This is a genomic window from Pseudomonas sp. GW821-FHT10C09, assembly GCF_059415465.1.
This window is the reverse complement of the sequence record NZ_JBWKNG010000011.1, coordinates 115,035-172,705: the sequence shown is the minus strand read 5'-3', so window position 1 is coordinate 172,705 and position 57,671 is coordinate 115,035. Positions and strand designations below refer to the sequence as shown.

General features: G+C 60.5%; 46 protein-coding genes and 1 riboswitch (2 of these 47 cut by a window edge). Of the genes, 12 read left to right on the top strand and 34 right to left on the bottom strand.

The genetic code is table 11. The annotated features are described in order from the left end of the window. Together asd and AC07N8_RS13675 are read left to right on the top strand one after the other, a co-directional pair. Window positions 1–788, top strand: partial view of an archaetidylserine decarboxylase gene (asd, locus tag AC07N8_RS13680; RefSeq protein ID WP_131058796.1) — the 3' portion only. 73 nt of this gene lie to the left of the window's left edge; only the last 788 of its 861 coding nucleotides appear in the window; the start codon falls outside the window, past its left edge; its stop codon occupies window positions 786–788. A 143-nt stretch (window positions 789–931) separates the two neighbouring features. Further along, window positions 932–2,689, top strand: coding sequence for a cyclic-di-GMP receptor FimW-related protein (locus AC07N8_RS13675; RefSeq protein WP_493144044.1), 1,758 nt, complete (start codon window positions 932–934; stop codon window positions 2,687–2,689). Window positions 2,690–2,835: 146 nt separating this feature from the next. Here AC07N8_RS13675 and serB read toward each other — a convergent pair whose 3' ends face one another. Next, entirely contained in the window at window positions 2,836–4,050 is a 1,215-nt protein-coding gene (gene serB, locus AC07N8_RS13670; protein ID WP_027922002.1) for a phosphoserine phosphatase SerB, read from the bottom strand. Between the two features lie 135 nt (window positions 4,051–4,185). On the opposite strand from serB, the gene AC07N8_RS13665 reads away from it, so the two are divergent. After that, a complete protein-coding gene (locus AC07N8_RS13665; protein WP_483841084.1) occupies window positions 4,186–5,718 on the top strand; it encodes an AhpA/YtjB family protein in 1,533 nt (510 codons plus the stop codon). A gap of 252 nt (window positions 5,719–5,970) precedes the next feature. Here the strand turns inward: AC07N8_RS13665 and AC07N8_RS13660 are convergent, their stop codons facing one another. The 9 genes from AC07N8_RS13660 to AC07N8_RS13620 all read right to left on the bottom strand — a co-directional run bounded on the left by AC07N8_RS13660 (window position 5,971) and on the right by AC07N8_RS13620 (window position 15,360). Beyond that, window positions 5,971–6,684, bottom strand: a complete 714-nt coding sequence (locus AC07N8_RS13660) for a PqiC family protein (RefSeq protein WP_483841083.1) — start codon at window positions 6,682–6,684, stop codon at window positions 5,971–5,973. A 176-nt stretch (window positions 6,685–6,860) separates the two neighbouring features. Further along, entirely contained in the window at window positions 6,861–9,128 is a 2,268-nt protein-coding gene (parC, locus tag AC07N8_RS13655; RefSeq protein ID WP_027922005.1) for a DNA topoisomerase IV subunit A, read from the bottom strand. 7 nt (window positions 9,129–9,135) lie between these two features. Beyond that, window positions 9,136–9,660 (bottom strand): retropepsin-like aspartic protease family protein, encoded by a 525-nt coding sequence (locus AC07N8_RS13650; RefSeq protein WP_483841082.1) that lies wholly within the window; start codon window positions 9,658–9,660, stop codon window positions 9,136–9,138. Then, entirely contained in the window at window positions 9,657–10,646 is a 990-nt protein-coding gene (locus tag AC07N8_RS13645) for an esterase-like activity of phytase family protein (RefSeq protein WP_493144040.1), read from the bottom strand. The genes AC07N8_RS13650 and AC07N8_RS13645 overlap by 4 nt, the downstream gene beginning before the upstream one ends. After that, window positions 10,646–12,550: a DNA topoisomerase IV subunit B gene (parE, locus tag AC07N8_RS13640; protein WP_483841080.1), complete on the bottom strand. Its 1,905-nt coding sequence runs from the start codon at window positions 12,548–12,550 to the stop codon at window positions 10,646–10,648. The genes AC07N8_RS13645 and parE overlap by 1 nt, the downstream gene beginning before the upstream one ends. A 41-nt stretch (window positions 12,551–12,591) precedes the next feature. Next, window positions 12,592–13,200, bottom strand: coding sequence for a YqiA/YcfP family alpha/beta fold hydrolase (locus AC07N8_RS13635; protein ID WP_493144038.1), 609 nt, complete (start codon window positions 13,198–13,200; stop codon window positions 12,592–12,594). A 184-nt stretch (window positions 13,201–13,384) separates the two neighbouring features. Beyond that, the gene (gene cpdA, locus AC07N8_RS13630; RefSeq protein WP_493144037.1) at window positions 13,385–14,200 is read right to left on the bottom strand and encodes a 3',5'-cyclic-AMP phosphodiesterase; all 816 of its coding nucleotides are present in this window, start codon (window positions 14,198–14,200) and stop codon (window positions 13,385–13,387) included. 99 nt (window positions 14,201–14,299) lie between these two features. Beyond that, on the bottom strand, window positions 14,300–14,752 hold the full coding sequence (locus tag AC07N8_RS13625; protein WP_027922011.1) for a DUF1249 domain-containing protein: 453 nt from the start codon (window positions 14,750–14,752) through the stop codon (window positions 14,300–14,302). Next, the gene (locus AC07N8_RS13620; protein WP_493144035.1) at window positions 14,743–15,360 is read right to left on the bottom strand and encodes an NUDIX domain-containing protein; all 618 of its coding nucleotides are present in this window, start codon (window positions 15,358–15,360) and stop codon (window positions 14,743–14,745) included. Before AC07N8_RS13620 ends, AC07N8_RS13625 begins: the two co-directional genes overlap by 10 nt. A gap of 228 nt (window positions 15,361–15,588) precedes the next feature. Between AC07N8_RS13620 and AC07N8_RS13615 the strand changes: the two genes are divergently transcribed. Then, the gene (locus tag AC07N8_RS13615) at window positions 15,589–16,335 is read left to right on the top strand and encodes an RsiV family protein (RefSeq protein WP_059181735.1); all 747 of its coding nucleotides are present in this window, start codon (window positions 15,589–15,591) and stop codon (window positions 16,333–16,335) included. On the opposite strand, the gene cytX is transcribed toward AC07N8_RS13615, so the two are convergent. Together cytX and thiC are read right to left on the bottom strand one after the other, a co-directional pair. After that, window positions 16,304–17,596, bottom strand: coding sequence for a putative hydroxymethylpyrimidine transporter CytX (gene cytX / locus AC07N8_RS13610; RefSeq protein WP_493144033.1), 1,293 nt, complete (start codon window positions 17,594–17,596; stop codon window positions 16,304–16,306). The genes AC07N8_RS13615 and cytX overlap by 32 nt on opposite strands. Window positions 17,597–17,747: 151 nt before the next feature. Then, a complete protein-coding gene (thiC, locus tag AC07N8_RS13605; RefSeq protein WP_007946989.1) occupies window positions 17,748–19,637 on the bottom strand; it encodes a phosphomethylpyrimidine synthase ThiC in 1,890 nt (629 codons plus the stop codon). A 168-nt stretch (window positions 19,638–19,805) separates the two neighbouring features. Further along, window positions 19,806–19,911: riboswitch (TPP riboswitch) on the bottom strand. Between the two features lie 193 nt (window positions 19,912–20,104). Here thiC and AC07N8_RS13600 point away from each other — a divergent pair. Continuing rightward, window positions 20,105–21,547 (top strand): TolC family outer membrane protein, encoded by a 1,443-nt coding sequence (locus tag AC07N8_RS13600; RefSeq protein ID WP_493144031.1) that lies wholly within the window; start codon window positions 20,105–20,107, stop codon window positions 21,545–21,547. Between the two features lie 36 nt (window positions 21,548–21,583). Here AC07N8_RS13600 and waaA read toward each other — a convergent pair whose 3' ends face one another. Both waaA and AC07N8_RS13590 read right to left on the bottom strand, forming a co-directional pair. Beyond that, window positions 21,584–22,861: a lipid IV(A) 3-deoxy-D-manno-octulosonic acid transferase gene (gene waaA / locus AC07N8_RS13595; RefSeq protein ID WP_483841073.1), complete on the bottom strand. Its 1,278-nt coding sequence runs from the start codon at window positions 22,859–22,861 to the stop codon at window positions 21,584–21,586. A gap of 11 nt (window positions 22,862–22,872) precedes the next feature. Next, window positions 22,873–23,769: a LysR family transcriptional regulator gene (locus tag AC07N8_RS13590; RefSeq protein WP_493144029.1), complete on the bottom strand. Its 897-nt coding sequence runs from the start codon at window positions 23,767–23,769 to the stop codon at window positions 22,873–22,875. A 103-nt stretch (window positions 23,770–23,872) separates the two neighbouring features. Here AC07N8_RS13590 and AC07N8_RS13585 point away from each other — a divergent pair, with 103 nt between their 5' ends. The 4 genes from AC07N8_RS13585 (at window position 23,873) to AC07N8_RS13570 (ending at window position 27,387) form a co-directional block, all read left to right on the top strand. After that, window positions 23,873–24,205, top strand: coding sequence for a DMT family transporter (locus tag AC07N8_RS13585; protein ID WP_015093202.1), 333 nt, complete (start codon window positions 23,873–23,875; stop codon window positions 24,203–24,205). A 199-nt stretch (window positions 24,206–24,404) separates the two neighbouring features. After that, a complete protein-coding gene (locus AC07N8_RS13580) occupies window positions 24,405–25,580 on the top strand; it encodes an NAD(P)/FAD-dependent oxidoreductase (RefSeq protein WP_493144027.1) in 1,176 nt (391 codons plus the stop codon). Further along, window positions 25,577–26,389 (top strand): aldo/keto reductase, encoded by an 813-nt coding sequence (locus AC07N8_RS13575; protein ID WP_493144026.1) that lies wholly within the window; start codon window positions 25,577–25,579, stop codon window positions 26,387–26,389. Before AC07N8_RS13580 ends, AC07N8_RS13575 begins: the two co-directional genes overlap by 4 nt. A 32-nt stretch (window positions 26,390–26,421) precedes the next feature. Beyond that, the gene (locus AC07N8_RS13570) at window positions 26,422–27,387 is read left to right on the top strand and encodes a metal ABC transporter ATPase (RefSeq protein ID WP_310266789.1); all 966 of its coding nucleotides are present in this window, start codon (window positions 26,422–26,424) and stop codon (window positions 27,385–27,387) included. Window positions 27,388–27,472: 85 nt separating this feature from the next. Here the strand turns inward: AC07N8_RS13570 and hldE are convergent, their stop codons facing one another. The 4 genes from hldE to msbA all read right to left on the bottom strand — a co-directional run bounded on the left by hldE (window position 27,473) and on the right by msbA (window position 32,259). Next, complete coding sequence (hldE, locus tag AC07N8_RS13565) at window positions 27,473–28,894, bottom strand: bifunctional D-glycero-beta-D-manno-heptose-7-phosphate kinase/D-glycero-beta-D-manno-heptose 1-phosphate adenylyltransferase HldE (protein ID WP_483841069.1); 1,422 nt, start codon at window positions 28,892–28,894, stop codon at window positions 27,473–27,475. A gap of 102 nt (window positions 28,895–28,996) precedes the next feature. Continuing rightward, window positions 28,997–29,602 (bottom strand): adenylyl-sulfate kinase, encoded by a 606-nt coding sequence (gene cysC / locus AC07N8_RS13560; protein WP_493144024.1) that lies wholly within the window; start codon window positions 29,600–29,602, stop codon window positions 28,997–28,999. After that, on the bottom strand, window positions 29,595–30,299 hold the full coding sequence (locus AC07N8_RS13555; protein WP_483841067.1) for a sulfotransferase family 2 domain-containing protein: 705 nt from the start codon (window positions 30,297–30,299) through the stop codon (window positions 29,595–29,597). Before AC07N8_RS13555 ends, cysC begins: the two co-directional genes overlap by 8 nt. Before the next feature lie 157 nt (window positions 30,300–30,456). Further along, complete coding sequence (gene msbA / locus AC07N8_RS13550) at window positions 30,457–32,259, bottom strand: lipid A export permease/ATP-binding protein MsbA (RefSeq protein WP_027922025.1); 1,803 nt, start codon at window positions 32,257–32,259, stop codon at window positions 30,457–30,459. A 156-nt stretch (window positions 32,260–32,415) separates the two neighbouring features. Between msbA and AC07N8_RS13545 the strand changes: the two genes are divergently transcribed. Together AC07N8_RS13545 and AC07N8_RS13540 are read left to right on the top strand one after the other, a co-directional pair. Next, window positions 32,416–34,278, top strand: a complete 1,863-nt coding sequence (locus AC07N8_RS13545) for an O-antigen ligase family protein (protein ID WP_493144022.1) — start codon at window positions 32,416–32,418, stop codon at window positions 34,276–34,278. Continuing rightward, the gene (locus AC07N8_RS13540) at window positions 34,278–35,495 is read left to right on the top strand and encodes an acyltransferase family protein (RefSeq protein WP_493144020.1); all 1,218 of its coding nucleotides are present in this window, start codon (window positions 34,278–34,280) and stop codon (window positions 35,493–35,495) included. Before AC07N8_RS13545 ends, AC07N8_RS13540 begins: the two co-directional genes overlap by 1 nt. 62 nt (window positions 35,496–35,557) lie before the next feature. On the opposite strand, the gene AC07N8_RS13535 is transcribed toward AC07N8_RS13540, so the two are convergent. The 16 genes from AC07N8_RS13535 to glnE all read right to left on the bottom strand — a co-directional run bounded on the left by AC07N8_RS13535 (window position 35,558) and on the right by glnE (window position 54,670). After that, on the bottom strand, window positions 35,558–36,442 hold the full coding sequence (locus tag AC07N8_RS13535) for a glycosyltransferase (RefSeq protein WP_493144018.1): 885 nt from the start codon (window positions 36,440–36,442) through the stop codon (window positions 35,558–35,560). Further along, on the bottom strand, window positions 36,439–37,593 hold the full coding sequence (locus tag AC07N8_RS13530) for a glycosyltransferase family 4 protein (RefSeq protein ID WP_493144016.1): 1,155 nt from the start codon (window positions 37,591–37,593) through the stop codon (window positions 36,439–36,441). Before AC07N8_RS13530 ends, AC07N8_RS13535 begins: the two co-directional genes overlap by 4 nt. After that, on the bottom strand, window positions 37,590–39,032 hold the full coding sequence (locus tag AC07N8_RS13525; protein ID WP_483841061.1) for a PIG-L deacetylase family protein: 1,443 nt from the start codon (window positions 39,030–39,032) through the stop codon (window positions 37,590–37,592). Before AC07N8_RS13525 ends, AC07N8_RS13530 begins: the two co-directional genes overlap by 4 nt. A gap of 8 nt (window positions 39,033–39,040) precedes the next feature. After that, window positions 39,041–39,937 (bottom strand): antimicrobial resistance protein Mig-14, encoded by an 897-nt coding sequence (locus AC07N8_RS13520; RefSeq protein ID WP_493144015.1) that lies wholly within the window; start codon window positions 39,935–39,937, stop codon window positions 39,041–39,043. Then, entirely contained in the window at window positions 39,937–41,067 is a 1,131-nt protein-coding gene (locus AC07N8_RS13515) for a glycosyltransferase (RefSeq protein ID WP_493144013.1), read from the bottom strand. The genes AC07N8_RS13520 and AC07N8_RS13515 overlap by 1 nt, the downstream gene beginning before the upstream one ends. Continuing rightward, on the bottom strand, window positions 41,051–42,808 hold the full coding sequence (locus AC07N8_RS13510) for a carbamoyltransferase family protein (RefSeq protein ID WP_310266764.1): 1,758 nt from the start codon (window positions 42,806–42,808) through the stop codon (window positions 41,051–41,053). The genes AC07N8_RS13515 and AC07N8_RS13510 overlap by 17 nt, the downstream gene beginning before the upstream one ends. Before the next feature lie 227 nt (window positions 42,809–43,035). Beyond that, window positions 43,036–43,902, bottom strand: a complete 867-nt coding sequence (locus AC07N8_RS13505) for a DUF3800 domain-containing protein (protein ID WP_493144092.1) — start codon at window positions 43,900–43,902, stop codon at window positions 43,036–43,038. A 2-nt stretch (window positions 43,903–43,904) separates the two neighbouring features. Then, complete coding sequence (locus AC07N8_RS13500; RefSeq protein ID WP_483841058.1) at window positions 43,905–44,240, bottom strand: YceK/YidQ family lipoprotein; 336 nt, start codon at window positions 44,238–44,240, stop codon at window positions 43,905–43,907. A gap of 223 nt (window positions 44,241–44,463) precedes the next feature. Next, window positions 44,464–45,915 carry a lipopolysaccharide kinase InaA family protein gene (locus tag AC07N8_RS13495; protein WP_493144012.1) on the bottom strand — a complete coding sequence of 484 codons (1,452 nt, stop codon included), beginning with the start codon at window positions 45,913–45,915 and terminating at the stop codon, window positions 44,464–44,466. Further along, complete coding sequence (locus AC07N8_RS13490; RefSeq protein WP_483841056.1) at window positions 45,915–46,667, bottom strand: lipopolysaccharide kinase InaA family protein; 753 nt, start codon at window positions 46,665–46,667, stop codon at window positions 45,915–45,917. Before AC07N8_RS13490 ends, AC07N8_RS13495 begins: the two co-directional genes overlap by 1 nt. Next, window positions 46,664–47,398: a lipopolysaccharide kinase InaA family protein gene (locus AC07N8_RS13485; RefSeq protein WP_493144010.1), complete on the bottom strand. Its 735-nt coding sequence runs from the start codon at window positions 47,396–47,398 to the stop codon at window positions 46,664–46,666. Before AC07N8_RS13485 ends, AC07N8_RS13490 begins: the two co-directional genes overlap by 4 nt. After that, window positions 47,398–48,204: a lipopolysaccharide core heptose(I) kinase RfaP gene (gene rfaP, locus AC07N8_RS13480; RefSeq protein WP_483841054.1), complete on the bottom strand. Its 807-nt coding sequence runs from the start codon at window positions 48,202–48,204 to the stop codon at window positions 47,398–47,400. Before rfaP ends, AC07N8_RS13485 begins: the two co-directional genes overlap by 1 nt. Further along, the gene (locus AC07N8_RS13475) at window positions 48,204–49,325 is read right to left on the bottom strand and encodes a glycosyltransferase family 4 protein (RefSeq protein ID WP_483841053.1); all 1,122 of its coding nucleotides are present in this window, start codon (window positions 49,323–49,325) and stop codon (window positions 48,204–48,206) included. The genes rfaP and AC07N8_RS13475 overlap by 1 nt, the downstream gene beginning before the upstream one ends. Further along, window positions 49,325–50,386, bottom strand: a complete 1,062-nt coding sequence (gene waaC, locus AC07N8_RS13470; protein ID WP_493144008.1) for a lipopolysaccharide heptosyltransferase I — start codon at window positions 50,384–50,386, stop codon at window positions 49,325–49,327. Before waaC ends, AC07N8_RS13475 begins: the two co-directional genes overlap by 1 nt. A 1-nt stretch (window position 50,387) precedes the next feature. After that, window positions 50,388–51,422, bottom strand: coding sequence for a lipopolysaccharide heptosyltransferase II (gene waaF, locus AC07N8_RS13465; protein WP_483841051.1), 1,035 nt, complete (start codon window positions 51,420–51,422; stop codon window positions 50,388–50,390). Between the two features lie 308 nt (window positions 51,423–51,730). Further along, complete coding sequence (glnE, locus tag AC07N8_RS13460) at window positions 51,731–54,670, bottom strand: bifunctional [glutamate--ammonia ligase]-adenylyl-L-tyrosine phosphorylase/[glutamate--ammonia-ligase] adenylyltransferase (protein ID WP_493144006.1); 2,940 nt, start codon at window positions 54,668–54,670, stop codon at window positions 51,731–51,733. 383 nt (window positions 54,671–55,053) lie between these two features. Between glnE and aceE the strand changes: the two genes are divergently transcribed. Beyond that, a protein-coding gene (aceE, locus tag AC07N8_RS13455; protein ID WP_123435555.1) for a pyruvate dehydrogenase (acetyl-transferring), homodimeric type crosses the window boundary here: on the top strand, window positions 55,054–57,671 show its 5' portion. It continues 28 nt past the right edge of the window; the window shows 2,618 of its 2,646 coding nt (coding positions 1–2,618); the start codon lies at window positions 55,054–55,056; its stop codon lies off the right edge, out of view.

The following is a 57,671-nucleotide window of genomic DNA, read 5'->3' as shown; positions in this document are numbered from 1 at the left end:
TTGCCGAATGCCGCGTGCGCTGGTTCAAGAACGCCTTTACCGCCTGGTTTGCCAAGCGTTATCAGGTGGACATGTCCCAAGCGCTGGTCGAAGACCTGACCGCCTACGAGCACTTCAACGCGTTCTTCACCCGTGCGCTGAAAGACGGCGCTCGTCCATTGGACGAAACCCCGGGCGCGATCCTCAGCCCAGCCGATGGCGCAGTCAGCCAGCTCGGCCCGATCGAACACGGTCGCGTGTTCCAGGCCAAGGGCCACAGCTTCAGCGTGCTGGAGTTGCTGGGCGGTGACGCAGCCAACGCCGCGCCATTCATGGGCGGTGATTTCGCCACGATTTACCTGTCGCCGAAGGACTACCACCGCGTGCACATGCCGCTGGCCGGCACCCTGCGCGAGATGGTCTACATCCCGGGCCGGATTTTCTCGGTCAACCAGACCACTGCCGAAAACGTCCCGGAGCTGTTTGCCCGCAACGAGCGTGTGGCGTGCATTTTCGACACCGAGCGTGGGCCGATGGCCGTGGTGCTGGTGGGCGCGATGATCGTTGCATCGATCGAAACCGTCTGGGCCGGGCTGGTCACACCGCCGAAACGCGAACTGAAAACCTTCCGCTACGACGAAGCCGCCCGCGCGCCGATCCATCTGGAGAAAGGTGCGGAACTGGGTCGCTTCAAACTGGGTTCGACCGCTGTCGTGCTGTTCGGCCCAGACCAGGTCAAGTGGGCTGAAGAACTGGCAGCCGGTTCGCCGGTGCAGATGGGCCAGGGCATGGGCCTGCCAAACGCCTGATCCGCTGATCCGCCCTGTCGAGCGACTTCGACAGGGCGGATACCCTTCGGTGGCGACCCGCTCTGGTTGTCCCGCGCTGATGGACATAGCTGCTACAGTCAGGTCATTCACTGCCCATTGACCGGCTGGAGTTTTTCCACGGCATGAATGAGACCAGTCCCCATCTGCTGCTAAGCGCCCCCGTCCCCGCGCAACTGCGCCTGACTTTCTGCGAAGCCACTCCGCGCGACCTCAAGCGCTGGATCGCCGCCCTGCCCAAAGCCAACATCGGCGAAACCGCCCGCCAGCTCTATCAAGCCCTGGGCGAACTCAACCAACTGCTGACCCCGAGTGCCAACCGCCTGCCCATGCTCGAGTTGCTCAGGCCCGAGGTGTATTACGTCTGCAAACACCTGGAGCGGCATTTCCTGCACCAGGCGATTGTCCTCGACGAACGTTCGCGCAAGATCGCCAATCTCTGCCAGGCCCTGCAAGGTCATTTGGCGATCGGCTACAAACAGATCGTCATCCGTATCTCGCCGCGTTTCAGCAAGGACCGTGCGCCGTTGCTGGCGCAAGCGTTGCAACGGGCAATTCATTGCCTGAACGGCCAGTTGATCCGCGCCACTCAGCTCTACTGCCCGGTGCCGGACGGTGTGTGGCTGGAGTTGCATCAGCTGTACCGGATCGGCTGCGAACATCGACTGCAACACCTGAGCCTGCGCGATGAGCTGGCCAGCCAGACGCCCTCCCTGAGCATCGAACAGACTTACGCCGCCGCCCTGCTGCTGGGTGCGTCACGCTGCAATCAATTGCGCCAGAACCAGATCGCTCGCCTCGCCGAAGCGCTGGAAGCCTGGAGTCACCGGGTCAAACTACAGGCGGATGGACTGTTCGCCATCGCCCCGGACCTCGATACCGGCCCGCGTTACCGCGGCAAGTTCCGGGCCGAGCAGCAGGCCGATTTGCTGGGGATTGATCCGCAGCCACTGGTCGACGCCATCGAAACACACTTGCAAGGTATTAAAGGCGACTTGCCCGTGCCGACAGGCCTTAGCGTGGACACGCTGCAACACCTGCACGCGGCCTGGGGACAAGCGTCCGAGCGCAGTTTTCAGCGAACGGCCGGTCAAGGTACGTTGACCCTGTGCGTGGGGATGAGCGCACTGCACTTTTATCTCGGCGGGCAGCGCTCATTCAGCGACCTGTTGAAAAACCCTGGCAACCGGCTCGCGCAGTTTTCGGCAATGCCTGCGGCCAGTCGGGACAGCGACCCTTGGCATCAGGCGTTCGATGCCGCATCACAGGGCACGGGCGATGCCTTGCTGCCCTACGAGGAAATTGAATACCCGCAACTGCAAAACGACGACAGCCAAGAGGCCGACAGCAACCGGCATTTTCCGACCTATGCCCTGCCCGTCATCAATCACAGCCCCGGTGGTTATTGCCTGGCCTGGCCCAACGCGGTGCCCGCCGAGCTACAGGCCGGGGAAATGGTCGGGATCGAGGATTCAGTCAATAAAGGCTGGAGCATTGCGGTCGTGCGCTGGATTCGCCAAGTGCGCGGTGGCGGTACGCAGATGGGCATCGAGCTGGTCGCGCCCTTCGCCGAGCCTTGCGGGCTGCAATTGGTGCGCAACAGTGATGACCACAGCCATTACTTGCGTGGCTTGTTGCTGCCGCAAATCAGCGCCATCGACCTGCCCGCCACCGTGCTCGCCCCGCGTTTACCGTTTCAGGAAGGCAACAAGGTACTGATCAACACCAACGGCCAGGAACGCCGGGCCGGGCTGGATCGGCGGGTGGCGAGCACCAACAGTTTTAATCAGTTTGCTTATCGGTCGCTGGAAGCGAGCAGAAACGACAACGCCGCGGGGAGCGGCGTTGAGGAGGTGTTTGATTCGTTGTGGCCTTCGCTTTGAGTGCGGCCTGAAGGACCGCGGCGCGTCCTTCGCGAGCAGGCTCGCTCCCACAATAGATCACTGGCGTTCACGAGTGGTGTGTTCACAGCAGATCAAATGTGGGAGCGAGCCTGCTCGCGAAGAGGCCCGATCACGCAAGCGAGAAATCAGAGCTGCCCGTCGCGATCGCGGAAACCCAACAGGTACAGCACGCCATCCAGCCCAAGCGTGGAAATCGCCTGCTTCGCCGACTGCTTCACCAACGGCTTGGCGCGGAACGCCACGCCCAACCCGGCAATCGCCAGCATCGGCAGATCGTTGGCGCCGTCGCCGACCGCGATGGTCTGCTCCAGACGCAAACCTTCTTTATGCGCCAGCTCGCGCAGTAGATCCGCCTTGCGCTGCGCATCGACAATCGGCTCGACCGCCACACCGGTGACCTTGCCGTCGACCACTTCCAGTTCGTTGGCAAATACGTAGTCAATGCCCAGCTTGGCCTGCAATTGCTTGGCGAAGTAGGTGAAGCCACCCGACAGAATCGCGGTCTTGTAACCCAGGCGCTTGAGTTCGGCGAACAGGGTTTCGGCCCCTTCGGTCAGGCGCAGGGACGCACCAATCGAATCCAGCACGCTGACGTCCAGGCCTTTGAGCAAGGCCAGACGCTCTTTGAAGCTCGCGCGGAAGTCCAGCTCGCCGGCCATCGCCCGCTCGGTGATTTCAGACACCTGATCGCCCACGCCAGCCGCCTTGGCCAATTCGTCAATGACTTCGGCTTCGATCAGGGTCGAGTCCATGTCGAACACCGCCAGGCGACGGTTGCGACGGAACAGCGAGTCTTCCTGAAAGGCGATGTCGACGTTCAGTTCCTGCGCAACGCTGAGGAACTCGGCCCGCAACGCCTGCGGATCAGCCGCTTCGCCACGCACGGAAAACTCGATGCAGCCCTTGCCCTTGTCGGCTGGAGTGTCCAGCGGCATGCGGCCGGACAAGCGATCGATGTGATCGATGTTCAGGCCATATTTGGCGGTGATCGAGCTCACGGCCTGCAATTGCCCGGCGGTCACTTTGCGGGTCAATAGCGTCACGATGTGGCGCTTTTTGCCCTGATTGCCGACCCACTGCTGGTAATCCTCTTCGGACACCGGCGTGAAACGCACCTGCTGGTCGAGCTCGTAGCCCTTGAACAGGATGTCCTTGAGCACCGATTTGCCTTGCTCGGTATCCGGAATTTCAACCAGGATGCCGAACGACAGGGTGTCGTGGATCACCGCCTGACCGATGTCGAGAATGTTCACACCACCCTGGGCCAGAACGCCGGTAATGGCCGCAGTCAGACCCGGACGGTCGACTCCCGTGATGTTTATCAGAACGATTTCGCGCAAGGCGCACCCCCGCAAGTGGAAAAAAACCGCATTCTACCCACTTTCAGTGACCATCGGGCACCGTGAGCGCTTTGCCGGTCTAGGGCCTGTCGCTATACTGCGCGTCAACTTCACGGACAAAAGAGCCGAGCTCAAGTGAACCGGCCCACGCCAGTAAAAACCGATAACTTCTTTCTGCTGATCTTCCGGGCACTGCGCCATCGCCGTGTACCGATTGCATTGCGCATCGCCAGCCATAACGTGATCCTGGTCGCTCTGGCCCTGGTGATCTACGCCTGCGTGATGGGTTTGCAGTTCAAGCAGGCCATGCACGAGCAGGCTGATGCGCTGGGCGAAAGCCTGACCACGCAGACCGCCACGTCCGCCACGGAGCTGTTGGTGTCCAACGACATCCTCAGCCTCAACGTGCTGCTCAACAACCTGACCAAGAATAAACTGGTGGCCCACGCCGCCATTTATAGCGTGGATAACCGCATCCTCGCCGAAGCCGGTCAGCGCCCCAAGCACAGCCTGTTGGGCGAAGCCGAGGGCATGTACCAGAGCAAGATCACGTTCCAGGACGTGACCGCCGGGCAACTGCGCATCAGCCTGGACATGGATCAGTTCCAGCAGCCGATGACCATCAGCCTGCAAAGCATGGGCATTTTGAGTGCGATTCTGCTCGCCCTGTCCCTGGCCTTGAGCCTGCGACTGGGTCGGCATATCTCCACGCCACTGCTGCAATTGCGCGTGTGGCTGCGCAATATCGACGAATACACCCCGGCCACCGAGCGCCAGGATGAAATCGGCGACCTTGCCCGTCAGCTGCACGCCAATTTCGCGCCGGAGCCCGCCGAACCAGAGCCTGCGCCAGAGCCCGAGTACGACGACAGCGACTACGAAGACGCGGACGACAACGAGCCGTCCTTCGAAGTGCGCAACTTGCGTGACCCGAGTTTCGACGAAACCAAGCCTGTGGCAGCCCTCAAACCGGCGCCACGGCACATTGTCAGCACCGCTGAAGACGATGACGACGATGACGCGTTTGCCGATCTGCGTGACGAGTCCGCCGCCAGCGCGCCGAAACCGGTCGCAAAACCGGTGATCTCGAACGTGCCGCAACACAGTGCAGTCCTGGCCGTGCAACTGGGCGCCCAGGATCAACTGCGTCGCCTGCCTCGCACACGCCTGGAAGAATTGCTGAAGCGCTATCGCGACTGCCTCGATCAGGCCGCTTCGCTCTACCAGAGTGAACTGCATACCCTGAACGATGGCAGCACGCTGATGCTGTTCCACACCGAAGACAGCGGCGACGACTACCTGACCAACGCCATCTGCTGCGGTGAGCTGCTGCGGGCCCTGGGCCATCAATTGCAGATCGAAGTCGCGGACAGCGGCATCACCCTGCAATTGCAGCTGGGCCTGACGCTGGGCGAGGAATTGTTCGGTATGAGTCAGATCGACTTGCTGCTGACCGAATCCGCTCAGGACGCCCTGGCCCTGTCGCAACACAGCCGCAACCTGCTGCTGGTGGAGCGCAAGATCAGTGACGATGCGCTGATCCGTCAGCGTGCACGGATTCGTCCGATTGCCAGCCCTGAGGGCGCTTGCTGCGTGGAGCGGTTGATGGAGCCTTATCCATCGATGCTGGAGCGGCAGTTGGCGCGGATGCATGAACGTCGGGCGTAAGCACTAGCCGAGATGCAAAAGAAACCCGCAGATGAGTGATCATCTGCGGGTTTTTTGTTGTCTGTTCTGGCCCCTTCGCGAGCAGGCTCGCTCCCACAGGGATCGTCTGTGGACACAGATTCTGTGGTCATCAGAGATCCACTGTGGGAGCGAGCCTGCTCGCGAAAGGGCCCTCAGCAGCACCGAAGACCTCCAGCCTGCAGAAACAACAAAGCCCGCACAAGGCGGGCTTTGTCTTGGATCAGTCCAGGCTCAGAACCTGAACACTTCCATATCGGTCCGGATCGGCGAAGCCATCGGGATCTTCGGTTGTTTCTCTTGCTCTGCCGCCGGAGCCACAGGCTTGGCAGCCGGTTTCTTTGGCGCTTCAGCAATCGGCGGCTGATTAGCCAATGGCTTCAACGCCACCGACAATTGCTCCGCCAGACGCTGCAACAGCACACCCTGAGCCTGAACCTGCGCCGCTGTACCGCCCGCGTGCTGTTCCTGCAGATGAATGATGCGGTTATCGCGAACCTGGCCACGACGGTCGATCAAACGCCATTGCGCATCGAGGATGGCCGGTTGCGACTCACCGGAGTCCAGGCGCGTAATCGTCAGCAGCACTTGAACATCCGGCGTGAAGCCGAGGGTCGCAGGCGCCAGCACAACGCGCTGACTGTCCAGACGACCGGCCACCTGACGCAGCAACAACTGATCGATGTCCGAAGACAAGCTCCCGGCCCAACGACCGTCGGTCGACGCCTGAAGGCTGCCATCGGGCTGACGCTGCAACAGGGTTTCGCGTTGCAGGTAATCAGCAACAGTTACCGGGCCCAACAATACCGCCATGCCCGCGCTTTGCGCAGGCGCAACCGGACTTCCGCTGTCCAGTTGATACAGCGACACCGGCTGGTGAACGCTGCAACCCGCCAGGCCTAAAACGCCAGCGAGCATCAAAATAAAAGGAAGGCGCAGAGCAGTCATCGTCCCATCCAGGTGGCCGCCACAAGGCTGACCACAGTGAAAATACTCAATAAATATGAAGAACGCTCGGCCACGCCGGCGCTTGAAAGGCCATATCATCCGTGAATATGCGTTCCGACTCCAGCGCCAATGCGTCGATCTACGCGTTAAATCGTAGATCGAGCGCTCTAGGACGCTTAATTGAGGTTTTCGACGAGCAGCGCATCTACCCTCTGGAAGCCACGTGGCAATTTGTTACCACGACGTCCACGCTCACCTTTGTAGTGTTCAAGGTCGTCTGCTTTCAGTGACAAGGTACGTTTCCCGGCCTGCAGCACCAAAGTGGCACCCTCCGGCAGCACAGCGATGTCCGTGACATATTCTTCGCGATTGGCCACACGCTCACCGGTGATGCCGATGATCTTGTTGCCTTTGCCCTTACCTAATTGTGGCAGGTCGCTGATCTTGAAGATCAGCAGGCGACCTTCGGTCGTGACCGAGGCCAGCCAGTTGCTCTCGCGATCCGCCACCGGGCGCGGAAGTATGACTTTCGAGTTGCTCGGCAGGCTCAGCAACGCCTTGCCGGCCTTGTTCTTGGCCTGGAAATCTTCACCTTTGACCACGAATCCATAGCCGGCGTCGGAGGCGATCACGTACAGCGAATCGTCTTCCGGCATCAACACGCATTCGAAGCTCGCACCTGGCGGTGGCGTCAGACGACCGGTCAGCGGTTCGCCCTGGCCACGGGCCGATGGCAACGTGTGCGCCGCCACCGAATAACTGCGACCGGTGGAGTCGATAAACACTGCAAACTGGTTGGAGCGCCCGGCCGCCAGGGCCTTGAAACCGTCCCCGGCCTTGTAGGAAAGCCCGGTGGCGTCGATTTCGTGACCTTTGGCAGAGCGGACCCAGCCTTTTTCCGACAGCACGACCGTCACTTTCTCGTTCGGCAGCAGGTCGTGTTCGGTCAGGGCCTTGGCCTCGGCGCGCTCGACAATCGGCGAACGACGGTCGTCGCCATAGGTTTCGGCGTCCTTGATCAGCTCGGTTCGCACCAGTTTTTTCAGCTTGGCTTCGCTGCTCAGCAGCGCTTGCAGCTTGGCTTGTTCCTTGAGCAGTTCATCCTGCTCGGCACGCAGCTTCATCTCTTCCAGTCGCGCCAACTGACGCAAACGGGTGTCGAGGATGTAGTCGGCCTGGATTTCGCTCAGGGCGAAACGCGCGATCAGGGCTGCTTTTGGATGTTCCTCGGTACGGATGATATGAATCACTTCATCCAGGTTGAGGTAAGCGATCAACAAACCGTCCAACAGGTGCAAGCGACGCTCGACCTTATCGAGGCGGAATTGCAGGCGGCGACGCACGGTCTGCACACGGAATTCCAGCCACTCGACCAGCAGCGCCCGCAGGTTTTTCAGCTGCGGCTTGCCGTCCAGGCCGATGATGTTGATGTTGACCCGGTAGCTCGACTCCAGCTCGGTGCTGGCGAACAAGTGCGTCATCAGTGCATCGTGGTCAAAGTTTTTGCGCGCGCCGGGAATGATCACGATGCGGCACGGGTTTTCGTGGTCGGACTCGTCGCGCAGGTCAGCGATCTGCGGGGCCTTGGACGGTTTGGCCTGCATCATCGCGGCGATCTGTTCCAGCACCTTGGCACCGGACACTTGGTGCGGCAGCGCGGTGACAATGATGTCGCCGTCTTCGATGTGGTACACGGCGCGCATGCGCACCGAGCCCTTGCCGGTTTCGTACATTTTCAGCAGGTCGGCGCGCGGGGTGATGATTTCCGCTTCGGTCGGGTAATCCGGGCCCTGGATGTGTTCACAGAGCTGTTCGACCGTGGCTTTGGGCTCATCGAGCAAACGCACGCACGCCGTCGCGACTTCGCGCAGGTTGTGCGGCGGCACGTCGGTGGCCATGCCCACGGCGATGCCGGTGGTGCCGTTGAGCAGGATGTTCGGCAAACGTGCCGGCAACACCAGCGGCTCGTCGAGGGTGCCGTCGAAGTTCGGGCCCCAGTCCGCGGTGCCCTGGCCCAATTCACTGAGCAGCACTTCGGAATAACGCGACAGCCGTGCTTCGGTGTAACGCATGGCGGCGAAGGACTTGGGATCATCCGGCGCACCCCAGTTACCCTGACCGTCGACCAGCGTGTAGCGGTAGCTGAACGGCTGGGCCATCAGGACCATGGCTTCGTAGCAGGCCGAGTCGCCGTGCGGGTGGAACTTGCCGAGCACGTCACCGACGGTACGCGCCGATTTCTTGTGCTTGGAATCGGCGTCCAGCCCCAACTCGCTCATCGCGTAGATGATGCGTCGCTGTACCGGTTTCAGGCCGTCGCCGATATGCGGCAAGGCACGGTCCATGATCACGTACATGGAGTAGTTGAGGTAGGCATTTTCGGTGAAGTCAGCCAGTGACCGGCGTTCTACACCGTCCAGGCTGAGATCAAGGGAGTCGCTCATGCGGGCCTCATCGGTTCGTTGTCTGGCGCAGCAGCATGGTGCCACCGCGCTGGGTAAATTCAAGTTTGTTCAGTGCGCTCATGCCGAGCAGCACCTGTTTGCCTTCCAGGCCGGGTGCGACCAGCGCGCGAACATCACGCAACACAATGTCGCCCAGCTGCAGCCGGTCGATGCGGGTTCGATAGCCCTCGCTCAGACCATTGGCCGTGCTCAGGGTCACCCCGAAGCCTTGTTCCAGTTTCAATCCCTCGGCCACACTGGCCGGAATCGACACGTCCGTCGCCCCGGTATCGAGCATGAAATCCACCGGGTGGCCGTTGATCGCACCGCTGGCGACAAAATGCCCTTGGCCGTTGCTGACCAGTTTCACTTCGATAAACCCGTCACCCTGTTCGGAACTGACCACCACATTCGGGTTTTGCTGCCGCTCTTCCCACTGGCCGAAAAACCGCGTGGCCAGAAACAGTGCCGCGCACCAGGCCAGCACCATCAATACTCGACCGGCGCGCTTGCCCGGCGGTTGTTGACTCACGGCTTCGCGCTCCAGCCACCTTCAGGCGCGACGAAGCGCCAGACAACCGGGCGGACTTCGCCATCGGCACGGGGCCCGAAATTGTTGTCGACGCCGATCCAGGCACCGTCAGCGTCAATGATCAACGCCTCTTCCAGCCCATAATTTTGCGAATAACGACGGTTTTCCTGCAACAACTCGGCCGCATACGACCAGCAGCGTTCGACCTTGGCCGTCTGCGGGTCACGGCGACAAATCTGATAGGCGTTGCGTTCAAGGGTAAACAACTTGCCGTTGAACAATGACAGGTCAGAGAAATCCCGGTTGACCGGTCTGGCATGAGGGAACTGCGGCGGCTGCATTTCCATCCCCGCTTCGCTCAACAGCACACAGCCACCGTCGCAATCCCAAACGGTCTGTTTACGCTTGATCGTCAACAAACCGCGGCTTTGACGTTCGGCAGCGAACCATATCTGATCACCCGCAGGATTGATCACCAGGCCCTCGAACAGCGCATTGAACTGCAACAGCATGCCGCTGGCCCGCGCTTCGCGAACCAGCATCGGCGAGATTTTCAGCCAGCTCGCCGGCCCAGTGGGAGGCACCAGGAGGACGGCCGCATGACCTTCGCTGACGATGTAGCGATTGCCGGCGCTGTCGCAGGTAATGCCCTCAAAATCCAGATCGCCGCCCCGCACGAATGACGCCACCCAGGTTCGCGAACGCAAACCCCAAGGCAAACCGGTGTCCGGCACCGGCGGTACGCCGATGCCCACGGTTTCGGCCTGCCAGGTCGGGTTGCTGGTATCGAGGCGGTAGATTTGATCATCGTCGCGATCAGAGACCGTCCACAAGTCCTTGCCGCATTGGGCCAGCCCCGACAGGTTGCCACCGCGCATACCGTCAACCGGATGCTCGGAGATCACGCGCAATTCTGGTGCCGGTTCAGCCAAGGCCAGAACCGGGGTCAGAAGTAACGCACACGCCAGGGCAAAGCCAAGCCGCATCAACCAAGAACCTCGGCCAGGTTGCCCTTGGATTCCAGCCAGGACTTGCGGTCACCGGCGCGTTTCTTCGCCAGCAGCATATCCATCATTTCCGAAGTGGCTTCGAAGTCTTCCAGCGTCAGTTGCACCAGGCGCCGAGTGTTCGGGTCCATGGTGGTTTCACGCAGCTGCGGCGGGTTCATTTCACCCAGGCCTTTAAATCGGGTGACCTGCGGCTTGCCGCGTTTCTTCTCGGCGACCAGTCGATCGAGAATGCCATCACGCTCGGCTTCGTCCAGGGCGTAGTAAATCTCCTTGCCCAAGTCGATGCGGTACAGCGGCGGCATTGCGACGTAGACGTGACCGGCATCCACCAACGGGCGGAAATGCTGGACGAACAAGGCGCACAGCAGCGTGGCAATGTGCAGACCGTCGGAGTCGGCGTCGGCAAGGATGCAGATCTTGCCGTAACGCAGCTGCGCGATGTCCGCCGAGCCCGGATCGACACCGATGGCCACGGCGATGTTGTGCACTTCCTGGCTGGCCAGCACTTCGCTGCCATCGACTTCCCAGGTGTTCAGGATCTTGCCGCGCAACGGCAGGATCGCTTGAAACTCTTTGTCCCGCGCTTGCTTGGCGGAACCGCCGGCGGAATCACCTTCCACCAGGAACAGCTCGGAACGCATCGGGTCCTGCCCGGCGCAATCGGCCAGTTTGCCCGGCAGCGCCGGCCCTGCGGTGATGCGCTTGCGCTCGACCTTCTTGCTCGCCTTGAGGCGGCGGCCGGCGTTGTTGATCGCCAATTCCGCCAGGAGCATGCCGGTTTCCGGGTTGGCGTTGAGCCACAGGCTGAACGCGTCCTTGACCACACCGGAGACGAAGGCCGCCGCTTCACGGGACGACAAACGCTCTTTGGTCTGGCCGGAGAATTGTGGCTCCTGCATTTTCATCGACAGCACGAAGGCGATGCGTTCCCAGACGTCTTCCGGCGCCAGCTTCACGCCGCGTGGCAGCAGACTGCGGAACTCACAGAATTCGCGCATCGCATCGAGCAAACCCTGACGCAGGCCGTTGACGTGAGTACCGCCCTGGGCCGTCGGGATCAGGTTGACGTAGCTTTCCTGCACGCTGTCGCCACCTTCCGGCAACCACAGCAACGCCCAATCAACCGCTTCTTTATTACCGGCGAGGCTGCCGCAGAACGGCTCGTCCGGCAGACGTTCGAAGCCGTTGACCGCATCCACCAGGTAGGAACGCAGGCCATCTTCGTAATGCCATTCGACTTTTTCGCCGGTGGCCTTGTCTTCAAAACTGACCAGCAGCCCCGGGCACAGAACGGCCTTGGCCTTGAGCACGTGCTTGAGGCGGCTGATGGAGAATTTCGGCGAATCGAAGTACTTCGGGTCCGGCGCGAAGAACACGCTGGTACCGGTGTTGCGCTTGCCGACGGTGCCAATGACTTCCAGTTCGGTTTTCTTGTAACCGTCGGCGAAGGTCATCTGGTATTCGTTGCCGTCACGCTTTACGCGCACCCGGACTTCGTTCGACAAGGCGTTGACCACGGAAATACCCACCCCGTGCAGACCGCCGGAGAACTGGTAGTTCTTGTTGGAAAACTTGCCGCCCGCATGAAGCTTGGTGAGGATCAGTTCGACTCCGGACACGCCCTCTTCCGGGTGAATGTCCACCGGCATGCCACGGCCGTCATCGCTGACTTCCAGGGAGTGATCGGCGTGCAGGATGACCTGCACCGACGTCGCATGCCCGGCCAAGGCTTCGTCGACACTGTTGTCGATGACTTCCTGGGCAAGGTGGTTCGGCCGACTGGTGTCGGTGTACATGCCGGGGCGTTTACGCACCGGGTCGAGGCCCGAGAGGACTTCGATGGCGTCTGCGTTATAAGAGCTAGCGCTGGGAGTGGCCATGGGGTCTCGTCGTCAAATGTTCGTGAAATAGAGGCGACGGTTCACAGTGCTGTGAAATCGATCGCCTGATACAAATCTGCGCCGATACCGGCAAAACTCAGCATCGCCGGCAATTGCGTGGCAAAACCCTGGAAACTATGGTCGCCGCCGGCCTGGATGCGCAAGGCACAGCCCCGGTAATACTGCTGGGCGAGGCGATAGTCCAGCGTTTCGTCACCGGTCTGCAACCACACCTGATACCGCTGCGGGTCCCGGGGCGCCGGCACTTCCAGCTCGGCCAGGGCCGTCACGTGGTCGTGGGTCAATTCCCAGGCCTCATCGGTATACAGGTTTTTCTGCGTTCCCAGGTACCCGTCGAACATCCGGTGCGGACTGACGGCCGGGTTGATCAGCAAAGCCTTGAGGCCATGACGCTCGGCCAAGTGAGTCGCATAGTAGCCGCCGAGTGAGCTGCCGACCAGCAGTGGCCGCCCCAGCTCTTCAATCGCCTGTTCCAGCTGACCGATGGCCTCGCGCGGGTGGTGATGCAAGGCGGGTACGCGCAGTTGATCGCTCAGGCCGAGTCGGTCCATCACCTGCATCAACTGCGTGGCCTTTTTCGACGAAGGCGCGCTGTTGAAACCGTGGATATAAAGGATCGAACCAGACATTTGAGCTCCCTGTGCGTCGGGTAAAGAGGCGCAGTTTACAGGGAGTCGGGGGGATCGGGGATATCTGCTGGAATTGGGTCGACTTTGCGGACGCCTTCGCGAGCAGGCTCGCTCCCACATTGGAATGCGCCCCCTGTGGGAGCGAGCCTGCTCGCGAAGGCCGCGACGCGGTCGTACTGGATACTCAGTAACCGTCAGAGCCGTAATCAACCTGAAAATCAAACCCGGTGACCCGTTCGACACCGGTTTCAATCTGCCCATCCGGCAACAACCGCAACCAGCGATACCCCGGCGCCTGCTCCCCGACCTTGAAATCATCACTGCCCGGCTCGAACTGAATGCAGGTCGACGGCGAGGCAATTAGTCGAACGCCGTTACGCACCTGGTCGATTTCCTGATGCACATGCCCCCATAAAACCGCCCGCACCTGCGGAAAACGATCCAGCACTGCAAACAGCGCCTCAGGATTGCGCAACCCGATCGGCTCCATCCACGCACAGCCAATCGACACCGGGTGATGGTGAAAACACACCAGATGATGCCGCTCCGGCGCCTCACTCAATGATCGAGCCAGCAACTGCAACTGCTCATCCTGCAAAAACCCCGGCACCGAACCCGGCACGGCGGAATCAAGCAAGGTGACTCGCCAGTTGCCAACATCCACTACCGGTTCCAGCAATGCGCTTTGCACCGCCGCCTCGGCCATGATGTGTGGCTCATCGTGATTGCCGGGAATCCAGCGCGCCGGCGCATCGAGCTGGCCGGTCATGTCGCGAAACTGCTGGTAGGACTCCAGCGTCCCGTCCTGGGACAGATCGCCACTGGCAATGATCAGGTCGATCTGCGGCTGCTGAGCCTGCACCAGCTCGATGACTTTTTGCAGGCTGTCCCGCGTGTTCATGCCCAGCAACGTGCCGTCCGCTTCGGCGAACAGGTGGCTGTCGGAGAGTTGCACCAGCAACGCCGAATCGGCGGTGGTCAATGTGGATACGCTCGGCAAGGCGTTCTCCCAGGGCTGAATCACGGGGGTGGATAGGTGCCGCAATTATGCTGGGGGACGCTCAAAAGAGGAAACCTGTGAACCTGACGCAGTTCACAACTACCGCACAACAGCGTACTCGTGGCCGCAGGCCAGGCAATGGCTCAGCCATTCGCCCAGAAACATATTCAACTGGGCCTTTTCATCCGGTTGGTGCATCGAGGCGTTCGGGTAAGGATAGATGCCGCGAAAACGTCGTGCATGTTCGGCGCTGACCACTTCGGCCATGCAGGCGTCGTGGTAGACCTGCACTTCCAGTTGCGGAATTGGCAGCCACGGCAGGCTGTGCTCCTGGCGCACTTGCAGGGTCGTGGTGTACGGACAGACCTGCAGCACTTCCAGCGCCAGCACGCCGAGCATCTGTTCGCCATGCGTCACGGCAATGCGCCGCGCCGCCGGCTCGTCGCGCATGTCCGGCAGCAGTCGCATCAAGCGCGCGTAGTTCGCCTCGCAGGAAGCTTGCAGCCCCGCAAGGTCCACCCGATAGCGATCGCGCAGCTTGTTTACGACCATAACCCCCTCACTTCAGCGCGGTTTAAAGCTAACCATTGCAAGGCAATGATGCTGGCCGCGTTGGCAATTCGTCCGTCACGCACGGCTTGCAAGGCATCTTCTAACGCCCAGACCGTGACGCGGATATCTTCAGCTTCTTCCTCCAGCCCATGCAGGCCGCCAACCCCATTCGTGTCGCAACGCCCCAGGAACAGGTGCACGAATTCATTGCTGCCGCCCGGCGACGGGAAATATTTGAGCATCGGCCAGAGCGCCCCGAACACAAGCCCAGCTTCCTCCTGCCCTTCGCGGTGAGCAACTTCTTCCGGCACTTCTTCCTTGTCGATCAGACCAGCGACCAGTTCGATCAACCAGGGGTTGTCGGTCTTGCCCATGGCGCCGACGCGAAACTGCTCGATCAACACCACTTCGTCGCGCTGGGGATCGTAAGGCAGCACGCACACTGCATCGTGGCGTACGAACACTTCACGATTGATTTCGCGACTCATGCCGCCGGCGAACAACTCGTGGCGCAAGTGCACACGGTCGAGCTTGTAAAAGCCCTCGTAGCACTTTTCGCGCCGAACGATATCAACGGCGGTCGGAATGGCGTTGGCAAAATCAGTCATGACAATCCTCTTTACTGCAAATCCGTTACGAGGCTCCTGTTGGTGACTTGCAACCTCGACTTCGCGCCATCCTAACGCGCCTGCGACATTTGATGCAGCCCCTTTCCCGTCAGCGGGATAGACGGTGAGGGCGAAACCAACTCTAATTAGCTTAGTGGCGAACTGACTGCTTCGTTGAGAGTCGAAGCGGATAACTTTTTGCCTTTCCCTGTTTTACAAAGGACGCCCATGTCGCTTTTTAAAATTGCCTCCGTGGCCGCAATCGCCCTGACGCTGGGCGCCTGCCAGAGTCTGTTTCAGCCCAACTACCGGGCGCCGCTGGAAACCACCCGCGACGCTACCGAAACCCTGAAACCGGGCTGCACCACTCCCGATTGCCCGCTGGTGAACATCGATACACTGCGCTTCCCTGCCGAACCGCAGCTTGACGGCATCGTCGAAAAACGCCTGCTGCAAATGACCCGCACCACACCGGACGCCCCGGTGGCACCGACACTGACGGCCTATCGCGATGAGTTTTTGCGCACCGCCGGTCCGCGCTACAGCAGTTACTTGCAAGCCAAGGTACGTGAGCAGCATGACGGCTTGGTGATCGTTGAATTTTCCAGCTATCTGGACACCGGCGGCGCCCATGGCACCCCGGGTCGCAGCTTTATCAACTATTCACGCCAGCAGCACAAAGTGCTGACGCTGTCGGACATGTTGGTTCCGGGTCAGGAAGAGGCGTTCTGGAAAGCCGCACAAGTCGCGCACAACAGCTGGCTGATCAGCACCAAGCTCGATCAGGAACCGGAGTTCGTGAAGAGCTGGCCGTTCCAGAAAACCCAGAACGTGGCGCTGACCTACGGCGGGGTGATCCTCAAGTACGAAACCAGCACCATCGCGCCTTACGCGCTGGGCCATGTCGAACTGAAGATCCCCTACCCACGCCTGAATGGCATCATCAAGCCCGAGCTGTTTCCCGGCCGTAACTGAAGGCCCGGCCCAGCACCAGCTGCAGCAGCCCTGCCAGAATCAACGACGGCAGGGTTGCGCCGATGTCCGGATACAGATTGGCCAGCAAGTGATAGGTGCTCACCCCGCCCAGCCAGGCGAGCAATGCCGGCCAGTGCAACGCGGCTGACGCCACTTGAGCCGAACGCTTGCGCAGGATGAAGTGATCCACCAGCACCACGCCGAACAGCGGCGCAAACACCGAACCGATCAACAGCAGGAAGTTCTGGTACTGGGCCAATGGCGCCAGGCACGCGATCAGTGTGCAAATCACGCCGATGGCCAAGGCCAGATGCTCGACCTTCAGACGCAACAGAATCCCGCTGGAGACAGCCGCCGAGTGAATGTCGGCGAAGGCGTTTTCCGACTCATCCAACAGGATCAGCAGCAACGGAATGCCAAGACCCGCACCGGCCAGCGCCAGCAACAAGGCATTCACTTCACCGCTCGGCGCGAACGCCAGGGTGTAGGCCACGCCCAGGCTCATCAGCCAGAAATTACCGATAAAGAAGCCCAGCGCGGTGCCGCCGAAGACGTTTTTCGCACGCTTGCCGAAACGCGAGTAGTCGGCAATCAGCGGCAGCCACGACAGCGGCATCGCGATAGCAATGTCGAAGCCCACGGCGAACGGCATCGAACCATCACCGGCCTGCGCCCACAAAGCGCCCAGATCGGCTTTGGCGAACAGGTTCCAGGTCAGCCAGATGCACGCCGCCAGCAACAGCCAGATTCCCCACTTGCGCAGGATCTGTCGCACGAATGTCAGAGGACCGCTGACGGCCAGCAAGGTCGCCAAACCACCGAAGAAAACTGTCCAGAGCAGCGGATTCGACAGCAGGCTGCCTTCGCTGAATGCACGCGCGCCGAGCAGGCTGGCGGCGTCGCGCATGACAATGATTTCGAACGAGCCCCAACCGATCAGTTGCAGCAGGTTCAGCACGGCCGGCAGGCTCGCGCCACGTTTGCCGAGGCTGAGTTTGAGCGCGGCCATCGACGACAGGCCGGTGTCGCTGCCGATCACGCCGACGGCGGCCAGCAGCAAAACGCCGACCAGGGTACCGAGGAAGATTGCCAGCAGCGAGCCGGACAGGCCCAGGCCCGGCGCGAGCAAGGCGCCGGTCTGCAGCACCATCAGGCCGATGCCGAGGGAAAACCACAGGGAAAACAGATCACGGCCGCCGAAGACGCGTTTGTCGGTTGGCACGGCGATGTCGGGGGAATACGTACTCGGTTGAATGCTCAAGGGTGTTATCTCAGAGGGACATTTGTTGTTCTTTTGATCCTATTCGCGAGCAGGCTCGCTCCCACACTGGATCTGTGGCACTCGCAAATCCCTGTGGGAGCGAGCCTGCTCGCGAAGGCGGCGGTGCGAACACCGCCGACTTCAGGTCAGATCAAACCTTCTTGTACAGCTGACTGCCTTCCTGCTTGAACCGTTCAGCCTGTTCCGCCAATCCCTGGGCGACCTCGGCATCCACGGTTTCGATCCGCTGGTTGGCCGCGTATTCACGGACTTCCTGGGTGATTTTCATCGAGCAGAATTTCGGCCCGCACATGGAGCAGAAGTGCGCGACCTTGGCCGAATCCTTCGGCAGGGTTTCATCGTGATACGAACGGGCGGTGTCCGGATCCAGGCCGAGGTTGAACTGGTCTTCCCAACGGAATTCGAACCGCGCCTTGCTCAAGGCATTGTCGCGAATCTGTGCGCCCGGATGCCCCTTCGCCAGATCGGCGGCATGCGCGGCGATCTTGTAGGTGATGATCCCGGTCTTCACGTCATCCTTGTTCGGCAGGCCCAAGTGTTCCTTCGGCGTCACGTAGCACAGCATCGCGCAACCGAACCAGCCGATCATCGCCGCACCGATCCCGGAGGTGATGTGATCGTAACCCGGCGCGATGTCGGTGGTCAGCGGGCCGAGGGTGTAGAACGGCGCCTCGTCACAGCATTCCAGCTGCTTGTCCATGTTCTCTTTGATCAACTGCATCGGCACGTGGCCCGGGCCTTCGATCATGCACTGCACGTCGTGCTTCCAGGCGATCTTGGTCAGCTCGCCGAGGGTTTCCAGCTCGCCGAATTGTGCAGCGTCGTTGGCGTCGGCAATCGAACCCGGACGCAGGCCATCGCCCAGCGAGAAGCTGACGTCATAGGCCTTCATGATTTCGCAGATGTCTTCGAAATGGGTGTAGAGGAAGTTTTCCTTGTGGTGCGCCAGGCACCACTTGGCCATGATCGAACCGCCACGGGAAACGATCCCGGTCACGCGCTTGGCGGTCAGCGGCACGTAGCGCAGCAGCACGCCGGCGTGGATGGTGAAGTAGTCGACGCCCTGCTCGGCCTGCTCGATCAGCGTGTCGCGGAACAGCTCCCAGGTCAGGTCTTCGGCGGCGCCGCCGACTTTTTCCAGGGCCTGATAAATCGGCACGGTGCCGATCGGCACTGGCGAGTTACGGATGATCCACTCGCGGGTTTCGTGAATGTGTTTGCCGGTGGACAAGTCCATGACCGTGTCCGAACCCCAGCGAATGCCCCAGGTCAGTTTCGCCACTTCTTCTTCAATGGACGAACCCAGTGCGCTGTTGCCGATGTTGCCGTTGATCTTCACCAGGAAGTTACGGCCGATGATCATCGGTTCCAGTTCGGTGTGGTTGATGTTGGCCGGAATGATCGCGCGACCACGGGCGATCTCGTCACGGACGAATTCAGGGGTGATGATTTTCGGCACGCTGGCGCCGAAGCTGTGGCCGGCGTGTTGCTGGTCCAGCAGGCCGGCGGCGCGGGCCACTTCCAGCTTCATGTTTTCGCGGATGGCGACGTATTCCATCTCGGCGGTGATGATGCCTTGGCGGGCATAGTGCATCTGGCTGACGTTGGCCCCGGCCTTGGCGCGGCGCGGGTTGTTGACGTGGGCGAAGCGCAGCTTGGTCAGCTCGGCATCGGCGAGGCGTTCCTGGCCGAAGTTGGAGCTCAGGCCCGGCAGGCGTTCAGTATCGCCACGGGATTCGATCCACGCGGAACGCACATCGGCCAGGCCTTTGCGCACATCAATGATGACGTTGGGGTCGGTGTACGGGCCCGAGGTGTCGTACACCACCACCGGCGCATTGATCTCGCCGCCGAAGTCGGTCGGCGTTACATCCAGGCTGATTTCGCGCATGGGCACGAGGATGTCGGGGCGCGAGCCCTGGACATAGATTTTTTGCGAGCGGGTAAACGGTTGAACCGACTGTTGATCGACTTGGGCCGAATCACTCAGGTTCATCGTATTTTTTGGTTTTATCGTCATCACGGGCTCTCCAGACAGCATCCAGGCAGTGGAATTTTGTCGGAGCGAACCTGTAACGAATGGACGCGACCAATCAGCCATAACAACGCTGTTGGTGCTGTGCTCAGTGCTCGAGGGGTGTTCGATTGTCGAACAACATCCCGGACGAAGCACAAGAGGACTCGCCGGGTGACGAGAAATCTTGTTCCCTACGCAGGCGCTAACCTGATCAGGTTCAACGGGATCCGAAATTATTCGATCTCAGCCTCATAGCAAGGCACCCCGACAAGAACCCGGCCAGTCTAGACACAACTGACAAAGAACGCCAACACCGAACAAAACACCTTGATGAATGGCAGATACAGGATTGTTGCCGCCCGATTGCACAACTACACTCGCTACGCCAAGCCATGCGTTGACGTGGTACGTGCCGCGCCTTAGCCTTGGCGCTCAAATTACTTGTGTAATATTAATTCTAGGGATCGCCTATGCTGCGCAAACTTTCACTGGCCCTTGCCGTGTCTTGTGCGTCTTATGGAACGGGCTGGGCAGCAGAAGCGCCCTTATCGACCAAGAACGACCTGGTCAGCGTTTACCAGGAGGCAAAGGCCAACAACGCCGACCTCGCTGCGGCCATCGCGCAATATGGCGCGCAGAAAGAAGTCGTGCCTCAGGCTCGCGCCGGCCTGCTGCCCAATCTGTCGGGTGGTGCCGAAGTCGCCAGCGTGCGCACCGCGATCGACCAGCCTTCGGCGACGGCCAATCGCAGTGCAAATTCGTATCAGGCCACCCTGGCGCAGCCGCTGTTCCGTGCTGATCGCTGGTTCCAGTTCCAGGCCGCCAAGGAAGTCAACGAACAGGCCGCCCTGCAACTCTCGGCTACTGAGCAAAACCTGATCCTGCAATCCGCTGAAAGCTACTTCAACGTGCTGCGCACCCAGGACAACCTGGCGTCGACCAAGGCTGAAGAGGCCGCGTTCAAACGCCAGCTCGACCAGTCCAACGAGCGTTTCGACGTGGGCCTGTCGGACAAGACCGACGTGCTGAACTCACAAGCCAGCTACGACACCGCACGCGCCAACCGCATCGTTGCGCAGCGTCAGGTGGACGACGCGTTTGAGGCGCTGATCACCCTGACCAACCGTCAATACAATTCGATCTGGGGCGTCAGCCATCAATTGCCGATCCTGGCTCCGACACCGAACGATGCCAAAGCCTGGGTCGATACGGCGGCTCGGCAAAACCTGAATTTGCTGGCCAGCAACTACGCCGTCAGTGCCGCCGAAGAAACCCTCAAGCAGCGCAAATCGGGACATCTGCCGACGCTCGATGCCGTGGCGAAATACGAAAAAGGTGACAACGACGCGTTGGGGTTCAGCAACCCGAGCGCCTTTGGTCAATCGTACAGTGGCAACGTCGAGCAAACGACGGTCGGCCTGCAACTGAACATCCCGATCTACAGCGGCGGCTTGACCACCTCGCAGGTGCGTCAATCGTATGCGCAGCTGGACCAGACCGAGCAGCAACGCGAATCCCTGCGTCGGCAAATCGTCGAAAACACCCGCGACCTGCATCGCGCGGTGAACACTGACGTTGAGCAGGTACAGGCGCGCAAGCAGTCGATCATCTCCAACCAGAGTGCGGTCGAAGCGACGGAAATCGGTTATCAGGTGGGGACACGCAACATCGTTGACGTGCTGGACGCGCAGCGCTCGCTGTACACCTCGGTACGCGACTACAACAACACCCGCTACGACTACATCCTCGACAACCTGAAATTGAAACAACAGGCCGGTACGTTGAACCCGGGAGACCTGGAAGACTTGAAGCGCTACCTCAAGGCTGACTACAACCCCGACAAGGACTTCTTGCCACCTGATTTGGCCAAGGCGGCGGAACAGCAACTCAAGTCAAGACCACCGACCCAGTGATGCTTGCGGCGAGGGGGCATGCCCCCTCGCGACACTTTAGCGGCCGATCAAGCGCCCCAGCCCATCCAGCAAGCGCTGCAACGCGCCCTGATTGCTGCGCATCACTTTCAGCCCCGCCTCAGCCATCCGCTGCGCATCGCGCGGCAACTCGAACAGCCGCTGCACCGCCAGCGCCAGGCCTTCGGCATCCTCCACTTCCTGCAACGCTCCGGCACTGCGCAACTGCGCGGCGATTTCGAGGAAGTTGAACAGGTGCGGCCCGCTGAGTACCGGCTTGGCCAACGCGGCTGGCTCCAGCAGGTTATGCCCGCCGTTCGGCACCAGGCTGCCCCCCACGAACGCGGTATCTGCCAAGGCGTAGAGAAACAGCAACTCGCCCATGGTGTCGCCCACCAGCACCGACGTGGCTGAGGTCACCGGCTCGCCTGTGGAACGCCGCAGCGTGGCGAAACCCTGTTGCTGACACAGCTCGAACACCGTGTTGAAACGCTCCGGATGGCGTGGCACCAGAATCAGCAACGCATCGGGATGATTGGCCAGTAACTGACGATGGGCCGCGAGGACCACTTCGTCTTCGCCTTCATGGGTACTGGCGGCGATCCAGACCGGCCGCTCAAGCGTCTGCCATTGCGTGCGCAGTTCGACGGCGCGCTGCAGCAATTGCGGGGCGATGGTCAGGTCGAACTTGATCGAGCCGGTGACTTCTACAGTCTCAGGACGCGCACCCAAGTCACGAAAACGCTGGGCTTCAGCCTCGGTCTGTACCGCGAACAGGCTCATCTCGGCGAGCATCGGCTGGGTCAGTTTGCGAAAGCGGCCATAACCCTTGGCCGAGCGTTCGGACAGTCGCGCATTGGCCAGTGCCACGGGAATCCCGCGCTTGGCGCATTGGTGAATGTGGTTGGGCCAGAGTTCGGTTTCCATGATCACCGCCAGCGTTGGCCGGACCCGGTCAAGGAAACGCGCGGCGGCGCAGGGCAAATCGTAAGGCAGGTAGCAGTGCTGGATGCGCGGTTCGTTGGCGAACAACGCCTGGATGCGCTCGGACCCAGTCGGGGTCATGCAGGTCACGGTAATCGGCAGCTGTGGATAACGTTGCAGCAAGGCGCGAATCATCGGCGCCGCCGCAATGCTTTCGCCCACCGACACTGCGTGTACCCAGATACCGCCCGGCTTCATCACCGGCAGGCCGAAGGAAAAACGCTCGCCAATGCGTTTGGCATACGCAGGCGCCTTTCGCGCCCGCAGCCACAGCCGAATCGCTACCAGTGGCAGCCCCAGGTAAAACAGCGCGGTATAGAGAGTTCTATTCATGGCGGCGGAGTTTATCGGCTTTTCTCGCCGATCGCCTGCAAGTGCACGGCAAAACGTTCGGCCAGCCAACGAGCCGCCGGGCCGAGCGGCTCATCGCGACGCCACACCAACTCCACCACCAGCGCCGGCGGGGTCCATTCGCTGTCCAGTTCGACCATCAGGCCCTGGTACGCCGGGTATTGCACCACGTGCCGGGGCAGCCAGGCCCAACCGAGGCCGCGCACCAGCCATTCGGCCATCACGTAGAAACTGTCGGCCCGCCAGACTTGCGGGCTGGCCGGCTCACTGCCGGGGTAGACGCTGGACTGCGTCGACATCAGCAACTGCCGATGCTGCGCCAGCGCCTGGCAATCAACCTGAGCCTGTTTCGCCAGCGGATGGCCGACGCCGCACACCGTGAGCATTTCGACACTGCCCACCACTCGCCGCTCAAGGGCTTCGGGGATCTGGTCGTGATAAAACAGCAACCCCAGATCGGCCCGGCGCTCCACCAGTTTGCGCGCGACATCACCTTGAGCAGCGCTGGTCAGTTGCACTTCCAGGCTGGGAAATTTTTCCGCCAGGGCTTCGAAGCTTTCAATGATCGGCTGATAGGGCATGGCTTCATCTTGGGCCACGCGCAAACGCGCTTCCTGGCCGCGCATCATGGCCAACGCGCGGCCATTGAGGCGCTCGCACTGGCGCAACACTTCACGAGCCTCTTCCAGCAAGGCATTGCCGGCCTCGGTAAGTTTCGGCTGACGGCCGCTGCTGCGATCGAACAGGCTCACGCCCAGATCTTCTTCCAGCAGCGCAATCGAACTGCTGACCGCTGACTGCGCCTTGCGCTGATCGCGCGCCACCGCAGAAAACGAGCGCTGCTCCGCTACGCTGACAAACAACCGCAGTTGCTCAAGATTCCATTGCATAGGCCAACCCATCTCTCTGGCAGATAGGTAATGACTTTACCGCATCTGAAGAGTCTCTAAAATGCCGACCTCAGAAAGCAACACTTCACACGAGGATGCACCCATGACCGCTTACTACTACCTGGCCATCGCCATCTGCGCCGAAGTGATCGCGACTGTTTCGATGAAAGCCGTCAAAGGTTTCAGCACGCCGCTGCCGTTGGTTCTGGTGATCGTCGGTTACGGCATTGCCTTCTGGATGCTGACCCTGGTGGTGCGCAGCGTTCCGGTCGGCGTCGCTTACGCAGTGTGGGCCGGCATGGGCATCGTGATGGTCAGCGTCGCGGCGCTGTTTATCTATGGGCAGAAACTGGATGTACCGGCGATGCTGGGGATGGCGTTGATCGTCCTGGGCGTCGTTGTCATCCAACTGTTCTCCAAAACCGCCGGGCACTAAAGCCTGAACACAATCCACTGTGGGAGTGAGCCTGCTCGCGAAGGGGCCGTGTCAGTCGACATCAGTATTGCCAGACACACCGCATTCGCGAGCAGGCTCGCTCCCACAAGTTTTTGCATCTCTCCTGTTGATCACCAGCAAATCCCCTTTTCTTCGAGTCTGTATACTGCGCCCTCGTCTTGAACACTGAGGTCGCCGCATGCCATCCGTTATTTCCACCGACGTTCTGATTGTCGGCGCTGGTGTCGCCGGCCTCTGGCTGAATGCGCGCCTGCGCCGCCAGGGTTTTTCGACCGTGCTGGTGGAAAGCGCCAGCCTCGGCGGCGGGCAGAGCGTGAAGTCCCAGGGCATCATCCACGGCGGCGCCAAGTACGCGTTGCATGGTGCCCTGACCGGGGCGTCGGAGGCGATTGCCGACATGCCGCGCCGCTGGCGTGAAGCGCTGGCGGGCGATGGCGAACTGGACCTGTCCGGCGTGCGCCTGTTGTCCGAAGCTCACTATCTCTGGTCCCCCGGCACGCTCGCCGGCAACCTCACCAGCTTCTTCGCCAGCAAGGCCGTGCGCGGGCGTGTCGATCAGGTCAAGGGCGAGCAACTGCCGCCGGCCCTGCAAGACAAACGCTTCAAGGGCAAGGTCTATCGCCTGGCCGAATTGGTGGTCGACGTGCCAAGTCTGATCCAGCGCCTGGCCGATCTGGCCGGTGATGGCCTGCTCGCCGGGCAGAAGATCGAGCCGCTGCTGGAAGGCAATGTGCTGGTCGGCCTGAAGGTCGATGAGCGCGAGATTCGTGCCCAGCGCATCGTCCTCAGCGCCGGTGCCGGTACGGCAGCATTGCTCGAAGCACTGGGCTTGAGTCAGCCCGCCATGCAGCGTCGGCCGTTGCACATGATCATCGCCAAGGGCCCGGGCCTCAAACCGCTGTACGCCCATTGCCTGGGTGGCGGCACCAAACCGCGCCTGACCGTGACTACTCACCCGGCGGCCGACGGTCAGTGGGTCTGGTACATGGGGGGCGACATTGCCGAGGCCGAAGGCGTTGCCCGCGAACCTGCCGAGCAAATCGCCACGGCGCAGCACGAGCTCGGGCAGTTGCTGCCATGGATCGACCTGAGCACCGCGCAATGGGCCACCTTGCGCGTGGACCGCGCCGAGCCGCTGCAATCGGGGCTCACCCGTCCCGACAACGCCTTCCTCGCCGAGCAAGGTCGCCTGCTGGTGGGCTGGCCGACCAAACTGGCGCTGGCGCCAGACTTCGCCGACCGGGTCATCGCCAGCCTGACGCGTGACGGCATCCAGCCAAGCCATCCGGCGCCCCTGCCAACATTGCCGAAACCGCCAATGGGCGTGCCAGCCTGGGAGCAACTGCTGCCATGAGCCAACCGACCCTGCACGATCTGCATCGCCCGCTGGGCAGCACCGGCCTGCTGGTTTCGCCGCTGGGCCTGGGCACGGTCAAACTCGGCCGTGACCAGGGCGTGAAGTATCCCAATGGCTTCCAGATTCCTGACGACGACGATGCACGCCGGCTGCTCAAACTTGCCCGCGACATGGGCATCAACCTGATCGACACCGCCCCGGCCTACGGCCGCAGCGAAGAACGCCTTGGCCCGTTATTGCGCGGCCAGCGTGAGGACTGGGTGATTGTCAGCAAGGTCGGTGAAGAATTTTCCAACGGCCAGTCGAGCCATGATTTCAGTGCCGTCCACACCCGACTGTCAGTGGAGCGCAGCTTGCAACGTCTGGAAACGGATTTTATCGACCTGGTGCTGGTGCACTCCGACGGCAACGATCTGGCGATCCTCAATGACAGCGAGGTCTACGCGACCCTCGCCGCGCTCAAGGCCGAAGGCAAGATTCGCGGCTTCGGTTTTTCCGGGAAAACCGTCGAGGGTGGCTTGAAGGCTCTGGAGCAAGGTGATTGCGCCATGGTCACCTACAATCTGAACGAGCAGAACGAGAAGCCCGTCATTGACTATGCTGCTGCTCACGGCAAAGCCATTCTGGTCAAAAAAGCCCTCGCCAGCGGTCATGTGTGCCTGAGTCCAGGCGTGGACCCAGTGCGCGCCAGCTTCGAGTTGTTGTTTGAACATCCCGGTGTGGCCAGTGCTATTGTCGGGACCATTAATCCGCTGCACCTCGCCCACAACGTTGCGACCGTTGCCCAGGTCCTCCGTAGAAACTGATGCCGCCCACGCGGCCTTAAGCAGGAGCCGACATGCCGCGTACGCTCATTAGAAAGAACCCGAGCAACTTCAAGACCCTGCCGTTGTACGTCGAAGCGACTCCCGAAGGCTTGAGCTATCAGAGCGTCGGGATGCCGCTCAATTTCTCCCAGACCCTGCAACGTCGCCGTCCCGTGACGGTGGCCAGTACCGAGCGGTTTGCGCTGGAACTGGCCAACCTCGGGGTCTCGGTGCGCCTGACCCTGCATTGGCAGAATCGCGATTACTGGGTGCTGGTGCGTCAGCGTCGGCAAGACCGTGGCGACGTGGTGCTCAAGCTGATCTCCGGCTACGTGCCGGCCCATGAGCTGAACCTGCCGCTGCACACGGCGATCCAGGAGATTGCCGAAGAGTGCCTGCTGGAAACCCCGGAAGGCTGGCTCGGCGGGCGTTTTAATGACACGTGGTTGCCGGCGCCTTATGCCAGCGCCCTGCACTACCGCGAGGCGCTGCCGTTTCGCTTGACGCCGTTGTCCGGTTCGGCGCGGCCGGTGCGGTGCGCCAACCTGCAGCTGATCGAACGGCCGCGGGCTTACGTGCATTTACCCACCGCTTCGTTGCAGTTGATCTATGACTTGCGCCTCGACGTGCCCAAGGAAGCCAAATCCCTGAGCCTGTTTCATGTCGATGAGCGGCTGGAAGGCGATCAACTGGTCGCCCGCCTCGACCGCAAGCGCCCGGACTTGTACCTGATGCCCTTGCAGGACGGCCAGCCGATGGCCGAGCTGTACACCTTGAAGAAGGATCAGCTCTACCCGGCGAGCACTCGCGGGTTGTTCCTGGCGGAGAGCTTTGCCCAACAGGAAGGCTGGGTGGTGCGTGATGAGCGGATTCGCTGGAAGGATTGGGTGCGCCAGCAGGGGCTGAGCCCGCCGGGGAAAGATTCGGGTCTGGCGCGGTTACGCGGGAAGGCGAAGCAATTGCTGAAGAAAATCGTGCCGCGCAAGGCGGCACGATAGAAGCAACACCACTGGATCCTGTGACTAGGGGTTTTAACTGTGGTGAGGGGGCTTGCTCCCTCGCCACAACAAGCCCTCGCCACAATCAGTTATTACGGATTTTTTCGACAATCGCCGTGGTCGAGCTGTTCGCTACCAGCCCCAGCACTTTCACCGTCCCGCCATAAGCCGTCACGATGTCTGCACCGACCACTTGGTCGATCCCGTAATCACCCCCCTTCACCAACACGTCCGGCTTGACCTCGCGCAGCAGGTTTTCCGGGGTGCCTTCAGGGAAGCTGATCACCCAATCCACCGCGCCCAGACCGGCCAGTACCGCCATGCGACGGTCGACGCTGTTGATCGGACGACCCGGCCCTTTCAGGCGGCTGACCGAAGCATCGTCATTGACCGCAACGATCAAACGATCGCCCTGGGCCCGTGCCTGCTCGAGGTAGGTCACGTGGCCGGCATGCAGAATGTCGAAGCAACCATTGGTGAAGACTATCTTCTCTTTGTGCGCGCGCGCATCGGCGACGGCCAGCAAGAGCTGCTCAAGGCCCAACACACCGCGCTCGGAACCTTCTTCACGCTGGATGGCGCGACGCAGTTCCGGGGCGCTGATGGCTGCCGTACCGAGTTTGCCAACCACGATGCCGGCCGCGAGGTTGGCCAAGGCCACCGCATGCGGCAATTCTTCGCCAGCGGCAATCGCCGCTGCCAGGGTAGAAATCACTGTGTCGCCGGCACCGGTCACGTCGAACACTTCACGGGCACGGGCCGGCAGGTGCAGCGCCGGATGATCCGGGCGCAGCAAGGTCATGCCGTGTTCGCCACGGGTCACCAGCAAGGCGCCGAGGTCAAGGTCGTGCATCAGTTGCGCGCCTTTGCTCACCAGCTCGTGCTCATCGGCGCAACCACCGACGATGGTTTCGAACTCGCTGAGGTTCGGGGTGATCAGGCTGGCGCCACGGTAGATCGAGAAATCCTTGCCCTTGGGATCCGCCAGCACCGGAATGCCACGGGCACGGGCGGCCTGGATCAGCACCTGATGGTTTTTCAGGGCGCCTTTGCCGTAGTCGGACAGCACCAGCACCTTGATGCCTTCGAGCAATTCATCGACTTGCTCGCCAAGCGCCAACGCGTCGGTGGCGAAGGGTTCTTCGAAGTCGATACGCAGCAATTGCTGGTGACGACTCATGACCCGCAGTTTGACGATGGTCGGCTGGTGCGCAATGCGCTGGAATATCGCCCGGACGCCTGCGCCCTGGAGGCTATTGGCCAGGCTGTCGGCCGCTTCGTCGTCGCCGGTCACGCCGACCAGCGAGGCCGGAGCACCGAGCGCGGCAATGTTCAACGCAACGTTGGCGGCACCGCCCGGGCGGTCCTCGATTTGCTCGACCTTGACCACCGGCACCGGCGCCTCAGGGGAAATCCGTGAGGTACCACCATGCCAGTAACGGTCGAGCATGACATCGCCGACCACCAAGACAGGGGCTTGATCGAATCGCGGCATGGACAACTTCATGGAGCAACCCACATACAAAATGAACAGGGGCGCGATATTACCACAGGGTTGGCGCTGGCTTGCGCGACGGCTGCAACGGGATGATTTTGCGGGCAAACCTGTTCATTTATTGAGCAGAAATGCCGATAGCTGCCAGCAGGCGTCGGCCAGCCCCGTTTCGTCGGTGTCGATCTCGCATTCGGCTGCCAACGGCGCCTCGTACGGACTGTCGATGCCGGTGAAGTCCTTGATCCGCCCCTGCCGGGCCGCTTGATACAAGCCTTTGGGGTCGCGCTGTGCACACACCGCGAACGGCGTGCTCACATACACCTCAATGAAATCGCCCTCGGTGAACAAGCGCCGGGCGGTCTCGCGCTCGATGCGAAAAGGCGAGATCGCCGCAACGATCACAATCAGCCCCGCATCCACCATCAACCGCGCCACCTCGGCCATGCGTCGGATATTTTCCCGGCGACAGTCAGCCCCCATCCCCAGATCCCGGCACAAGCCGTCACGCAGGTTATCGCCATCCAGCAGAAAGGTGTGCAGCCCGCGCTGATTGAGCTGGACTTCAAGGGCATTGGCCAGCGTCGACTTGCCCGCCCCGGACAATCCGGTCAACCAGAGGCAACGCGGTCGCTGGCATTTGATTGAGGTACGCGACTCCTTCGACAGCGCCAGCGAGTAAGGCCTGACATCCGCAACGGACACCGACTGCGCTTTATTCATAGCCGAGCATCTCGTAGTCGCGCTGATACGCCCGACGCACCAGCCGACGGGTGCGCGCCGAGCAGAAATCACGCGCGCGCATCGGTTGTCGTTGCCGGGAGCTGTTGACGTGAGGCAGCACCATCGAGCGCCCCAACTGCTCGCAGACCAGCTGAAAATCCCGTTCCAGATGCTCCTGGTAACCAATGAAGTCCAGCGCCAGATGCCCCAGGGAGTCGGTGAGGAAATCCGTTTGCGCGGCGAAATGCAATTGCCGCTGGATCGTTTCCGGGTGCAGCCAGCGAGCGACGAAGTCGTCGAAGTCGCGGTAGTGGCTGACCAGTTTTTGCGCCGCATGATCGCGCCGGCCCAACTCGTTACCCCGCAGAAACGCGTAGGCCGAATAAGCCCGTTCCAGAGGATCACGCACAAAGGCGAATTTGAAACTGGCTGCAAACTGTTCGGCAAACTGCTGCTCGTACCAGTACAACGGCAAGTGACCCGGGCTCCAGTTCTCGAACATCGCCGCGCAGATGCTGCTCCCGGCGCATTTGGGCACATGAATGTACAGACAGGAGAGCTGCTCGAAGGCCTCGGGGAAACGCACATTCGCCGACATCGATTTGTTCACCACCTGGCGGTCCACCACCGACAGGCGACCCAGCAGAAACGCCCGCTGCGATTTGGGTAAGAGCTTCCAGAGATAACGTTGCAGCATGGCAGTACCCGCGCGACGGGGATGGCCCCATCGATGAAGTCAAAGTTCGTTCAGGAACCTTAACAAGCGAGTCGCAAAGATTTATGCCGGTTTGGTCAAGAAGGGTAAAGGTCTGGATACAAATCGCCGGGCGCATTGCGCGCCCGGTGAACGAGTGTCAGGCGATGTCTTCAGCCGGGGCGTCGAGGCCCATGGCGTTCAGGCGGGCGTAATAACCGTTGTGCGCCAGCAGCTCGGCATGGGTGCCGCGCTCGACGATCCGGCCCTGATCCATGACCAGGATCAGGTCAGCCTTTTCGATGGTCGACAGTCGGTGAGCGATCACCAGTGTGGTCCGGCCTTTCATCACTTGATCCAGCGCCGCCTGAATGTGGCGCTCGGATTCAGTGTCGAGCGCCGAGGTGGCCTCGTCGAGAATCAGCAACGGTGCGTTCTTCAACAGGGCTCGCGCAATCGCCAGACGCTGACGCTGACCGCCGGACAGCAGCACGCCGTTCTCGCCGACCTGGGTGTCCAGGCCTTCGGGTAACTGCGCGATGAAATCCATGGCGTAGGCGTCTCGCGCTGCTTTCTCGATGTCTTCACGCGGCGCACCAGCCAGATCGCCATAGGCAATGTTGTTGGCCACGGTGTCGCTGAACAGCGTCACATGCTGGGTCACCTGGGCGATGTGCTTGCGCAGGTTCAGCAGCTTGTACTGCTCCACTTCAACACCATCGATCAGGATCTCGCCCTTGTCGTGGTGATAGAAGCGTGGAATCAGGTTGGCCAGGGTCGACTTGCCACTGCCTGAGCGTCCGACCAGTGCCACCATTTGCCCCGGTTCGACCGAGAAAGTGATGTCATTGAGCACCTGGCGATCGGTGTCCGGGTAAGTGAAGCTCAGGTTGCGGACGTCCAGGCGACCGGTGACGGCATCGCGCTCGACGGTGCCGGTATCGACTTCAGGCGCAACGTCCAGTTGTTCGAAAATACTCTCGGCACCGGCCACACCTTTCTGGATGGTCGAGCTGACTTCGGACAACTGGCGGATCGGCTTGGGCAACAGGCCAGCGAGGGTGATGTAGGCAACCATGTCACCGGCCGAGGCATCGCCGCGCAGGTACAGCACCAGGAACATCAGCACCGCCATGGCGGTGTAGATCACCAGTTGCAGCAGCGGCGTGTAGATGGCACCGGTGCGGGTCATTCGCAGTTGCTTGTCGGTGTTTCCCTGGCTGGCGTCGAAGAAGCGTTTTTCTTCGTAGACTTCGCCACCGAAGCTGCGCACCACGCGATAGCCCTGAATGGTTTCCGAAGCCACGTGTGTCACGTCACCCATGGCCAACTGGATTTTCTTGCTTTGCTTGCGGAATTTCTTGCTCGCGGTGCGCACCATGACCGCGATCAACGGCAGGATGGCGACCATGACCAGCGTCAGGCGCCAGTTCATGAACAGCAGCGAGGCAAACAGGAAGATCACCGTCATGCCCTCACGGATTACGACCTTGATCGCATCTGTGGCCGCCCCGGTGACCATCGTCACGTTGAAGGTGATACGCGAAATCAGATGACCCGAGTTATGCTTGTCGAAATACCGGTTGGGCAGAACCAACAGGTTATTGAACAGCTGTACTCGCAGATCATGGACTAGACCCAGGGAAACTTTGGCTAGAAAGTAGTTGCCCAGATAAGATCCCAACCCTTGCCACGCGGCGATCAGAATGATCAGCAGCGGCACCGCCTGCAACAGTTGCAGATCGCGCAGGTAAGGCACCGTCGGGAAGAGCGCTGCCTCAGGGTTGGACAGCCCATCGACAAAGTACTTGAGGATGTAGCCGAGCATTGGCTGGGTCGAAGCGAAAATCAGAAAGCCGACGATGCTGATCAGGAACAGACTGATGTACGGCCGGACATAGCCGAGCAGGCGGAAGTAGATTTTCAAGCTCGATGGGCTTGCGGAGAGACTGGAGTCGGTCATATCACGCGTTTGTCGATAAAAAGGACGCTGACTTTAGCACAGCTTCTTCAGGGTTCTGGCAATCGCATAAAGGCTGTTATTGTTACACATCGAATTAAGCATCAAATAGCCATCACCCCGAAATGGCCGATCAACTTCAGGATTGAATCTCTCAGCATGCAACTCAGCGGTTTCAATAGTGCGTCAAATCGAGTTTTCGATTTCATTTGCCTCTGGATTCTTCCACTCGGCTATCTCTTGCTCCTGTGTGCCCTGTTCTTCCTGCCGGGCCGAAGTTTGCACCACAAGCTTTTTTATGGCTTGTTCAGCATTCCGGCGCTGATCGCCCTGTGCTTGCGCCCCCGTGAACTCAAGGAGCTGGTTCGCGAACCGATCTTCGTCGCCGTATTGGTGTTCGCGGCCTGGGCGCTGGTGAGTTTGTGTTGGGGACCGGGCAAAGAGAGCTTCGTCGGCCAGTTGAAGCCGCCGCTGCATACCCTGCTGTTGTTCGTTGGCTGCTACATGCTGGTGCGCTATCGCAGCGAAATCATTCAGCCCTTGCTATTCACTGCGGCAATGGTCGGACTGATCGGCACCACCCACGATCTGTTCCTGTTCGCCCGCATGTACCAGCCCGGCCTGCGCTTGATCGGCGGCGGCGCGTTCGACAATCCGCTGCTGAGCTCTCACATGTACGGCTTTTACGCAGCCTACTGGATGAGTATGAGCATGATCTGCAAGCGCCGTCACATGCTCTGGCTGAGCCTCCCGGCACTGGCGATCATGTTCGCCGCCGTGATCGGCACCGGCTCCCGGACGCCTCTGGTGGCATTGACGCTGGCGGCGCTCTGGCTGGGCTTCATTTGCTGGAATCGCCGCTCCATCGTTTTGCTCGGGGCGCTGCTTGCCAGCGGAGCCGCAGTTTATCTACTGTTTTCGCGCATGATCATCGAGCGAGGCGATTCCTACCGCCTCGAAATCTGGCAACTGGCCTTGCAGAAAATTGCCGACCATCCCTGGATCGGTCATGGCTATAGCGCCAATCTGGCCATCGACCCTGGCGTCGGCGTCAACTATCAGGAGCCCCACAGTTTTGTCCTGGGCGTGCTCTATTACGTCGGCATTTTGGGTTTGTTGCCTTGGTTGTTTTCCCAGTTCTGGGGGTTGTTCAGCAGTTGGCGCAATCGCGTGCAACCCTTGCTCATTATCGCTTCGACCTGGCTGATATTCGGTATCGGCGCGGGCTTGACCGAAGGCGGCGGCATTATCTCCCGGCCCAAGGAACACTGGTTCCTGCTGTGGATCCCGCTGGCGCTTATCGTCGCGCTCAACATCAATCAGCGCACCAGACGCTTGCTGGCGATGCCCATCAAGACACTCACGCCGACAGCCCAGCAACAACTGACCGCCAGCGCGCAGGTGATCGAAGAGGATGGCTTGGGCCCAAAAGTCCTGCGCCTGCTCGATGGCAGCTTCCTCAAGCTGTTTCGTGGCCGCCGCTGGTACACCTCGGGCAGTTTCAACCCCTACTCCGAACGCTTTGCCGTCAACAGCGAGCAACTGCGCAATCTGGGAATTCCTGCCCCGCCTATTCTTGACCTTTATCGCCTCGCGGACGGCAGCAGTGCCGTGCACTATTCGCCGCTGCCCGGCAATACACTGCGCCAGGTCCTGCAAGGCATTACCGCACCGGCGGTGCGTCAGGCGCTGGTGGAGCGTTTCGGCAAGTTCATGGCCCAACTGCATGAACAAGGCGTTTATTTCCGCTCGCTGCACTTGGGCAACGTGCTGGTGCTTGAAGATGGGGATTTCGGCTTGATCGATGTGGCCGACATGCGCATCTACCCATCTTCATTGAGCCTGGCCCTGCGCCAGCGTAATCTGCGCCATATGCAGCGCTACACGGTGGACAGGCGCTGGCTGTTCGAAGAACACTTCGAAGCGTTGCTTCAGGGCTATGCCATGAAAGCATCGAAGTCCGCCGTCGATAACTTGCACAGGCAAGTGCTGGCCGGGAGCACCCCGGCCCGGGCTCATTGATGACTGAAACCAACCCACTCATTGCGCTGGCAGCTTATCTGCTGGCCATTGCGACCTCAGCCCTGCTGTTGCGCGCAGTGCCAAAAATCGCCCGGCACATCGAGCATTCCGGTGAAAGCCGTTATGCCAGCATCGACGGGCTGCGCGGTTATCTGGCATTCGGTGTATTCGTGCACCATTCGATCATTACCCTGATATTCCTGCGCACGGGCGTGATTGATTTTCCGCCGAGCAATCTCTACTCACAGCTCGGACAAGGCAGTGTCGCGCTGTTTTTCATGATCACCGGCTTCCTGTTCTGGAACCGATTGCTCACCCAGGGGCGCCAGCACGACTGGCTGGCCTTTGCGATATCGCGGCTGTTTCGTCTGTATCCGTTGTACTTGCCGCTGATGTTGATCGTGTTTGCCACAGTGTTCTACCTGCAGAACTGGGAGCTCAAAGACTCCGGCATGCGCTTTGCCGGCCAGATCCTGGCCTGGCTGACCTTCGACCGTCCGGACGTCAACCAATACCACCAAACCGGCATGCTGATCTCCAATGTCACCTGGACCCTGGGCTACGAAGTGTTTTTCTATATGGCGCTGCCCCTTGCCGCCATGGTGTTTATTTACCGGGGCAGTTGGCTGCAAGTGGTGCTGTGCCTGATCGGTATTTACGCCCTGTATAAAATAATCGGGATGGAGCATTCGCTGAAAAAACACTTTCTGGCGAGTTTTCTCGGCGGTATCGGCGCTGCGTACTGGATTCGCCGACCGCACCTGGTGGCCTGGGGTCAGTCGCGAATGGCGGGGATTATCGCGCTGCTGGCATTGGCAATCGCTTTCACGGTATTCAACCGTGCCTTCAGCCTGAGGCCAATACTGCTCATGTCGTTGTTTTTCGTGATCGTGGCGTCCGGCAACACCCTGTTCGGCGCGCTGAAACCACGCAGCATTCGCTGGCTCGGCGAAATCAGCTACAGCACCTATTTGCTGCACGGCTTTGTGCTGTGGGTGTTGATCCAGCGACTGCCGTTGGTGCTTGATCTGGATGTTCGCGATATCTGGACCTTCCTGCCGCTGCTGGCCGTGTGCAGCTGCCTGCTGATCATCATCAGCAGCCTGACGTTCCTGTACATCGAGAAGCCGGGCATTACAGCCGGCAGAAAGGTGCTGCAGTGGCTGCGCCAACGCAAAAAAGCCGACAAGGCTCTGGCAGAGAAAATCGCTCGCTGAAGCCGACGTTCTGTGTAACAGCTGGCGAAACCTGCTGCCACACAGAACACATCAAGGCGGGATCAGTCTTTTTCCAGCGGCGAGAAGTACAGCCGCCCCAGGCCACGCCAGGTCTTTTTGTTCCAGGCCTTGAACGGGATTTGCGCCAGCAGTTCGCGGGCCAGCTGACGATCACGGTTGGCGGTCTTGAGGAACATCGAGCTGAGGAATTTGTAGCGAACCTCGTCGTACAGCGGATGATCGCTGAACAGCGCGTAGGAACGCAGGATGTTATCGACCATGAAGCGGTGGTTTTTATAGGAGTTGGTGGGGTGCTTGCGATAGCGCGCCATCAGCACGTTCAGGCCATCGATAAAGTACCCGGCGTGGGTCACTTTCAGTTCGATCAACAGGTCTTCCAGGCGAATGTCTGGATCGAACCCACCGACCTTGTCCAGCGCTTCCCGGCGGATCATCAGGGTGGGCGCGGGCGGATAGGGTTTACGCTCCAGAAACATGTCATCGAAGTCGAGACGGCGAAACGGCACATCACGGCGCTGACGCTTCTCCGGGTACAGATCGCCGTCGGCGTCGATCAGCTCGATATTGCCGGCGCAGATACCGACCTCGGGCTTGCCGTCCATGTACTCAACCTGAATAGCGATGCGTTCCGGCAGCATGATGTCGTCGGAGCCGAATGGCGCGATCAAACTGCCGCTTGAGCGCGCAATGGCAGCGTTGAGTGTGTTGGTCAGGCCCTGATTCTGTTGAACCCGAAAATCGAATCCATATTGCGCCTGCAGCGCATTGATGCGTTCAACGCTGTCATCTTTGGAGCCGTCGTCGATCACCAGAAGTTCGATATTTTTGTAGGTCTGGTTGAGGACGCTGAGAATGCTTTGCTCAATATAGGGAGCGTGGTTGTACGACGCGATGATGACCGTGACGAGAGGTTGCGCGGCGCTCATGGCTGCTCCTTGCGGGCTTGATCCAAGCCGGAGTCGATCAGGTTCAGGTACTCCTGACGGAACACCCCGATGTCGTGTTGTTCCTGCAGATAACGATAGGCCTGCTCGCCCTTGGCCTTGAGCTCGTCATCCGACAGCCCGAGGTAGGTATCCAGCGCAGCGACCAGGCTCGGCACATCCTTGGGCGTAATCGCCAGCCCGCCCGCCCCTTCAATCAGGGGCAGCATGGCCGGCACGTTGGAGGCGATGACCGGCAGGTGACCGCTCATGCCTTCGAGCAGCGCCAACCCGAGGCCTTCCGCCAGGGACGGCATGGTCCAGATGTCGAAGGCGCGGATGTACTGCAAGGCGATTTCCTTGAAGCCCAACAGGTGCGCACGACCGGTCAGGCCCAAGCGTTCAATCTCGGCCTTCAGGCGCGACTCTTCACGACCGGCACCGATGATCGCCAATTGGCTGTTCGGGTACTTGTCCTTGAGCGCGGCAAACGCCTGCAACAGATAGGTGTGGCCCTTGACCGGCACCAGACGCCCGAGCGCGCCAATCAGGCGCACCGTCGGATCGATGCCAAGCATTTCGCGGGCGCGCTCGCGACTGTGCTGCAAACCTTCGGCCTGCTCGATGTCGATAGCATTGGTGATCGCGTAGGTGTTCTGGTCGGTGAAACCGCAATCGCAGTCCAGCAGGTACTGCTTGACCGCCGGCGATACTCCGACAAAACGCCAGTGACGATCGATCAGGCGCTGGGTCTGGCGGCGTCGGTAAAACCGGTCGTACTCGCCAAAACCGTGGGAAATGCCAATGCACAGCGGCACCTTCAACCAGCGGTTCAGCGTGAGCATCATGTTCACGGGCTTGAAGCGGTTGCAGATCACCACGTCGAACTTTTGCGCGCGGCAAAACTTGTACAGCGTCCACATCGCCCGCAGGCGCATGCCTTTGAGGGACTTGTCGGAAAACTCGAAATACACCGAACGGTCGGCCCGGCTTACCGCCTCACCTGGCCCGGGCTTGCCACGCAGGAACGCCGCCGTCACTTCATAGCGATCACCGGGCAGCGCCTTGACGATCTGCTCTGCGAGGTCGGCAAAATCATGGGCTTTGACGTTGTAGTCAGGCTGCAATTGCAGAACCTTTAGCCGCTGGCTCATAACTCTCCCCGCTGAGAAGCGTTTGTTGGTGTGTGCTTGAGTATCCACAAGAGCTCGTGACGTCGAACCGCCTTGCGGAAGAATTCATTCTCGCCGTAGGCCGGCGGCTTGCGCTTGGCCAACAGTCGCTGGATCAACCGGCGCAGACGACGCTTGAACGGCATGGGCGGTTGCAAGTCATGCATCATGCCCAGCGCCATGGCTTTATCGCGTTGAAGCTCCAGCGACAACGGCAGGCAGCAAGGCTGCATCGGCGTGGCCGGGTCGAAGGCTGGCGGCAACGCGACGCCATGACCGGCGTCGCCCATAGGCCAACGGTCGTTGTCGTGCAGATGGTTGGCGTAGCCGAGCAGTGTGGTCGGCTGCCATTCCAGGCCTTTCAAGGCTTCGAGGACCGCTTGTTGGGCACAGATATGATCGGGGTGCGGATCGAGGGTCGGGTGCGGCAGCACGATCACTTCAGGGCGCGCACGTAGCAGCAGTTCACGCAGATCGGCCAACAGATTGTTCCAGGTCGGCGCGCCGTCGGCATCGCCCGGCAGGGCAAACGGGTTCAACTGGCGGAACAGCCGCGTGTCACCAAGATCCGCTTCGCGCGAAGCGATCGGTTGCGTCGGTGCGGCCTGCATCGCCGCCAGTTGCAGACAGAAATAACCCAGCTGCACGCAATGCGCTTGCGGCACGCCAGCCCAACGCGGCACCGCGATGCTGTCCCAGGCCCGCAAACGACCCTTGAGGCGCGCCGCTTCGACCTTGCTCAGACCGATCTGTTGATAGTGTTCGGCTTCGATTTCACCCGCCGTCAGGGTGACGATCCAGGCTTCATCGGCCTGGCTGTACAAACCATAGGCGGCCAGTTCGGCATCGTCGGCGTGAGGCGCAATCACCATCACCCGTTGACGACGGAAGTCAGGTTGCTCCAGCGCCCACAACACCGGCTCGCCGAGCAGGCGGCAGAAGCGTCCACGCAGGCGCAACTCACCGCGCGACAGCACTTGTGCCTGGCCACTGAGGTTCAGGTAACGCAGGCCGTTTACACCGCGTTCAAAGGTTTGGCGGTCCGGGTTATCACCACCCGACAGCTCCACCACCGGATCGATAAAGCGACCGAGCCAGCTGCTTTTGACCCGCAGCGCCAACACCAGCGTGGCGTCGTCGACCAGCATCACGCCGTCATCCAGCCGCAAACACTCGCCGTCCAGGTGCACCTTGGGTTGCGGGGTGTAAGGCGGGAAGCTGTATTGGTAATCGTCTTTTGGGGAGTAAAACAGGTGGTCGGCGAACCAGGCCTCATGGGCAATCCAGCCCAGCACGGCAAGCACCAACGGCAGCCACCAGGCCACCAGCACGCCGAGGGCAATCAACAGCACCAGCGCGATCAACAGGCTGATGCGTTTGTTACGCCGATGGCGCTTGAGCAGTTGCTGTTTGCGGCTCATGGGTTCACTCACACGGTAAAAACCGGCACAGGATTGCACCAGCGGTCTTTGTATTCCCGGTCGGCGCGGCCGAAGGAAAACCGCAAAGGCTTGTCGAGGGTGCGAGCATGTTCCCAGGCACTTTGCGTGTTGAGGAAACTCAGCACGCTGCCGGGGCTGAACTCGCGGGTTTCGGGATCGACGCCACCGTTGATGTACTCGACGCTGATCCATTCCGGCGCTTCGACGCGGTACACCAGTTGAATCGCGATCGGTGCATCGTTGAGGAAAATCACCGAACCGATCAGTAAGTCGCGCAGCAGCTCGATCACCTCGCCCATGCGCTCTGCACCGGTAGCCGGGAAGCCCCAGCGACGCTGGAACAGGTCGCAATAAATCGCGGCCAGCTCGGCACTGGAAAACTCGGCGACCGGTCGCACAACGCCACCGGCTTCTTCCAGCAGGCGCAACTCACGGCGCTGGTTGTAACGGAATTTTTTCGACAGTTCTTCGGGCGTGCGCGCCATGGCCAGTTGTTCGGCCTGTAGCTTGATTTCGCTGAAACGGCCTTCGCTAAGGGCCGACAAATAACGCCCGCGATGGCGCAGCGGTGCTTGTGCATCGGCAGCTGCCGGCAGAATCACCTCGGCATTGCCGAGGTCGAACAAGCCTTTTTTGCCTCGGCGCTTGAGCACGTCCTTGGACAGCGCCAAGTCGCGTCCCCAGGTCGGGATGGCGGCTTTGACTTCACCGTTTTGCTCCCAGGCCAGGTAGCGCACCGGGATGTCGGCCAACTGCGCCAGGCGTTCAACCACCATGGGATGCGTCGCGACGCTACCGCCAAAACGTTGCCAGGCCTGTGCATAAGTCGAGGCGTCGACCACCGTCCAGCCACGTTCGCGCCAGCCTTGAAATCGGTTGAGCATCAGCCCCTCGGTGCCAGTTCTGTGACGTGTGGCAAATGCCAGAAAGCCTCGCGCACGGCGCGGTCGGAGAAACGCTCTCGCAAGCGGTCGAGCATCATCTCGGCACACTGGTGACGCTGCTGCTCGTCCATCGCGGCCAGATGGTGCAGCCCTTGAGCCAGGCGCTCGGCATCGCCCAACGGGAACAGGATGCCGACCCCTTCCACGACTTCCCTGGCACCACCGCACGCGGTCGCGAGCAACGGCACGCCGGCGGCCATGGCTTCGAGCAGCACCATGCCGAACGGTTCGTGATCGGAGCTCAAGGCAAACACATCGAAGGCACGGAAGTAGCGACGAGCATCCGGCACTTGACCGAGGAACAGCACCCGATCGCCGATACCCAGTTCCCGTGCCAGTTCCTTGAGGTCCTGTTCCAGTCGACCTTTACCGAGAATCACCAGTTGGCTATTGGCCGGCAACTGCGGTAATGCCAAGGCAAAACCGTGCAGCAGCGTGGCTTGGTCCTTGTCCGGATGCAGTCGCCCGACGTTACCGACAATCCAGGCATCAGCCGCCAGGCCCAGGGTTTCCCGAGCCTCCCGAACCGATACCTGACTGGTTTGCAAGGCTGGCACATCGATGCGGTTATAGAGCGTCTGAATTCGCCCGGCCGGCCATTTCGGCAGGCAACTGCGCATGTCGTCACGCACCGAGTCGGAAATTCCGAGCAGGCTGAGGCGCTTGCGGAAGATATGAGCGAACAGCTTGCGAGTGCCGCGCTTGTAATCGCCAAACCCGTGATGCACACCGATAACCGGCAACGAAGTGCCGAGCAAGGCGATGTAGATCGGCTTGAAGCGGTGGGCAATGCAGAAACTGAAATTGCGCGAAGCGGCGATCTTGCGCAGATCGCCGATGGCGCCCAGCTTCAGGCCACGAATGGCCTTGGAGCTGTATTCCATGAACAGCACTTCATCGGAAGCGCAGCCCGCAGCGACCTCACTGTCGGCGGCCCCGGTCAGAAAGACCGTGGTCACTCGATAGCCGGTCCCCGCGAACAGGCTGGCGTACTGCCGGGCGCAGTCCAGAAACGGGCCGTCATAGCCGTGACAGAACTGCAACACATGGCGTTCAGCCGAGCGAGTCATATGCGTCAGCGCCCTCTTTAACCACCAGGATGTCTTCCATGATCAGATACTGTAGGTCAGAGCCGAAGAACATGTTCAGGGCATCGGTCGGCGAGCAGATCATCGGCTCGCCACGACGGTTGAGCGAAGTGTTCAGCGACACGCCGTTGCCGGTCAGCACTTCCAGCGCCTTCATCATGTCGTAGTAGCGCGGGTTGTACTCGCGCTTGAGCACCTGGGCCCGGGACGTACCGTCTTCGTGGACGACTTCCGGCACGCGGGTCTTCCACTCTTCCGCCACTTCAAAGGTGAAGGTCATGAACGGCGCCGGGTGATCGATCTTGATCATCTGCGGGGCCACGGTGTCGAGCATCGACGGGCAGAAAGGCCTCCAGCGCTCGCGGAACTTGATCTGGTGGTTGATACGGTCAGCCACGCCGACAGCACTCGGGCAACCGATGATCGAACGACCGCCCAAGGCACGCGGACCGAACTCCATGCGCCCCTGGAACCAGGCCACCGGGTTGCCGTCGACCATGATCTTGGCAATGTTTTCCGGCATGTTGGCGAGCTTGCGCCAGACCGGCTTGCTCGGGTGACGGGCACAGGCTGCGAGCACGTCTTCGTTGGTGTACGACGGGCCGAGGTAGACGTGTTCCATCTTCTCGACCGGCACGCCACGGGCATTAGACACATACGCCGCCGCGCCGACCGCCGTACCGGCATCGCCGGAGGCAGGCTGGACAAACAGCTCCTTGACGTCATCGCGAGCGATGATTTTCTGGTTGAGCTTGACGTTCAACGCACAGCCGCCGGCGTAAGCCAGTTTGCCGGTTTCCTTGAGCACGTCGCCCAGGTAGTAGTCGATCATCTGCAGCGAGATTTTCTCGAACAGCGCTTGAATGCTCGCGGCGTAATGGATGTACGGCTCGTCGGCGATGTCGCCTTCGCGCTTCGGTCCCAGCCACTCGATCAGCTTCGGCGAGAAGTAGTAACCCTTGCCCTTTTCTTTGTAGCGACGCAGGCCGATGACGTTGGCGTAGTCGGTGTTGATCACCAGCTCGCCGTTTTCGAACGAAGCCAGGCGCGAGAAATCGTACTTGCTGGCGTCGCCGTACGGCGCCATGCCCATGACCTTGAACTCGCCGTCGAGCATATCGAAACCGAGGAACTCGGTGATCGCGCCATACAGGCCGCCGAGGGAGTCCGGATCGAAGAATTCCTTGATCTTGTGGATCTTGCCGTTCTCGCCGTAACCGAAGAAGGTCGTGGCGTACTCACCCTTGCCGTCGATCCCCAGGATCGCGGTTTTCTCTTTGAAACCGGAGCAGTGGTAAGCACTGGAGGCGTGGGCCAGGTGGTGTTCGACCGGCTCGATCTTGATTTTTTTCGGATCGAAGCCCAGTTGCTCGAGGCACCAGACAATCTTGTTGCGATAACGCTTGTAGCGACGGTTACCCATCAGGATCGCGTCAAGAGCACGATCCGGGGCGTACCAGTAACGCTTGGCGTACTGCCAGCGAGCCTTGCCGAAAATACTGATCGGTGCGAATGGAATCGCCACCACATCAACGTCGGACGGCTTGATGCCCGCCTGCTCCAGGCAGAACTTCGCCGACTCGTAGGGCATGCGGTTCTTTGCATGTTTATCGCGCACAAAGCGCTCTTCTTCAGCCGCCGCGACCAGCTTGCCGTCGATGTACAAGGCTGCGGAAGGATCATGGCTAAGGGCGCCGGACAGGCCAAGAATCGTCAATGCCACAGGGGTCTAGCCTCTTTAGTCTGCATGCAGGCGACAAGCGCCTCAAAAATTAATGTGCCCTCGCAAGCGGCGAGAGACAGCTAAAGGGCGGGATTATAGCTTAAAAGCGGCGGCAAACCTCTAGCCGGAAACGGAGGGCGCGCGCGTTGACAGTAGAAGGTCGTCGACATAGACTCCTGCGCAAATGGACTGGGGGATCCCGGTCGGCGTTCTGGCCTCGGTGAGTTTCACCGGGGCTTTTCGCTTTCTGAAAGGGGGAAAATCTTTAAACCCCAGTTTTCAAAACCCTCTCCCACGTTGTTACGACCGCCACTGCAGTAGAACTTGCGTTTGAGCACGTCAAAGGCACGGTTTTCCTGGCCTGAACGCAAAACGCTCATACCAATGGGTCTTGCAACAAGATCCGCCAACTGTAGCCCCGTGGAATTCACTTGTTTGGTTGCAAAGACAATATCGAACGGAAGCTGAATGCCCAATCGGTTCACGCCGTCGCACATTCGGCGAAACTCCAACTCAAGCTCGTTATCCTCCCGCTTCCCCCGACGCTCGAAAATCACATGGGTCAACGCACCCTGCTGATTCTTTTCCTGTAGAAACTCGTAAAGCGTTTCCAGACAGAAGCCGAGAGCGACGTGATAAGGATTGTGAACCGGGCCCTGTTTTTCACGGAGTGCAGCTTTGTCGATGACGCAACTGATCAGGACGAAATTGCTCGCATCAATGATGCCCGTCAACTCCTCCAGAAAGGCATGTTTGTGTTGCCTGGACGTAAAAAGGCTAGAGAACGCTCCCTTTTCTTTTCGAATTTCCAACTCATGCAGACCAATCAGGTCGTGCCCCATGTGATTGAATTTGAACTTCTGAAGGGCAGGAATAACCTTTTCGCAATAATGCCTTTTATGAAAAACACAAAATGCGAGCACGAACATTGGATAGTTTGGATCTAATGTTTGCATCCCATGATCGCCGCTCTCGTCGACGTAGATGATGTAGTCGCTGTACTTCCCGGTTGGAGGCAAACGCGTTTGCGAATCGCCATTAGCGTTGAACTCGCTTTCGTTTTCAAAAAGAAAAAACTGTTGGGAATACAACAGAGTCACCCACGGCCTGGGCGCCAGTAAATGCTGAGATTGCCGTCCGTAGCCTGGCGGTAGATCGTAAACGGCAAAGACACGGTATCGAAGACACCCGACAGGCCCAGGTCCAGCAGCACGAACGGCACAAGGAAGCCGGTCGGATCCGGCGGGGCATTCAATACGCAGAAGTCATAGGCCAGACCGCTGTAAATGCGGGGAATGGACTGACAGTAGGTTTTTTGTTTTCTGAGACTGCGGGCTGCGTCTTCATCATCTTGCAGCACCGTCATTGTGGTCCCGCAGCCGGTCAGCGCGAGCGAGAAAGCACCCAACATAACAGCGATTTTTATGGTCAAGATTTGCCCTCCGTGAACGTCAGGCAAACTAGCATCGTGGCTATTCAGGGCACAGTTCATGGGGTCTGTAGATCATGTAGGACGTTTCATTAAAACTTGTCCCCTAATCTTTGTTGCCCCATCGGCCCCCATCGCGAGCAGGCTCACTCCTACACTGGGATCTGCGTCGTGCACAAAACCCCTGTGGGAGCGAGCCTGCTCGCGATAGGACCGAAGGTCCGATTCAAGCAGCTCTGGAGATATCTTTGGGTAGACGCTGATCAATGACCTGATACAGCGCGCTGCTCTCAGGCCAGTTGCGCATGAACCGCGCCCGGTCCCGCGCATAGGCCGGGGCAAAGCTGCCCACCGAGCCATGCTGACACATCGAGTCCAGGTCAATCAGCGCCCAGCGATCTTCCTGCCAGAACAGGTTGTGGCCCTTGAAGTCACCATGACTGATGCGCGCGCCGATCAGTTCGGCGAACAAATGATCCAGCGCCAGCAGTTCCCCTTCAGGTGCATTGCCGCTTTCAACATAAGGCGCAAAACGCTCGATGATGTCCGGCCCCGGCAAATACTCGGTCACCAGATAGGCCCGACTGCGCAGCCAGAAAAAACGCGACTCCAGCAATGCCAGCGGCTTGGGCGTGGCGATACCGAGGAACGCCAGGCGATTGCCTTCGCGCCAAGAGTGCCAGGCACGGCTCGGACGCCAGAAGCGTTTGAGCCAATGGGCAAAGCCTTTGATGTTGTAGCGCTTGATGACCAGCGTCCGACCATCGAGCTCGACTTTTCCTACACTCGCCGCGCCACCGGTTTTGTACAAATGGCCTTGATCGAGCAAGGCATCGGCCTGCTCCAGCACCGGCAGCATCGCCGCCTCTTCCTCACGACGAATCGCCCGCAGACCAAACGCCCCGCGCTGGACGCTGAACAGCGTGCATTCGCGGCCGACCTTGATCAGAAAGTCTTTCAAGCGCCAGGTGCGAACCTTATCGATCTGCTTCTGCAAGGCTTCCATGGGCAAGGCGTGCTCGCCGTTGCTCAACAGGTAATACACCAGCAGTTCTTCGATGAACGGTTCCAGCGTCTTGGGCAACTGCGCAAAAAATACGCCGAGGTTTTCCAGGACTTTGTTGCGCGACAACGGTTGACCCGGCGTTTCAGCACAGACACCGCCGCCATCGATCAGGTACAAGCGGCCGCGCTGACGCAGCAGGTTGTCCAGATGCAGGTCTTCCTGCCACAGCCCCTTGCGATGCATTTGGCCGATTGCGCCCAATGCCTCGGCAATCACCGCCCCTTGCATATCCGCCAACACGGGCAAGTGTTCGACTTTTTTCCAAGTCTCCCCCAGGCTTTCGGCGCCCTCGAGGAAATCGAACAGCAGCCAGCCGCCCTCGCCTTCCTTTAGCCCATCCGCCAGCAACTGCGGGGTGGTCAGGCCTTGATCGGCAAGCAAACGCACGCCGGCCAGTTCACGCTGAAAATGTCGCGCTGCCTTGCTGCCGACCAGTAACTTGGCCAGCACCGGACGGCCACGCCACACGCCGGCACCGACATAACGCTGCCCCGGCAAAACCCGCAGCAGGCTCAACAATTGCAAATCGGCGGGACCTGCGGCATCGGCCAGCGCAATGCTCATGGGAAGACTCGGTGTGCGGCCAGCGTTTTTCAGCTCGGACAAGCGCATCAGCGGGTCTCCTTGCGACTGCGTCGCGCAGTCAGACGTGACACCCAACTGTCCACCAGCGAACTGTCCGAGGGCTGATCGACATAGACCGCCAGCAATTCGCGCAACTGCGCGTCGGTCCACTCCGGTGCGCGACGCAGCAACGGCTCCAGGTCCTTGACCCGATCACGCTGACCGAACAGCAGCGGCCGGGTCTTTTCTAGGTCGATCAACTGAGCCAGATACCCGTCGCCCGTCGCCTGAAGAAAAATATGCTTGGGGTAGAAACAGCCATGAACCTGACGCACGCCGTGCAGACGTCGCGCCAGCTCACCACAGGCTTTGAGAATGGCCGAATGTTGCGCCTCGCTCAGGTCCGACCAGCGCTGCAACAGCGAATCCAGGTCATCCCAACCGTCCAGCGCGCGAGTCAGCAGCACCGCGCGGACTTCGCCGCTGACTTTACGCTCACCAAAAAACGCTGCCTTCAGCGCCGGAATACCGAGCTTTTCATAGCGGCTGATGTTGCGAAACTCACGGGCAAAGCTCGGCTCGCCAAAGGGCGCGTGGAAGGTGCGCGTCAGGTAGTTGCTCTGGCGCTTGAGGTAAAAACCACGACCCTCCAGGTCCAGCCGAAACACACTGCTCCAGCCACCACCCACGGTGTTGGGCTCATCCACGGCTTCGAGCTGTTTGGCCCAGAGCGCATCGAACGTGCCGAGGCCATGGCGCTCAAGCAGCGCACGGTCTTCAGCGGCCAGAAAATCAGTCATTCGCGTCCCTCGAAAAATCTCACCACGTGCCGGATGCGTTTCTTGTCGGCGGCATTCAGCCGGTCACGCTGGCGGTATTGCAGGTAAAAGCGCAGGCGCTGGGTCGCCGACAGGTGATATTTGGCCACCTTGTCCAGGCAGGCCAGGTCTTTGGTGATGCGGTATTTAAGCCAGAAGCCGTGCCAGAAATCGCCATTGGGGCAATCGATCAGGAACAGTCGGGCTTGATCATCGACCAGCAGGTTGCGCCACTTCAAATCGTTATGGGTAAAGCGATTGTCGTGCATGGTCCGGGTGTAACCGGCCAATTGCCGACTGATGGCGTCGACCCAGGCACGGTCTGCCAACTTGGCGTCGCGGCGCTCGGCGAAGGCCGACAGGTCTTCGGTGTTGGGCAGTTCGCGGGTGATCATCGCCCCACGACTGTAGGCTGCGCCACGTCGCTCCAGGCCCCAGGCCACCACTTCGGCGGTGGGAATGCCCCACTTGGCGAAGCGTTTGAGGTTCTGCCATTCGGCCTTTACCCGGGGTTTGCCCAGGTAACGACGCAGGCCTTTTCCAGCGCCGACGTAGCGTTTGACGTAATAATTGACGCCGTTGCGATTGACGCGGATGACCTCGGACAACGGGTCGCGGGTCACGCGCTCGCCTTGCAGCGCGAACACCGCTTCAAGGCTGCCAAAATCTTCTGCCAAATCGCTGTAAGCGGGCTCCAGTCTCCAACCCGCCATCAGAGCGCATCCCCATATCGCTGTTTACGGTCATAGAGTTTATTGGCCTTGCCTTCAAGCCAGGCGAGCAATGACGCTTCCTCGGCCAGAATCTGGCGCAGTGGCTGCTGGAAGTAGCCCTTGAGGAAACGCATTTTGTCGCGCCGGGTCAGGCCAATGTCCAGGGCCGAAAAGTACAGCGCCGCCAGATCCTTGTTGCGCCAGCGCTGGGTGATCGCCGGGCGGGTCTGGGCACGATGCAGGTCGATCACCGAGAGTTTGAAATCATCCGCCGTCACCGGTTTGTCGGTGTGCAGCAGGAAGTGGCAGATGTAGCAGTCGCGATGGTTGACCCCGGCGCGGTGCATCATGCCAGTCATGCGCGCGACTTCGGCGATCAGCGCTCGCTTGAGTTTTGGCTCGGGCGGGTTTTTGACCCAATCAATGCTGAAGTCTTCGAGGCTGACGGTCGGCGCCAGTTCTTCGGTGACGATGAACGAATGCTGATCCGCCGGGTTGCTGCCCTTCTCGCCGTAAGCCACGGCGGTCATGGTCGGCACGCCGACTTCCTGCAAGCGCTGAATGGCTTTCCATTCCTGACCCGCGCCGAGGACCGGCAGCTTGGCCGTCAGCAGGTTCTTGAAGATCTCGCCCCAGCCAATGCCCCGGTGGATCTTCACGAAAAAACCATTGCCGTTCACTTCAGTGCGCAAGGTCCGGCGCGCTTCCAGCTCACGGTAAACCTCGCCCTCGAGGCCTTCGACTTCGGTGAACGCATCGCGTCCGGCCCAAAGGCTCTTGAACGGTTCAGCCAGCATCAACTTCATTAAGCGTGCTCCGCCAGAATCACATCGGCCGCGCGTTGCGGCATGCTGTAGAGGTCGGCCGTCTCGGCAAAGGCCAGACCGTTGCGGCTCCAGGCCGCCCGTGCTTGAGCGTCATTCAACATGCCGGTCAGGTACTGCGTCAGTTGTGCCTGCTCGAAGGGTTCGTCCAGCACCAGACCGGCATCGGCCTCGGCGATGTAATGGGCGTAACCACAGACCGCGCTCACCAACACCGGCAACCCGGCCACCAGGGCTTCGAGCAACACGGTCCCGGTGTTTTCGTTGTACGCCGGGTGGATCAACAGGTCAGCGCCGAGCAGGAAACGCGGGATATCGCTGCGCCCCTTGAGGAACGTCACGTTATCGCCCAGACCCAAAGCAGCGCTCTGCATCTGGAATAATTTGGGGTCATCCTGGCCAATTACAAACAGCCGGGTGCGTTTCTTCAGATCGGCGGGCAAAGCGGCCAGCGCCTTGAGGCTGCGATCCACGCCTTTGGTCTTGAACCCGGAGCCGATTTGCACCAGCAGCAGTTCATCGTCTTTCAGGTTGAACTCGGCTCTAAAACCGGCACGAATCTCGGCGGCATTGGCCGGCGCGCGACGGTCCTGGGAGATCCCTGGCGGCAGCAGGTGAAAACGTTCCAGCGGCGTGTCGTAATGCTTGATGAACAGCGGCTGCTGCACTTCGGAAATCATCAGCACTTCAGTCTTGGCGTCCTTGGCGAACACCGCGCGCTCGTACTCGGCGAAGTGCCGGTAGCGGCCCCAGCGACGGTACAGCGAGTGCCGCAGGTTCTGCGCCTTGTCTTCGAAACAGCCGTCGGCGGCGTAGTAAACGTCCAGGCCCGGCATCTTGTTGAAACCGATCAAGCGGTCCACGGGGCGCCTGGCCAGATCCGCTTCCATCCACTCGCTGAGTTTTTCGTTACGGCGATGATTGAACAGCGCCTTGACCGGCGCCACCAACACTTCGAAACCCGGCGGAACGTCGCCTTCCCAGATCAGTGTGTAGACACGAATCTGATGGCCGCGCTGCTGACATTCGAGGGCGATGCGCATGAAGTCACGCTGCAGCCCCCCGAACGGAAAATACTTGTACAAGACGAATGCCAATTGCATCAGCGCAGCTCCTCAGCCAGTAACAACGTGCTCAGTCGGGTCGCGACACGCTCGGGATTCAGACGCGTGAAGCACAACGGCCACTCGCGTTTCAGGTTGAACTGACGGGCATCCTGTTCCGTCGGTTGATACGTGCATTTCTTTTGCAGGCACGGGGCGCAGGGGAAATCGCTGGCGATGTGAATCTGCGCTTTACCGTAGGCACCGGTCAGGCCCGGGTTGGTCGGGCCGAACAGCGACAGGGTCGGGACGTCGAGCGCGGCGGCCAGATGACCCAGGCCGGTGTCCACGGCGACACAGGCCTGCGCGCCGGCCAGCACTTTGCCGACACCGGCGAGGTTCAACTTGGGCAACACTTCGACATGGCGGAACCCGGCGGCAATGCGCTCGGCCCGGGCTTTCTCGATCGGGTTGCCCCACGGCAGCTTCACGCCGACGCCCAGATAGCCGACGCGCTCGGCCAGCTCGCGCCAGTAGGCTTCGGGCCAGTGTTTGGTGTCCCACGTGGTGCCATGCAGGAAAAGCACGTACGGATTCTTGCGCGGCAGTTCGACCAGGCGCTCGACGTTCAGGCCGTAGTCGCCCAAGCCTTTGGGCAAGTCATAGCCCAACGCCAGAGCGAATAGCTGGCGCACCCGCTCCACCGCGTGCTGCCCACGCCCCACCGCCAGACGACGGGAGTAGAAACGCGCCGCCACCGGCTCGCGCGCCGAGTCCTTGTCCAGCCCGGCAACGGGCGCCTTGACGTAGCGTGTTAACCAGGCGCTTTTCAGCAGGCCCTGGGCGTCGATCACCAGATCATATTTTTCGGCACGAATGGCTTGTTTGAAGCGCTTCCACTCGCCGCTCTTGATGGTTTGCCAGAGGTTCTTGCGCCAGCGACGGATCGCCACCGGGATCACCTTGCCCACGGCCGGGTGCCAGGTCGGAATCTCGGCAAAGCCTTCTTCCACCACCCAGTCGAACTTGATGCCGGGGATCGCCCGCGCCGCGTCGGTCAACGCCGGCAACGCGTGAATCACGTCGCCCAGTGAAGAAGTCTTGATCAGCAGAACCCGCAAACTATTTGACCTCGACCACAGTGCCCTGCAACCGCTGCAAGGCTTCGTTCACTGCTTGCGGCATCAGCTGGCGCAAGCAGTTGTAATGACCGAAACGGCACGTGCGATCGAAGCACGGACTGCATTCGATGCCCAGGCGTACCACTTCGACGTGCTCGGCCAACGGCGGGGTAAAGCCCGGCGATGTCGAGCCATAGACCGCCACCAGCGGGCGGTTCAACGCGGCGGCGACGTGCATCAGGCCAGAGTCGTTGGACACCACCGCATCGGCGCAGGACATCAAATCGATGGCTTCGGCCAGCGAGGTGCCGCCGCTGAGGTTGACCGCCTCTTCACGCAGGCCGGGAATCAGCCGCGCGCGGATGTCTTCGCCCACCGCGTGATCGTTTTTCGAACCGAACAGCCAGACTTGCCAGCCTTCACGAATCTTCGCCTCGGCGACCTTGGCGTAATGCTCGGACGGCCAGCGCTTGGCTTCGCCGAACTCGGCACCTGGGCACAGGACCAGCACCGGGCGGTCGAGGGCCAGGTCGAATTTGGCCAGCGTCGCTTCGCGGGTGACCGGGTCGATCTGCAAGCTCGGGCGTGGATAAGGGGTCGGCAGTTCGGCGCCGGGCTCATAAGCCAGGGCCATGAAGCGCTCGATCATCAGCGGATAACGTTCTTTATCCAGCGTGCGCACGTCATTGAGCAGGCCGTAGCGGAACTCGCCACGCCAGCCGGTGCGCTTAGGAATGCCGGCGAAGAACGGCACCAGCGCCGACTTCAGCGAATTGGGCAGCAAAATCGCCTGGTCGTACTGGCCGGCCAGGGATTTGCCGATGCGCCGACGGGTCGCCAGCTCCAAGGCACCGTGGCCGAGCGGAAAGCTCAAGGCCTGCCGGACTTCGGGCATGCGCTCCAGGATCGGCCGGCTCCACTCGGGGGCCAGGACGTCGATTTCGCATTGCGGGTGGCGTTGCTTGAGGCACTGAAACAGTGTCTGCGCCATCACCATGTCACCGACCCAACTGGGCCCAACGATCAGAATTTTCATGTGGTTTCCAAAAACGAACCGGGGAGGCCTACGCCTCCCCGCCTCGAGAATCCAGCACTCGCAGCCTTGGCTGCCAGGTCATTTTGGATGAGCCGGTTGGGACTCATCGGATCAAATTCATACATATCTATATCAGCAAACATAAAACGTTGTGGCGAGGGAGCTTGCTCCCGCTGGGCTGCGAAGCAGCCCCTGGATCTGCCACCGAATTTCAACTGACACACTGCGCCGACTGAATTACGACTGCTTCGCAGCCGAACGGGAGCAAGCTCCCTCGCCACAAAAGCTTGCCACATTCCAAGCCAGCTTCAACTCAATCCCAGCTCGCGCCAGATCCGCAGTACCTGTCGCCGTTCGTCCGCGAACTGATCGCCTGGTATCACCCCGGCGTCCTTCTGCAAGGCCTGCCGGTGAGCGGCGGAGCGGTAGGCTTTATAGGCCTCGCGCAGCAAGTTGGCGTCTTCGACGGGCATCAGCCCTTCGTGTTCCAGCTCTTCCAGAATGCGGATGTTGTCGGTCCAGCGCAGCAATGGCGGGTGTGTTTCGGACCACGCCAGGGCCGCGTATTGCACCATAAATTCAATATCGACGATACCTCCGGCGTCCTGCTTGAGATCGAACGGCGCCGTGGCCTCGAAGGCATTTGCCCCGGTGCCGGCCGCGGTGCTCTTGCTGCCAAGGTTGTCGCGCATCTTGGCACGCATCTCGCTGACCTCCTGACGCAAGGTCGCCAGGTCCCGCGCCTTGCCCAATATCGCTGCGCGCACCTTCTCGAACGCCTGGCCGACGTCCTGACTGCCCACCAGCACCCGCGCCCGCACCAACGCCTGATGCTCCCAAGTCCAGGCTTCATTTTCCTGATAGCGGGCAAACGCCCCCAGCGAACTGACCAACAACCCCGATGCACCGGACGGGCGCAGGCGCATGTCCACTTCATACAACTGGCCGGAGTTGGTCTGCGCCGTCAGCAGGTGAATGATCCGCTGCCCCAACCGGGTGAAAAATTGCGCGCCATCAATCGGTTTCGGCCCGTCGGTTTCCGCTTGCGGATCGCCGTCATGGATGAACACCAGGTCGAGGTCCGAACCATGCCCCAATTCCAGCCCGCCGACTTTCCCGTAACCGACAATGATGAAGCCGGGATCGCACAACGTGCCGTCGGTGCGCAGCGGCGTGCCGTACTTGGCCACGGTCTGGCGCCAGGCCAGGGCCAGCACTTGTTCGAGGATCGCCTCAGCCAGCCAGGTCAGGTAATCGCTGACTTTCATCAACGGCAGACTGCCGGCGATTTCCGAGGCCGCGACGCGCAAGCGATGCGCCAGTTTGAAATGGCGCAGGGCTTCCATTTGCTGCTCGAGGTCGTCCTCGGGAATCCGCGTCAGGCGCTCGCGCAACTCGGCGGCCAGTTCCGGCGCCAGCGGCGGCTTGAATAGCCGGCCTTCGTTGAGCAATTCGTCGAGCAGCAGCGGGAAACGGGTGATTTGCTCGGCGATCCACGGGCTCGCGGCGCACAAGGTCAGCAAGCGGCGCAGCGCACCGGGGTTTTCGGTCAGCAACACCAGGTACGCGGAGCGACGGGCCACGGCTTCCACCAGCGGCAACACGCGTTCCAGCACCAGATCCGGATTGGCATGCTCAACAGCCTGAGCCAACAACCGTGGAATAAAGGCATCAAGGCGTTCTCGACCCAGCCGCTGCATCGCTCGCAGTTGCGGACTGCTGCGCAAACCGGCCAACGCTTTCAGGGCTTTGGTGGCGTCCTTGAAACCGCCCTCTTCCAACTGACGGCAAGCCGCTTCTTCGTCCTGAGCCTCTTCCCACAGCGGCAGCCATTCGCCGCCGACCACCACTTCGCTTTCGGTGCCTTCCTCTTCATCAGGATCGGCAATCACCTGAGCGAAGTGCCAGGCCACGCGGCCACGCCAATACATCAGTTGCTCGTGGAAAGCGTCCCAGTCGGCAAAGCCCAACATAAAGGCAATGCGCGCCTGATCCTGCGCGCCGTCCGGCAGCATCTGGGTCTGGCGGTCGGCGATCGCCTGGATCGCATGCTCGGTGTAACGCAGGAATTCGTAGCCTTCGCGCAACTCGCTGATGACCGCCGGCGGCAGGTAACCCTGACCTTCCAGCGTGCTCAGTACTTTTAATAGAGGACGTTGTTGCAGGCTCAGGTCGCGGCCGCCGTGAATCAGCTGAAAGGCCTGGGCGATAAATTCGACTTCGCGGATGCCGCCAGAACCGAGCTTGATGTTGTCGGCCATGCCCTTGCGCCGCACTTCCTGCTGGATCAGCTGCTTCATGGTGCGCAACGCTTCGATGGCCGAAAAATCCAGGTAACGCCGGTAAACGAACGGGCGCAGCATGTCCTGCAATTGCGCGCCGGCCAGTTGATCGCCGGCCACCACCCGCGACTTGATCATCGCGTAACGCTCCCAGTCCCGGCCCTGATCCTGGTAATACTGCTCCAGCGCATTGAAGCTCAAGACCAACGCACCGGCCGAACCGTAAGGGCGCAAGCGCATGTCGACGCGGAACACGAAACCGTCGACGGTCATCGGGTCCAGCGCCTTGATCAAACGCTGGCCGAGGCGGATGAAAAATTCCTGGTTATCCAGCGAGCGCTTCACCCCGACGGTTTCGCCGCCCTCGGGGTAGGCGAAGATCAGGTCGATGTCGGACGACAGATTGAGCTCCACGGCGCCGAGCTTGCCCATGCCGAGGATGACCATCTGCTGCGGCTCGCCACTGCGCCGGCCGGTCGGCACGCCGAATTGCTGGCAGTGACGCGAGTACAACCACTGATAGGCCTGATCGATGCTCGCATCGGCCATGTCCGAGAGGTCGCGGCAGGTCTGGACCAGATCCGCCTGACGGGTCAGGTCGCGCCAGATGATCCGCACTTGATGACGGGTGCGCTGGCGACGCAGGACGCGGCCGAGTTCGTCTTCGGTTTCCGCTGCATTCACCGCCGCCGCAATCTGCGCGCACAACTCGCCGGGCGCGTAGCTGCGGTCCAGTTCGCCGGACTGCACCAGCGCCAGCAACATCAAAGGGTCACGCACACTCTGTTCAATCACAAAGTCGCTGGCCGCCGCGACACGGGCGAATTGCACCCAGCGTTCCGGCGTCCAGGTCGACAGGCCATGCTCGTCTTCAAGTGCCGCAACGGCGGCGCGGAACGACTGCTCGGCACGGGTGACAAACGGCAGGAGAATGGCGGGCAGTTCGGCAAGCGCGGGAAGGCTCATGGTCTATCCTTGATCGGCGTAGAACGGGTTGCATGTAGTGAATTTTCATATTGCACTACGTGGAGGACTGTCGAACAAAAGTTAGAAATAGCTGAAAATTCTTTATTTTTGGCAGTGAACATCAAGCTTTCACCTTTTGTGGTTGGTAAAAGACCAACCTTAACGATTATTCTCACAACGCAGCCGGAGGCCACAAGCCATTCATCTGTAGTTTTACTACTCGTATATACATTCGAAAGGCTGAAATGCCCGAAGATTTGTAGTAAAACTACACGCCGCCGGAACAACCTCTCGGCAATCCAAGAATTTATATCGTCTGCCCACAAGGCCAGTCGCAAACTCAGGCAACCGATTCTGGAAGCCTTTCCGCCCTGGAGCAAGCCATGCAAGACCTCGATCCCGTCGAAACCCAGGAATGGCTGGACGCCCTGGAATCGGTTCTCGACAAAGAAGGCGAAGACCGCGCTCACTATCTGATGACCCGTATGGGCGAATTGGCGACCCGCAGCGGTTCGCAATTGCCTTACGCCATCACCACGCCATACCGCAACACCATTCCTGTTACCCACGAAGCACGCATGCCTGGCGACCTGTTCATGGAACGCCGCATTCGCTCGTTGGTACGCTGGAACGCGATGGCCATGGTGATGCGTACGAACCTGAAAGATTCTGACCTGGGCGGTCACATCTCCAGCTTCGCCTCCAGCGCCACCCTGTATGACATCGGCTTCAACTATTTCTTCCAGGCCCCGACCGACGAACACGGCGGCGACCTGATCTACTTCCAGGGCCACACCTCGCCAGGCGTTTACGCCCGTGCATTCATGGAAGGCCGCATCACCGAAGACCAGATGAACAACTTCCGCCAGGAAGTCGATGGTCACGGCTTGTCGTCCTACCCGCACCCTTGGCTGATGCCTGACTTCTGGCAGTTCCCGACCGTATCCATGGGTCTGGGCCCGATCCAGGCGATCTACCAGGCACGTTTCATGAAGTACCTGGAAGCCCGTGGCTTCATTCCTGAAGGCAAGCAGAAAGTCTGGTGCTTCCTGGGCGACGGCGAGTGTGACGAGCCGGAATCCCTGGGCGCGATCTCGCTGGCTGGCCGCGAAAAGCTCGACAACCTGATCTTCGTCATCAACTGCAACCTGCAGCGCCTCGACGGCCCGGTTCGCGGCAACGGCAAGATCATCCAGGAACTCGAAGGCGTGTTCCGCGGTGCTCAGTGGAACGTGACCAAAGTCATCTGGGGCCGTTTCTGGGACCCACTGCTGGCCAAAGACGTCGACGGCATCCTGCAACGTCGCATGGACGAAGTCATCGACGGCGAGTACCAGAACTACAAAGCCAAAGACGGCGCGTTCGTGCGCGAACACTTCTTCAACTCGCCAGAACTCAAGGCGATGGTTGCTGATCTGTCCGACGACGAGATCTGGAAACTCAACCGTGGCGGCCACGACCCGTACAAGGTCTACGCGGCGTACCACGAAGCGGTCAACCACAAAGAACAACCAACCGTCATCCTGGCCAAGACCATCAAGGGTTATGGCACCGGTGCCGGCGAAGCGAAGAACACCGCGCACAACACCAAGAAGGTTGATGTTGAAAGCCTGAAGCTGTTCCGCGATCGTTTCGACATCCCGGTCAAGGACGAAGAGCTGGAAAACCTGCCGTTCTTCAAGCCAGAGCCAAACAGCGCCGAAGCCCGTTACCTGAGCGAGCGCCGCACTGCACTGGGCGGTTTCGTGCCACAGCGCCGCGCGAAGAGCATCAGCGTACCAACGCCGCCACTCGATACCCTCAAGGCAATCCTTGATGGCTCGGGTGACCGTGAGATTTCCACCACCATGGCGTTCGTGCGGATCCTCGCGCAACTGGTCAAGGACAAGGAAATCGGCTCGCGCATCGTTCCGATCATCCCGGACGAAGCCCGTACCTTCGGTATGGAAGGCATGTTCCGTCAGTTGGGCATCTACTCCTCCGTCGGCCAGCTCTACGAGCCAGTCGATAAAGACCAGGTGATGTTCTACAAGGAAGACAAGAAGGGCCAGATCCTCGAAGAAGGCATCAACGAAGCGGGCGCCATGAGCTCCTTCATCGCTGCCGGTACTTCGTACTCCAGCCACAACCAGCCAATGCTGCCGTTCTACATCTTCTACTCGATGTTCGGCTTCCAGCGTATCGGCGACCTCGCCTGGGCCGCTGGCGACAGCCGTACCCGTGGCTTCCTGATCGGCGGCACCGCCGGCCGGACCACGCTGAACGGCGAAGGCCTGCAACACGAAGATGGTCACAGCCACATCCTGGCCGGCACCATCCCGAACTGCCGCACCTTTGATCCAACCTACGGCTATGAGCTGGCGGTGATCATCCAGGACGGCATGAAGAAGATGACCGAAGAGCAACAGGACGTTTTCTACTACATCACCGTGATGAACGAGTCCTACCAGCAGCCAGCCATGCCGGCCGGTGTCGAGGAAGGCATCATCAAGGGCATGTACCTGCTCGAAGAAGACACCCGCGAAGCGGCGCACCACGTTCAGCTGATGGGCTCCGGCACCATCCTGCGTGAAGTGCGTGAAGCGGCGAAGATTCTGCGTGAAGAGTTCAACGTCGGCGCTGACGTATGGAGCGTTACCAGCTTCAACGAACTGCGTCGCGATGGCCTGGCCGTCGAGCGCACCAACCGTCTGCACCCGGGCCAGAAGCCTAAGCTGAGCTACGTCGAAGAGTGCCTGAACGGCCGTAAAGGTCCGGTCATCGCCTCTACCGACTACATGAAGTTGTTCGCTGAGCAAATTCGTCAGTGGGTCCCGTCCAAGGAATTCAAAGTCCTGGGCACCGACGGTTTCGGCCGCAGCGACAGCCGCAAGAAACTGCGTCATTTCTTCGAAGTCGACCGTCATTTCGTGGTGTTGGCAGCCCTGGAAGCATTGGCTGACCGTGGTGACATCGAACCTAAGGTTGTGGCTGAAGCCATCACCAAGTTCGGTATCAACCC

Coding starts and splice junctions, on each gene's coding strand:
- AC07N8_RS13540 (WP_493144020.1), top strand. CDS start 34,278: ATGACTGAAACCAACCCACTCATTGCGCTGGCAGCTTATCTGCTGGCC.
- AC07N8_RS13485 (WP_493144010.1), bottom strand. CDS start 47,398: ATGGCGGGTTGGAGACTGGAGCCCGCTTACAGCGATTTGGCAGAAGAT.
- AC07N8_RS13575 (WP_493144026.1), top strand. CDS start 25,577: ATGAGCCAACCGACCCTGCACGATCTGCATCGCCCGCTGGGCAGCACC.
- AC07N8_RS13600 (WP_493144031.1), top strand. CDS start 20,105: ATGCTGCGCAAACTTTCACTGGCCCTTGCCGTGTCTTGTGCGTCTTAT.
- hldE (WP_483841069.1), bottom strand. CDS start 28,894: ATGAAGTTGTCCATGCCGCGATTCGATCAAGCCCCTGTCTTGGTGGTC.
- AC07N8_RS13570 (WP_310266789.1), top strand. CDS start 26,422: ATGCCGCGTACGCTCATTAGAAAGAACCCGAGCAACTTCAAGACCCTG.
- AC07N8_RS13555 (WP_483841067.1), bottom strand. CDS start 30,299: ATGCTGCAACGTTATCTCTGGAAGCTCTTACCCAAATCGCAGCGGGCG.
- AC07N8_RS13580 (WP_493144027.1), top strand. CDS start 24,405: ATGCCATCCGTTATTTCCACCGACGTTCTGATTGTCGGCGCTGGTGTC.
- AC07N8_RS13645 (WP_493144040.1), bottom strand. CDS start 10,646: ATGCGGCTTGGCTTTGCCCTGGCGTGTGCGTTACTTCTGACCCCGGTT.
- AC07N8_RS13635 (WP_493144038.1), bottom strand. CDS start 13,200: ATGTCTGGTTCGATCCTTTATATCCACGGTTTCAACAGCGCGCCTTCG.
- parE (WP_483841080.1), bottom strand. CDS start 12,550: ATGGCCACTCCCAGCGCTAGCTCTTATAACGCAGACGCCATCGAAGTC.
- AC07N8_RS13490 (WP_483841056.1), bottom strand. CDS start 46,667: ATGACTGATTTTCTGGCCGCTGAAGACCGTGCGCTGCTTGAGCGCCAT.
- AC07N8_RS13660 (WP_483841083.1), bottom strand. CDS start 6,684: ATGACTGCTCTGCGCCTTCCTTTTATTTTGATGCTCGCTGGCGTTTTA.
- AC07N8_RS13620 (WP_493144035.1), bottom strand. CDS start 15,360: ATGACTGATTTTGCCAACGCCATTCCGACCGCCGTTGATATCGTTCGG.
- AC07N8_RS13495 (WP_493144012.1), bottom strand. CDS start 45,915: ATGCGCTTGTCCGAGCTGAAAAACGCTGGCCGCACACCGAGTCTTCCC.
- AC07N8_RS13475 (WP_483841053.1), bottom strand. CDS start 49,325: ATGCAATTGGCATTCGTCTTGTACAAGTATTTTCCGTTCGGGGGGCTG.
- waaA (WP_483841073.1), bottom strand. CDS start 22,861: ATGAATAGAACTCTCTATACCGCGCTGTTTTACCTGGGGCTGCCACTG.
- cysC (WP_493144024.1), bottom strand. CDS start 29,602: ATGAATAAAGCGCAGTCGGTGTCCGTTGCGGATGTCAGGCCTTACTCG.
- AC07N8_RS13520 (WP_493144015.1), bottom strand. CDS start 39,937: ATGCTCAACCGATTTCAAGGCTGGCGCGAACGTGGCTGGACGGTGGTC.
- AC07N8_RS13530 (WP_493144016.1), bottom strand. CDS start 37,593: ATGAGCCAGCGGCTAAAGGTTCTGCAATTGCAGCCTGACTACAACGTC.
- AC07N8_RS13625 (WP_027922011.1), bottom strand. CDS start 14,752: ATGGTCGTAAACAAGCTGCGCGATCGCTATCGGGTGGACCTTGCGGGG.
- AC07N8_RS13525 (WP_483841061.1), bottom strand. CDS start 39,032: ATGAGCCGCAAACAGCAACTGCTCAAGCGCCATCGGCGTAACAAACGC.
- rfaP (WP_483841054.1), bottom strand. CDS start 48,204: ATGAAGTTGATGCTGGCTGAACCGTTCAAGAGCCTTTGGGCCGGACGC.
- glnE (WP_493144006.1), bottom strand. CDS start 54,670: ATGAGCCTTCCCGCGCTTGCCGAACTGCCCGCCATTCTCCTGCCGTTT.
- AC07N8_RS13615 (WP_059181735.1), top strand. CDS start 15,589: ATGTCGCTTTTTAAAATTGCCTCCGTGGCCGCAATCGCCCTGACGCTG.
- AC07N8_RS13590 (WP_493144029.1), bottom strand. CDS start 23,769: ATGCAATGGAATCTTGAGCAACTGCGGTTGTTTGTCAGCGTAGCGGAG.
- thiC (WP_007946989.1), bottom strand. CDS start 19,637: ATGACGATAAAACCAAAAAATACGATGAACCTGAGTGATTCGGCCCAA.
- waaF (WP_483841051.1), bottom strand. CDS start 51,422: ATGAAAATTCTGATCGTTGGGCCCAGTTGGGTCGGTGACATGGTGATG.
- parC (WP_027922005.1), bottom strand. CDS start 9,128: ATGAGCGACTCCCTTGATCTCAGCCTGGACGGTGTAGAACGCCGGTCA.
- AC07N8_RS13535 (WP_493144018.1), bottom strand. CDS start 36,442: ATGAGCGCCGCGCAACCTCTCGTCACGGTCATCATCGCGTCGTACAAC.
- AC07N8_RS13545 (WP_493144022.1), top strand. CDS start 32,416: ATGCAACTCAGCGGTTTCAATAGTGCGTCAAATCGAGTTTTCGATTTC.
- AC07N8_RS13675 (WP_493144044.1), top strand. CDS start 932: ATGAATGAGACCAGTCCCCATCTGCTGCTAAGCGCCCCCGTCCCCGCG.
- AC07N8_RS13585 (WP_015093202.1), top strand. CDS start 23,873: ATGACCGCTTACTACTACCTGGCCATCGCCATCTGCGCCGAAGTGATC.
- msbA (WP_027922025.1), bottom strand. CDS start 32,259: ATGACCGACTCCAGTCTCTCCGCAAGCCCATCGAGCTTGAAAATCTAC.
- AC07N8_RS13515 (WP_493144013.1), bottom strand. CDS start 41,067: ATGACTCGCTCGGCTGAACGCCATGTGTTGCAGTTCTGTCACGGCTAT.